The sequence below is a fragment of the Neorhizobium petrolearium genome (assembly GCF_017873175.1).
In the GTDB taxonomy this organism is placed as follows: domain Bacteria; phylum Pseudomonadota; class Alphaproteobacteria; order Rhizobiales; family Rhizobiaceae; genus Neorhizobium; species Neorhizobium petrolearium.
This window is the reverse complement of the sequence record NZ_JAGGJW010000001.1, coordinates 223,083-277,943: the sequence shown is the minus strand read 5'-3', so window position 1 is coordinate 277,943 and position 54,861 is coordinate 223,083. Positions and strand designations below refer to the sequence as shown.

The window sequence follows — 54,861 nt, the reverse complement described above, 5'->3', positions numbered from 1 at the left end:
CACTCCAGGACCTCGAAACGGTTGGCGGGCACGAGGATCGCCTTCGAAGGCTCGTCCATGCGGTGGTTCGACCGGCCGATGCGCTGGGCAAGCCGCGAGGCCCCTTTCGGCGCACCCACGTGAACCACCAGATCGACGTCGCCCCAGTCGATGCCCATGTCCAGTGTCGATGTGGCGACGACGGCGCGCAATTTGTTGGCGGCCATGGCGGCCTCCACCTTGCGGCGCTGACCGGCATCGAGTGAGCCGTGATGCAGCGCAATCGGCAGGTTGTCCTCGTTGATCGTCCAGAGCGTCTGGAACAGAAGCTCCGCCTGGAAGCGGGTGTTGACGAAGATCAGCGTCGTCCTGTGGCGCCTGATCTCATCGTAGACTTCCGGCATCGCATAAGTCGAAACGTGACCCGACCAGGGAATGCGGTCATCGGTCTTCATGATGGTGATGTTCGGCGCCGCACCGCCCGTGACATGCACGAGGCCGGCCGGCAGCGCCGGGTTCTCGCCTTGGGGTACCAGCCAGCGCTGCAGGTCCATGGGATCGGCGACAGTGGCGGACAGACCAATAGTCTGCGCCCGTGGAGCGTGCCTTCGGATGCGGGCGAGATCGAGCGACAGAAGGTGGCCGCGCTTCGAGGTCACCAGCGAATGCAATTCATCGAAGACGACGTATTTCAGGTCTTTGAAAAAGCGCTCCGCCTCCTTGTTGGCGAGCAGAAGGGCAACCTGTTCGGGTGTCGTCAGCAGGATATCCGGCGGATTGAGCTTCTGGCGCTGGCGCTTGGCCTGCGGCGTATCGCCGGTGCGGTTCTCGATGGTGACGGACAGCCCCATTTCCGTCACCGGCTTCATCAGGTTGCGCTCGATATCGACCGTCAGCGCCTTCAATGGCGAGACGTAAAGCGTATGGATGCCCGCAAAAGCCGAGCCCGGCGGGATCTTTCCGCGGCGCGTGAGATCGGTGAGCGACGGCAGGAAACCGGCAAGCGTCTTGCCGGCGCCGGTCGGCGCGATCAGGAGCATGTTCTCGCCGGCCGTGGCGCGGGAAAGCAGCTCCAGCTGATGGGCGCGCGGCTGCCAGCCCTTTTCGGCGAACCATTTCAGGAACGGCCGGGGCAGGAGCGCGGCATCTCGGCCGGAAGACTGGGTTTCGATGACATCCACGCCGCTCAAGATAAGCGGAAACAGCCGAAAAAGAAGAGCACTTGACGGCCGGATATAATCATGGATAAATATTATCCGTGATTAGGAGGTGAAGGATGAAACTCGGCGACGGCGTCGAACAGGCGATCCACTGTGTGACCATGCTTTCGCGCGTTTCGGAAGACGGCGTACTCTCGGCTGCGGCACTGGCGGAGTTTCACGGCGTCTCAACGAGCTATCTCCTGAAGCACCTGCAGGCGCTTTCGGGAGCCGGTCTGCTCGACACCGTGCCGGGGCCGAAGGGCGGCTATCGGCTGGCGAAGCAGCCGGAAGACATCTCGCTGCTCGATATCGTGCTCGCCGTCGAAGGGCCGGCTCCCGCCTTCCGCTGCGCGGAAATCCGCCAGCGCGGGCCGAACCCCTTACCCGGGCGCTATTTCGCGAAACCCTGCGGCATCAATGCCGCGATGCTGAAGGCCGAAAGGGCCTATCGCGCCGAACTCGCCAGGGTGTCGATCGCCGACATCCTGGCGGACCTGGAGGCCACCGACGACGGGGGGATTGCCGCCCGCGGCTGCGCCTTCCTCGACATCCACGAACGCAAGACGGCCCGCTGAAGGTTGAAAGCTCAACCTATAGGCCACACCCCAAGGAGAAGATCGATGCAGCCGCGCCTGAATTTCTACAAGGCCTCGCAGGAAGCCTACAATGCCGTCAAGAACCTCGAAAACTACGTCCAGGGGTGCGGCCTCGAACCTCGCCACATCCACCTCATCAAGCTGCGTGCCTCGATCATCAACCACTGCGCCTACTGCATCGACATGCATGTGAAGGAAAGCCGGCATGACGGTCTTTCCGAGCAGTGGATCAACCTCATGAGCGCGTGGGAAGAATCGCCGATCTACGACGAAAAGGAACGGGCGCTCTTAACCTGGGTGGATGCGGTGACCCGCGTTGCCGATACCCATGTTCCCCACAGCGCTTACGAGACGCTGAGGGCGCATTTCACCGAAGAGGACATGGTCAAGATCACAGTCGCGATCGGCGTGATCAACATCTGGAACCGGCTCTGCGTCGGCTTCCGCGCCATGCATCCGATCGATCAGCCGGCAAAGGCTGTGTGAAGAGGCCGACTGATCTTTTGTTTGGCGCAATTCCGGACGGAAAACCGCCAGGCACTTTTCCTGGAATTGCTCACCGGACGATGTAACGATCCGTGCGGTGGTTGATGGCGAGCGTCAGGTTGAGTGTCACCGCCGCAAGGATCGAGCACAAGATGACATAGGGGCTGGCGACGAAGAAGGAGAGCGCCAGCACCACGCCGTCGAGGCCGAGCTGGACGAAGCCGGCCCGCCAGCCGAACCGATCCTGCAGATAGAGAGCCAATATGCCGAAGCCGCCAAGGCTTGCCCTGTGACGGAAGAGAGCCAGCATGCCGGTGCCGATCAGCAGGCCGCCGAACAGGGCCGCCACGACCGGATGAATATGGTCGAAGGCAATCAGGCCGGGCAGGAATTCCGTCAGCGCCGAGGTGAACGCCACGGCTGCAAAGGTCTTGATCGTAAAGGCAAGGCCGAGCCGCTTGTAGGCGATCCAATAGAACGGCAGGTTGAGCGCGAAAAAGACGAGGCCGAAGCTCAGGCCGGTCGAATAGCGGATCAGGAAGCCGAGGCCTGCCGTGCCGCCGATCAGGAGATGCGCCGAGGAAAGCATGGTGACGCCGAGTGCCGCGAGCATGCTGCCGGCGGCGATCCCCTGCACATCCTCCAGCGGTGAATGGCGGTCGGAACTCGATGCCCAGAAGCCGACCGGGCTTTTCTTCGCAGCAGCATCCGTCATCAGCGCACCACGATATAGCGATCCGAGCGATGGTTGATCGCCAGGAACAGGTTGAGGACGACAGCACCAACCACCGACCACGCCACCGTCACGGGACTGACCACCGCGAAGGCGCAGAGCATGACGCAGAGATCGAAGGCAAGCTGGATCAATCCGGCCTGGATGCCGAAACGGTCCTGGATATAGATCGCCAGGATGCCGACACCGCCGAGGCTCGCCCGGTGACGGTAGAGCGCCAGCAATCCGTAACCGAGCAAGAGGCCGCCGAGCAGAGCTGCCCAGAAGGGATGAAGATAATCGATCAGGAAAAAACGGCTTTCGATTTCGGAGATCACCGAAACGAGGCCGATAGCGATAAAGGTCTTCAGCGAGAAGGCCAGGCCGAGGCGCCGGAACGAGAGATAGTAGAACGGCAGATTGACGATGAAGAACAGCAGGCCGAAGGAGATTCCGAAGGCGTAATGCAGCAGAAAGGCGACCCCCGCCGTGCCGCCGGTCAAAAGCCCGACCTCGTTCAGGAAATAGAAGCCGAGAGCCGCAACCATCGCGCCGGTGACCAACCCCTGCGCGTCTTCAAGCAACGTGTGCTTCGACGGATCGATGCTGTAGAAGCCAAGGCTTCTTTTCTGAACCTGCTTCTGCTGTCCAGCCAACGTTTGCCCCTTTGTTTTCGATAATATTGCACTGCAATAAAACCGTCATCAAGGGCGTTCAAGCGGCGATGAGACGGCAAGGAAAAAAGCAAGAAATGGTCGATCAGGCGGGCTTGCGCGACAGAAACAGAATGCCGTGGACGGGTTTTCCGGCATCCAGACGAATGACGGTCTTCCGCATGTCCAGAAGCGCCAGGCTGTAACGGGCAAGCAGCGAGCGGATATAGGCCTCGGAATGGGCGTAGCGGAGGGTTTCCCGTAAAAGGAAGGTTTCACCGTCACCCGCATCCTCGACCGAAAAGGCGAAAAAGCCGCCCGGCACCAGAAGCTCCAGCACAAGCGGAAAGACGGTCTCCAGTGAGCCGAGATACATCAACACGTCGGCAGCAGAAACGAGATCGGCGCGATGTTTGGGAAAAGCATCGGAGAAGAGACCGGCTTCTTTGGAGGGCCGGCTGAGATCGGATTGACCGAGATGGTCGTAGAGGCCCTTCGCCTCCGCCCGAGCCAGCATGTTCAGGGAAAGATCGAAGCCTTCGAGGTAGCCTGCCTGCCCGCGGATTTCCGCGCCGAAAAGGCCGGTTCCGCAGCCGAGATCGACCACGTTGCGAAACGGCGCATAGGGCGCGACCAAGGCGGCAAGCTTGCCGGGCACGGAATAATCGAGCTTTTCGACCAGCGCCGTATCAAACCGGTCGGCATAGTCGTCAAACAGGCCTTCGACATAGCGGCTCGGGGGCTGGTCCGGTATTTCCTCCACGCCGAGCAGCGCAAGCTTCAAACGCGCACCGAAGACGTCTTCCGGTTCGAGCGCCAGCGCCTGCCGGTAGGCTTCATCGGCGGTTTCGAGGCCTGCCTTTTCCCGGAATTCGCCAAGACGGAACCAGCCGGCCGCCCAAGCGGGCACCAGTTCAAGGGTCTGCTCCATCAGTTCGGCGGCTGCGCCGAAATCACCCGCCTCCGACAGCATGCGGGCATAGTCGGCGCGACGGTCAGCGATCACATCGCCGGAAGAAAACTGGCTGGGCAGCATTGGCGCATCTCAAGAGGGTGCGGGTTATTGGCCGAAGTCACAAAAAAACTCAAGTTCTATTTGAGGGAACCCAAAAGACTTGCGGCGGCTGCGGCTGCCGACTATCTCTCAGGGTGCAATTCGGAGAAGGAAAAGGATGGCGGACGGGGTCAACAGGTTCCTGGGCGATACGCCAGGCCGTACGATCGTGAAGCTGATCGTCGTGTGCCTGATCGTGGGTTTTGTTCTCGCATTCTTCGGCTTCACGCCGGACAATATCGTGGACAGCATCCGCTATCACGTTCTCGACTTATGGTATAACGGCTTCAGGGCGCTCGGACGGGTGGGAAGCTACCTTCTGCTCGGCGCGATCGTCGTCATCCCGGTCTTCATCATCCTGCGCATCTTCAGCTACCGCCGCTGACATGACCACCTTTCAGACTTCTTCGCGACGGGGTTTTCTTGTGCTTTCCGGAATGGGGCTGATGCTCGCCGGCTGTTCCACCACGTCGATCCTGACACCGACGGCAGGTGCGGAGGATGAGACGGAAGCAGCCCTTCCCATGGTCAACACGCTGCGCCAAGGCCGCGGCCTGTCCACCCTGGCTCTCAATTCGCCTGCCCGCAAGGCAGCCGTCCAACAGGCGGTGCGCATGGCGAAAGCAAACGAGATGAAGCACCTGATCGGTTTCGGCGACGATTTCGGCGCGAGGATGAAGAAAAATGACGTGGCACTGCCAGCCGCTGAAAACATCGCCAGCGGCCAGAACACGGTCGAGGCCGCAGTCCGGGCCTGGATCGATTCCCCCAAACATCTTGAGAACATACTCGGCTCCTACAGGGGTCTCGGCGTCGCCATGGCCCGCACATCAACCGGCGCCCCGCCCTATTGGGCCATGGTCCTGTCGGGCTGACCATGGATAGCCGGGGGCAGGAGGTTCGGCCTTTCGACGTGACGCACCGGCTAGTGCTCGGCATCGCGATCCCCATGACACTCGGGTTCCTGACGACGCCTCTCCTCGGCCTGACCGATACCGCCGTGGTCGGCCGGCTGGGGCAAGCGGAGGCACTGGCCGGGCTGGCGATCGGCGCCATCCTGTTCGACCTGATCTATGGCAGCCTCAGTTTCCTGCGGACCTCGACCACCGGCCTGGTCGCGCAGGCCTTCGGACGCGGCGACAGTCGGGAACAGCAGGCGGTCTTCTGGAGGGCGCTCCTCAGCGCTCTCTGTCTCGGGTTCGTCATGCTGGGGCTGTCGCCGCTTATCCTCGCCTTCGCGCCCGAACTCATGACCAGCGACCCGGCCGTCGCCGAAGTGACGCGGCAATATTTCGGAATCCGGGTGCTGACGAGCCCGGCGACTTTCGCCAATTTCGCCATTCTCGGCTTCGTGCTCGGACGCGGCCAGGGTGTGCTGGGCCTGACACTGCAGATCATCCTCAACGGGACCAACATCTGCCTGTCGATCTTTCTCGGCCTAGGTCTCGGCTGGGGGATCGTGGGGGTCGCCTGGGGAACGGCGCTTGCGGAAGTCACGGGCGCAGTGATCGGCTTTCTCGTCGTCAGCCGGCAGTTTTCGGCCGCATACCGGCCGAGCCGTGCGGATATTTTCGATACGGCCAAGCTGAAGCAGCTCTTCCATCTCAATGCGGATATCCTGATCCGCTCGCTCATCCTCAACGGCGCGTTTGCGCTGCTGACCCGTGTCGGATCAAGCTTCGGGGCCGTAACGCTCGCCGCAAATGCCGTGCTGATGAACGTTTTCATGCTGTCGGCCTTCTTCCTCGACGGGCTGGCGGGTGCCGCCGAACAGCTCGCCGGTAGGGCGGTCGGCGCGCAGTATCGGCCCTCCTTCGACCGAACGCTGAAGCTCACCGGCTTCTGGTCCTTTGCCATGGCCGCTTTGGTCGGGCTGTTCTTCATCACCTTCGGCCAGCCGATCATACACCTGCTGACGACCTCTGAAGAGGTACGGCAGGAGGCCTATATCTATCTCGCCTGGGCTGCGCTGACGGGGCTTACCGGCGCGCTCGCCTTCCAGATGGATGGCGTTTTCATCGGCGCCACCTGGTCACGCGAGATGCGCAACATGATGCTCGTGTCGTTCGCGTTCTATTGCGCAAACCTTGCCGTGTTCGTGCCGATAATCGGCAACCACGGGCTCTGGCTGTCGCTCAACCTGTTCCTGATGATGCGCGGCTTCTTCCTGGCGGCCATAGTGCCGCGCAAGGCGCGTCAAAGCTTCTCGTCACCCCACTGATCAAGCCGCGTGTCACGCAACTCCCGGATCGAGGAGACCTTTTCCCGGTCGAGAAGCGAGGACAGGCCTCGGACGATCGTCGAGGGCAGGCCCGGACCTTCATAGACCATGCAGGAATAGAGCTGCACGAGATCGGCACCGGCGCGGATCTTTTCCAGCGCGTCCCCGGCGCTCGAGACGCCGCCGACGCCGATGATCGGCAGGTCCGGGCCGACCCGCCTGCGCATCTTCGCAAGAACCGCGGTGGAGCGCCTGAAGAGCGGCGCGCCGGACAGGCCGCCGGCCTCCTTCGCCTGGACCTGATCCTTCAGCCCGTCGCGGGAAAGCGTGGTGTTGGACACGATCAATCCGTCGAGCGGATGGGAGGTCGCTTCCGCCGCGATATCGTCGAGTCCCTCCTCCGTCAGATCCGGTGCAATCTTCAGAAAGATCGGCACGGATTTCCCGTGGCGCATCGTCTCCTCCATGCGTGCAGCGAGCACCGCATCGAGCAGTGCCTTCAGGCTGCCGCGCGCCTGCAGGTCCCTGAGGCCCGGGGTGTTCGGCGAGGAAATGTTGACGGTGAAATAGGTGGCGAGACCATAGAACTTGCGGATTCCGAGGACATAATCGGCGACGCGGTCGACCGTGTCCTTGTTCGCACCGATATTGACGCCCACGATCCCCGTTGCGCTGCGGCGGGCCGAAAGCCTGGCGAAAGCCGCTTCGTGACCCTCGTTGTTGAAACCGAGCCGGTTGATGACGCCGTGATCCTCCACCAGCCGGAAGATGCGGGGCTTGTCGTTGCCTGCCTGAGGCTTCGGCGTCACCGTGCCGACCTCAGTGAAACCGAAGCCGAGCTTCAGGATGGCATCCGGCACCTCAGCGTTCTTGTCGTAACCGGCAGCCAGACCGATTGGATTCGGGAACGTGATGCCGGCGACCGTTTGCGCAAGCCGCTGGTCGGCCGGCACCCGGCAGGCAGGCACGACGCCGGTCTTCAGCGCGGCAATCGAAAGCCCGTGGGCGGTTTCCGGATCGAAAACGAAGAGGCTGCGGGAGGCAAGCCCGGCAAACGGGCCGATCATGGCATCTTCTCCGGAAAGGCGTGGAGACCGTCGACACCGATCAAGAGCGGCATTTCCCAAAGGACGGCGGAGAAGGGCAGCGTCCCATAGAGATGCGGGAAGAGATCGCCGCCACGCGAAGGCTCGTATTTCAGCGCTTCGCCGAAGGGCCGTGCATCGACTGCGACGAGCAGCAGGCCCGCGACGCCCGAAAAATGCAGCCGCGCCGTTTCGCGCGCCTGTGCACTGGTCGAGAAATGGATATAACCGTCCTTGAGGTCGATCTCGGCCCCTTCGAAGACGCCTTTTTCCTTGGCCCGACGCCAGAGCGTTTCCGGCACGATCTTGTACACTATATCCGTCATCATGGACTCTCGATGATCTGTTACTCTTCGAGCGTTTGCCGCAAAGCCCGCCACTTGTCCACCATGGGAGGACGATAAGATGAAGGTTCTTGCATTAGCGACTTCGGCGCTTTTGATCGCCGGCCCGGCCCTGACGCAGCAGGCGCAACCCAACCGCTTCCAGCTCGAGCGCACCGAAAGCGGCATCGTCCGGCTTGATACCCAGACCGGCGCAATGACGCTCTGCCACGACGAGAATGGCACGCTCGCCTGCCGCATGCAGCCGGATGAAAGGGCAGCCTACGAACAGGAGCTCGACCGCCTCGAGAAACGCGTGACAGCTCTGGAGGAAAGGCTGAGCCATACGCCGCCGAACGCGCTGCCCAGCGACGAGGAAGTGGACCGGTCGCTCTCCATCATGGAGAGATTCATGCGGCGCTTCATGGCAATTGTCGGCGAATTCATAGACGAGCGGGAAGACAATAAGCCGCAACCCAATCGTACGTAAAATCCAGCACTTGTTTCCGCCTCTCGAGAGGGTTACAACTTTCAAAGATTTGAAAGGCACGACTATGCTCTTGGGAGGGAGCGTGGAAATGCAGACACTGACAATCATCATCGCAGACGATCATCCGCTCTTTCGCGGAGCTCTCAGCCAGGCGGTCAAAGGCATTGCGGAAGAGCTCGTCATCATCGAGGCGGGTGATTTCGAAGCCGCACGGCTTGCCGCCGAGAAGACCCCCGATGTCGACCTGATGCTGCTCGATCTTGCCATGCCGGGTGTCAGCGGTTTTTCCGGACTGATGTCGCTCCGCGCGGAGTTCCCCAGCCTGCCGATCGTCATCGTCTCGGCAAGCGACGACGGCGCCACGATCCGCCGTGCACTGGAGCTCGGCGCTTCCGGCTTCATTTCGAAATCTTCCGGGCTCGACGATATCCGCGCCGGCATCCAGGCGGTGCTGGATGGCGACATCTGGGTGCCGAAGGGCGATTTCACCGCGCCAGAGGAAGATCCGGGACTTGCGGAACTCATCGACCGGCTGAAGACGCTCACTCCGCAGCAGAGCCGGGTGCTGAGCATGCTCGGAGAGGGCCTGCTCAACAAACAGATCGCCTATGAGCTCGGCGTCTCCGAGGCGACCATAAAGGCACATGTCTCGGCGATCCTTTTGAAGCTCAATGTCGACAGCCGCACCCAGGCCGTGATCAAGCTCAGCAAGATCAACATGGCCCTGGTGGCCTGAACGCAGACCCGGAACAGGATTTTATTCCTCTCCTCTCTTTACGTGCGGTCGCGATTCCGTTAAAATTAAGGGGTGTCTGCGCGGGCTTGATGATGCTTGAAAGCTGCGCGAAAGGGGTTTCGATCGAAGGGTGCCGCCGAGCGCCGGTGCTGTCCGGCTTCCGTCTCGCGCGCCGGTCACGGGTACGGGCAAGATGCTGTCACATGAAACGATCTGGAACGCGATCGACACGCTCGCCGAACGCCATCAACTGACGCCCTCCGGGCTTGCGCGTCGCGCCGGTCTCGATCCCACCTCCTTCAACAAGTCGAAGCGGCTCGGGCCGGACGGGCGGCTGCGCTGGCCTTCCACCGAGTCCATCGCCAAGGTGCTGGAGGCGACAGGTGCCACGGTCGACCAGTTCATGAGCTATCTTCCCGCCTCTTCCAGTCGCTCGACGCTTCCGGAAGGCAATTTCCCGCCGCAGGGCGGAACCATCCCGCTGCTTGGTTTCGCACAGGCCGGTGCCGGAGGTTTTTTCGATGATGGAGGCTTTCCGGCCGGACAGGGCTGGGATGTGGTGGAATTTCCGGTCGACCCGTCCCGCAAAGCCGGGGTCTATGCACTGGAGGTCCAGGGCGATTCGATGCTACCGCTCTATCGCGACGGCGACGTGCTGATCGTCGAGCCCGGCGCGCAGGTGCGGCGCGGCGACCGTGTCGTGCTCAAGACCAAGGAGGGCGAGGTGATGGCCAAGGTGCTTGCCCGCCAGAGTGCCCGGACGGTGGAACTGACGTCGCTCAATCCCGACCACCCCAACCGGGCCTTCGACATCGCAGACGTCGAATGGATCGCGCGGATCATCTGGGCGAGCCAGTAGGAAGGAATTCACAAAACGCGAAATTCAGTAAAGGCCGTTCGGGAAATAGCGCAGGTAGATATCCTGCAACCGGCCATTGCGTGACAAAGCGCTGAGCGCCTGGTCGAAAGCGGCGACGAGTATCGGATCGCCCTTGCGCAGCATGACGGACAGGCCCTCGCCCAGGAATTTTTCCGAAAGATAAGGGCCGTCGAAGAGCGCGCAGCATTTTGCGGCATCCTCGCCCGCCACCCAGAAGGGAAGCCGCAATCCATCGGAAAAGACGGCATCCACCTTGCCTGTCTTCAGCGCCTCCAGCATGGCGTCGTAGCTATCGAAGGGGGTGGCGGATACATTCGGAAAAAAGGCCTTCAGCATCAGCTCATGGGCTGTGCCCCTGACGACGCCCACCGGCCTGCCGGCAAGCACTGCGGCCGTATCGCCATCGATCTTTGCGGTGAGATTGCGGGCAAAACGGGCCGGAACACCAAGATACGGCCTTGAAAAGGCAAAACGCTGGCGCCGTTCCCGTGTCACCGCAATGCCGGCCATCACCGCCTCGCCGGCGCCGCTTTCCAACGCCTTTTCCAGTTCATCGAACGGAAGCGCCTGGATCTGGCATTTCGCCTCGATCTCCAGTTCGGCGCAGATCTCGCGGGCAAGGTCGACATTGAAGCCTGAAAGCCGGCCGGTCTGATCGGCAAAATTGAAGGGCGGAAAATCGACGGTCGTCAGAATCCGCACGCGTATGATCGCCGAGAGATCGGGCCGCGACAACCGCTCGCGGGCATCGAACGTCAAAGGGAGCGCATTGTCGCTACCGGCCGCCTGTCCCGGCACGGCGCCAGCAAGCAGCCCGCCTGTCACAAGGCAAAGCTGCAGAAGGTTGAAAAACCCCTTGATTCTCGGGGATGCAATCAGAAGACGCATCGCTATGATCCAAATCGGGACAGGTTGGGGACATCCGCTTGCGGGCGGTGTAGCAGAGTCATGCGTTTAGGGAAATATCCGCCGGCATCGCCGACGGTGCAAGATGATGCGTGGAAAACGCCAGCCCCACCCGGAACCGGGTTTCAAGAACATGTCCGCGATCCCGTCGATGATCCGGAGCTGGCCGCCCTTGCCGCGCTTGGTTTCTCCAAGCCGTTGCTGTCCATGCTCTCCGACAGGGCGCGGCGAAACGGCACCCGTGTCGAAAGCGAGCTGCTGCATAGCGGTCAGGTCAGCGAGACCGCCTACTACGGTGCAATCGCCCGCTTCCTGCGCCTGCCTTTCGTCGAGACGATCGATCCGGCCCTGATCACTGACGCGCCCTACTCGACATGCAGTTGCAACGTCCGAACCAGATCCGCATCAATCACCGGCATCGGGCTCCGCAGGTGGCCGTGGTGCCTGAAGCCGCCAGGCTTGCCGATCTCGGGGCGGCCCTCTCCGCCATGCCGCAGCTTGGCCGGGATCTTGCAATCACGACACCTTCGGCAATCCGCCGGGCGGTCTGGCAGGCCGGAGCCGGACGGCGCGTGCGCGACACGGTCAACGAACTCTTCGACCGCTTCCCTGCCTTCTCGGCGCGCATCGTCCTTTCGGGTCACCAGGGTTCCTATGCCGGGCTCGGGCTCGCAGCGCTCCTCTCCGCGCTGGTCATCGTGCCTTCGACAACGCTGATTTTCCTTCATGTCCTGCTGTCGCTCATCTATCTGGCGTCCCTGCTTCTCAGATTTGCGGCGTTCACCCGACAGCATTTCGGGCAGCCCATACGGCCGACCTTGCCGGTGCCAAAGGGATCGCTTCCCTGTTATACGGTCATGGTGGCGCTTTACCGCGAGGCGGCGGTGGCCGAGCAACTGATCGCCAGCCTGAAGCGGCTCGACTGGCCGGACGCCCTGCTCGACATCAAGCTCGTCTGCGAAGCTGACGACCAGGAGACCATCAAGGCGCTGAAGGCGCTCTCCCCCGGCGCCCATTTCGAAATCATCGAAGTGCCACCTTCGAGCCCGCGCACCAAGCCCAAGGCGCTCGCCTACGCGCTCGGCGCCGCACGCGGAGAATTCCTGGCGATCTACGACGCGGAGGACCGGCCGCATCCGCAACAGTTGCGCGAGGCCTATGCACGATTCAGGGCAATGCCCACCGAACTCGCCTGCCTGCAGGCACCGCTGATCATCACCAATGCGAAGGATTCCTGGATTAGTGCGCTGTTTTCACTGGAATATTCCGGCCTTTTCCGCGGATTGTTGCCGATGCTGGCGAGAATGCGAATGCCGCTGCCGCTCGGAGGCACTTCCAATCACTTCCGCACCCGATCGCTGCGAGAGGCGGGCGGCTGGGATCCCTTCAATGTCACCGAGGATGCCGACCTCGGGCTGCGCCTCTATCGCCTCGGTTACCGGTCCGATGTCATCGCAAGGCAGACGCTGGAGGACGCGCCGACCACCATCCACATCTGGATGGGGCAGCGCAGCCGGTGGTTCAAGGGCTGGCTGCAGACCTGGCTGGTGTTGATGCGCGATCCGCGCCGGCTCATCCGCGAGATGGGCCTGGTGGCTTTCTGTATCTTCCAGCTCATGATCGGCGGCATGCTGATTTCCTCACTCCTGCATCCGCTGATCATCATCTTCATGGGCATCGGCGTCTATTCCATGCTGGAGGCGCCTGCCGATGACGTCCCCGCCGGCGTGCTCTCGCTATTCGTCATCGACAGCATCAACATCCTTGGCAGCTATCTGATCTTCCTGGGTCTTGGGATGGGTTCGATGATCCATCACGAAAAGCGGCAGATCTGCTGGCGCTGGACCGGTGTCGCAATCTACTGGCTGATGACCTCGGCTGCCGCATGGCGGGCGGTGCTGGAGCTGCGCTCGAAGCCTTTCTTCTGGAACAAGACGCCGCATGTCCCCGCCCGCAGAAGGACATGATCCCCTCCGCTCATGCGATTTGCCGCCGTCCGATGTTAGCCCTACGTTAAACTTTCTGCAATTTTATAGTATTGTATGACAAAGGTCGATTAAGACCGGCCACATGATGCGGGCTGTCGCACCTCTCAAGCATTTCCCCCTCTCTTTCCACAAGGCGGCGGTAGACCCCGGCGCGGGCAGGACTCCATGTTGCAGAATATGAAAATCCGGACGAAGATCCTTTCGGTCGTCGTTCTTCTCGGGCTCGTTTCGGTGGCGGGCCTCATCTACATCGTGCAAGAATTCAAACACGCCGACGGGAGCTACAGCACGTTCATCGATCATGAAGCGTCGGCCGCCATGCAGGCTTCCCGCGCAAACGCATCTGTGCTGTCGTCGGTCCTTCAGGCGAGCTTCTCGCTGAACATGCCGGCCGGATCGAAGGAGGCGGAGACGGCCGCCAAGGCGGCATCGAAGTTCGGTCAGGCCCGGGAACGCCTGCAGCAGGCGGCCGAGCTCGTGCCGAGCCGGAAAGCGGCGGCGGATGAGCTCATTGCGGACGTCACCGCTCTCGAGCAGGTGACCAAGAAGGCGCTCGACCTGCACAGAGCCGGCGATGAAAAAGGTGCAGCGGACGCAATGACGCAGATCAGTGCGGGTATCGCCGCCATTACGCCGAAGATGATCGCCAACAACGACGCATTGATGAAGCTTCTGGACGACGGCGGCGATGCGCTCTCCGATACAGTCAACCAGCGCATCAATCTCTGCTTCGCCATCATCGGCATTGCTACCCTCGCGCTGATCGGATTCGGCATCTACGTCGCCCAGGTCGGCCTTGCAGTACCGATCAATAAGCTGAGCGAGCGAATGAAGCTGCTGGCGGAGGGTGATACGGTCAGCGACATCATCGGCCTCGATCGCCGGGACGAAATCGGTTTCATGGCGCAAGCAGTGCAGGTCTTTCGAAGCAACGAAATCGAACGCGTCAATCTTGAAGTGCGCGCCACCGCCGATCGAGACCTCAGCGACCGTGAACGCCAGGAGCGCGACGTACAGCGTGCGGCGGAAGCCGGCGAACTGGAACGTGCCATGAGCTCGCTCGGCGAAGGCCTGCGGCGCCTCGCCTCCGGCGACCTCATCTCGCGCCTGGAAGCGCCCTTCGCTCCGCATCTCGATTCGCTGCGCGTCGACTTCAACAATTCGGTCAGCACGCTCAACGAGACGATGATCGCGGTCGGCGCGAACGCCACGGCGATCAATAGCGGAGCCAGCGAGATCCGCTCCTCCGCCGATGCGCTTTCCAAACGCACCGAGCAACAGGCCGCTTCGGTCGAGGAGACTGCAGCCGCGCTCGAGGAAATCACAACAACCGTCAAGGACGCGGCAAAACGGGCCGCGGAAGTGAGCCAGCTTGTGACCCGCACCCGCACCGGCGCCGAAAAATCCAGCGACGTGGTGCGCAAGGCGGTCAATGCGATGCAGGAGATCGAAAAATCGTCCGGTGAGATCTCCAATATCATCGGCGTGATCGACGACATCGCCTTCCAGACCAATCTTCTGGCACTCAATGCCGGTGTGGAGGCGGCCCGCGCGGGTGACGCCGGCAAGGGTTTTGCGGTCGTGGCCCAGGAAGTGCGCGAACTCGCCCAACGTTCGGCCAATGCGGCGAAGGAGATCAAGGCGCTGATCACCACGTCCGGCTCACATGTCCAGACAGGTGTCGCGCTCGTCGATGAAACGGGCAAGGCCCTCGAAACCATCCTTCACGAAGTGCAGGAGATCAACGGCCACGTCCATGCCATCGCGGACGCCTCGCGGGAGCAGTCCATCGGCCTGCAGGAGATCAACACTTCGGTGAACGCGATGGACCAGGGCACGCAGCAGAACGCAGCCATGGTCGAGGAAACGACCGCAGCGAGCCATAGTCTGGCGACCGAAGCGACCGCACTCACCAACCTGCTCGGCCAGTTCAAGCTGACCGGCACGGGCGGATATGCAACTGCAGCGGCGTCCTTGGCCCTGCGGCCGGCTTCGCCGACCACCGCGGCGGCATCCAAGCCGGCAGTCCGGGTTGCTTCCGATAGCGAGGCACGTCCGGCTGCATCGCCCGCGCGGGCGCTTGCTCAAACGCTTGCCGGCGCCTTCGGCGGCGGTTCGACAGCAGCAAACCAGAAAGCCGGATGGACGGAACTCTGAACCGAAGTACGGCCAGGCATCAGTCAGCACGATCAAGGGCGACCCAAGGGCCGCCCTTCCTCCAGAAATACAGGAACATTTCACACTTCCGCAGGTCAGGTAGAGGTCTGACAATGGAGGGAAAAATGCACACCTATTATCGTTACCGCGGCGGCGAACAGACGGCTGGCGCCTTGATCATCAGGTTCTATCATTCCGGAGACCAGATCCGCGGTTATATCAGAAGAGTTGCCGATCCAGCCGAGAACGACACGATCTTCCCCGGCGAAGAGGTGGAGCCGGATGACGCCTTCCGGATGACGGAGAACAAGAACCAGGGACCGGACAAGCAACCGATCTTCGTGGAACTTTCAGAGGGGGTGGAATGGAACCCTGCCTGGGGCAAGCTGATGTGATTGTCGGAAAACTGGAGCGGGTGAAGGGAATCGAACCCTCGTATTCAGCTTGGGAAGCTCGGCCTATTTGAGCAATTGCCGGCACTTCGCTGTAAAACTCGGCAAATTCCATCCTGAAAAGCCAAATGAGTTCAAGCGGGGTGTAAAACCGAAGCGGGCTTGTCGAGAGCGGCTTTTCCGCTATCTCGGCAGAATGAGCAGCATCCCTCCGCCAACCGTTCCGCCCGGCAACGAGAACCGACACCTGTTCTGTCAGATGGCGGTCGAACTGCCATTGCAGGACATCATAGAAGGCGCGGTCAAGGCGGGCTGGGATGATAAGGAAGTGCTGGCGGCCATCATCGAGGTTGCGGACAATCTCATGCTGGCGGCCGGCGCCAATGCCGAGCTGGATGCGCTGCTGATGGCGCTGAAGCGGAAGCTCGAATAGCGGAACGACTCTTCGCGATCATGCGTTGCCTCGATCGAGAGGAGGCATTGCGTCATGGAGCGCGGACACTGGAACAGGCCGGTGACTTATGAGGAAGACGATCAAGGCGGCTATCGCACGATCACCAGCACGGAGGAAGCCGCCCGTGCTCTGTTGCTCGCGTGGCCGGTCGACAAGGGCAAAGAATATTTCGAGGCGCAGCGCATCTGCCTTGCCGTGCTGGAAGGGAGACAGGCGCCCGAGCTTGCTCGTGAGGCCTTCCTGAAGGCGGCGGCGGAGGCCGGCGTGTTCGTGCGGGATCAATAGCCCGAACGAATATCTCAAATTCCTGATTGACTCATGCGACGATGAGAACATAATTAGAACATCGGAGCCGCAAGGCGGCTGTGCTCCAACCTGAAATCTGACGACAACAGCGCGCTTCGGCGCGAAGGAGAACCCATGCGTATCGACGACAATGACGACGGCTTACGCCATTTTGGAGAGGCGATTTGCGCCGGCTGTGGTGGAAGCCTGATGAAGGAGTGCGATTTCCCGGGCGCCAGCGACACGATCTATTGCGCTGGCTGCGGCCGTAAGGCCACCTTCGCCGAAGTCGCGAAGGATTGCGAGGCCTGGTATCAAGAGTACACCGACTTCTATTCGCAGCAGGTCACCCTCGGACTGGACTCTGAAGCGCAACTCAAGCACTGGAAGCCGCAAGGCAGATATCGTTTCCATGTGAAAATCGTCGGGTTTGGCCAGACCGAGGAATTTGCAGAATGTCAGCCGATCCCGCTCAATTACTGACGGAAGACGATGAGCTGCGCTGGGCTGTCGAGGCCGAGCTCGCCTGGCACGACGGCGATACAAAGGCGGCGATCGCCGACCTTATCAGGGACCGCCAGTTTCTGCGGCAGCAACTCGAATTATCCGATTTCGCCGGCAGCAAGGGTTTTTCGCGCGGCTGGCGTCCGAGCTACGAGCGGTCATAATCTCAACTCCGAATGACGGCGCGCGCCGCGAAACCGTATGCCATGCCCCTAAGGAGACTGTCGGAATTCAAACTGCCAAAGATCACGATCATCTGCTCATGTGGCCGCAAGGGCGTCTATGATCGCGATCGATCCATTGAATGGCTGGGCGATATATACCTGAAAGACTTCGTCGCATTGAAGGCTTCCGCCTGCCCGCGATGGCATCATGATCGCGAACGAAGCAAATGCGGTGCCGGCTGTGACGAATTGATCTATATGTTCATGGCGGAGCCATTCACCCGGGGTCACGGCGTGTGGCAGGAAGAGAAATGGCGGGAGAAGTTCGGGGAAGATTCTATGTGCAATCTCTATAACGTCACGACGAGTCGTGAGGCCGTCCTGCAGTTCACCAAAGCCTTCCGGGATAAGGCCGGCTGGAACCAGCCGTCTCTGGACGTCTATCCCGGCTACCAGGCGCCTGTCGTGCGAGTGGGGGAAGACGGGCAGCGGGAGATCGCCAGCCTCACATGGGGAATGCCCTCGCCGCCGGCTTTCGTGAAGAACTACGACCCCGGCGTGACGAACATCCGCAACGTGAGCTCGCCGCACTGGCGGCGCTGGCTTGGCCCGACGAGCCGCTGTGTCGTGCCCTTCACGTCCTTCGCCGAACCCGATCCGGCGCGCAAGGTGGAAGGCGGACGCGTGCCGAATGCATGGTTTGCCGGAAGCGAGGAACGCCCGCTGATGTTCTTTGCGGGCTTCTGGACGCCGTGGAAGGGTGTCCGCAAGGTTCGCGACGGCGAGAGGGAATATGAGCTGTTCGGCTTCTTGACCACGTCGCCAAACGAGATCGTCTCTCCGATCCATCAGAAGGCGATGCCGGCGATCCTGACCACGCCGGAGGAAGTCGATCTTTGGCTTACCGCACCGTGGGAAGAAGCCAAGCACCTGCAGCGGCCGCTGCCGGGGAATATGCTGGTGATCGTCGAGCCGCCGGCAAAGCCCGAAGATGAGAAGGAACCGAACCTGTTATGAGCATCAGCCCCGACAGCCGCACGAGTAACCCAGGCATCGGCATCCACGACAATCATTGGTGCGAGCACCCCGGGTGCAAGCAGTGGGGCTGCTACGGATTCTCGCGATCGAAGGCAGACAAGCCGATATGGCATTGCAGCGAGCATTACCCGCACAAGCCGTTCAACCGGGACTGACCATGCATCGCCTGTCGATCTGGACAATATTTGCGACAGTCGCGGCGCTCATACTCATCGCTACCGTTGGCGTTGCATTGAGGCTGGCACTGCTTGCCGGCTTGCTGTAGGCCCGCCCGATGACCTCTACCCCATACATCAGACTGCTGCTGGCGCGTGCCGAAACCGAAATGCGCCGCGGCACAGAGTCAGCAGTGACGCGCGATCTTATGCGGGAGATGCTACATCGTCATATGCAAGCCGACGCCGCAACGACCTCTCCATCTCTTCCGCCTTATTCATCTTTGACCGGGCCTCGGCCTCGGCCATCTCGATAAGGTAGGCGAGAAAGCTGCAACCTTCGACCTGCGTCGAAAGGTTCTTTGCCAATGCAAGAGCATCCACAATCTGCAAAAGCATACCCATCATCCCCTCTGTCAACAGGCGGATCGATCATGCGCAGATGTCCAGAAATGAAACACTAGTAGAATACGGGGGCATGCCGAATTTATTAAGCCATGGTTAATTTGCAGTCAGGCCGGCGATACAGACCGACCGACATCGAGAGATGCGTCAAGCGTGTCAATTGTGGCTTACCATGTCAGAGGTCATTTCAAGCCTTTGTCCGAAGCAATAGGTTTATCTTTCCCGGCGACCGATCTCGCGTTGAATACGAAGCTCCTCTCGGATACGGCCGAGCTCCTGCCCCATGTGGTCGACGGATCGCGCAAGTTCCTCGCCGACCTGCACAAGCTTTCTGATTTCGGACGTATGAGCTTCCAAGGCTTGCGTTGCCCTGTTGAGGGCGGTTGGATCGACGATGACCGCGGCGACCTGCGCGGATGCCGGAGATGAAGCGTGAGAGGTCTTCTGCCCCTGCCAAAGTCCGAAATACCTCACAGCGAAGATGATCGCCAGGACCACGCCGAAAGTCATCAATGCGGGTGTCGGCAGGTTAGCGAGCTGCTGTTCCATTCCTGATTTCCCCTTCGTCGTGTGCCGCACGGTGGATGTTGACAAGCTCGCCGACCGCGAAGAGCGGGTATATTGCGAGCCATGTCGAGACGACATCAGAGGAAACGAATCCGTATGAGATGCCTGACCAGATGACGCAGCCGACGCCGGCCGATATCTGCCGTATCTGGGGAGTAACCTTCTTCTTCGCCCCGTTGATGATGAGGCCGACGATGCGAAGCACGCCGATAAAGAACATGATCCACCCGAGCAGGTCCTCAGAGTGGAAAAGTTGCCGGAAGGCAACCCATGCCGGTTGATTGAAGGTCACGGTCGGCAGAAGCAGGATGCACCCGAAGAGCATCATGTGTCCCGCCATGAACCACTCCATCATTCTCGGGCCGAAGCGGTGCTGGATGCGGATCCAGATACCCGGCCCCATATAACCATCTGCCATGCTGTTGTCCTATGATGCAGGGATTACCAGAACCACGATGCGATCGTGATCAGCACAAAGGCCGCGATGCAGAAGACCTTGAATGGCTCGGTTTGCAGGAAGCGCATGGTGACCTCACTTCCGGCACGCCGGCTGAGCGCCACAGGTCCGATTATGGCCCGCAACCTGCTCAGCAAACGGGCGATCATTGTTGATGATGAATGATCGTGTGGCTGAAGACGGGGTGAGCATTTCGAACCCGGCACCATTATTGGCAGGCGCCGTTGACGTACAAGCCGCCAAGAGCAGCGCAAAGGCCGGCATCATCAAGATTGCGGATTTCGGCATTGGTCTTGCCTCGTTCTTCAATGAGTTCCATGCTTTTCTGTAGAGCCGCCGCGCGCTCCTGCTGGCGGGCCTCGTCACGGGCGGCAGGAAGCCACACAAACGCATTGATGGTGAGGCAGGCAACGAAGCCGAGTGCTGCCCCGCCGGCGATCTTCATCCAGTCGAGGAGGCCGAACATTACCCAGCCTCCCGAACTCGCCGGACGAAATACCAGATGCCGACACCGACCACGGCGACACCGCAGATCGCAATCATCCAGGCGATCGGGCCATCTTCGGTGATCGAAGAAACGCCCGTCAGCAACGTGCCGATACCAGGAAGCAGCGCCTCCGGCTTCTTGATGATCTCGATAACGCCGGTATCGCGCACATCGGCCTTGGCATCCGCTTCAGGCGGTGCGTTGATCGGCAGGGCGCCAGGCGTTGGAACCGTGGCATGCGCTGCATTGGCGAGACGGATAGCATTTCCGACCACGCCAGGCTGATCCTTCCATTGCCCCTTCGGATCCTTGCCGGTGACACGGATCGTCCACCCGCGGCCATTCACCGGGAAGCCGGTCTTGGCATTGGTGAGGCTGCGGAGGTACCGCATGCGCTCGTCGCAATAGTCGCGGATCAGCTTCTCCAGTCCACCGGGATATGCTGCCACCGCTGCGGCCGTCTTCTCGCCCACATGGCCGTCCTCACGCACGCCGAGCACTTTCTGGAGTTTCTTCACGCCCATCGTGGGGCCGGAGTTCACGCCGAAATCGAACGAAGCATAGTCGAGACCGGCCGGCAGAATATCGCCGCCAGACTGTGACCAGTAGGAGCGACGGTAGATGGCCTCCGCCTCCTGCAGCGTCATCCGCTTGACCTGGTCGGCCGTGACGGACGAAACGCCGCGATGCGCCGCAAGCGTCGTGTGCGTGATCCCATATTTCGTTGGGCCGCCGCGATCTGATTTGACATTCACATAGCCGCCCTCGCGACCGAACATAAGGTCAAGAGCGACGGGAAGAGTTTCCCGAGCCATATGTTTTCTCCTATCTATGGGCGTGGAAAGGCGCCGGCGCGCATGCGTCGGGCCTAGCTTTTAGTGTTGACGATTGTGGTTGCGCCTATGCCTGCGGAGCGGATCGACGCGGGTCAAGGCGATCAGTGATTGGATTTATTTTTGTCGAACGGATAGTTCTGTTGTAGTGGATATTTGAAAACCTTTGCATAAGAGCCTCAAATGACCATAAACCGCCGCTATCCGAGACGTGGGACAAAATGGATATTCCGGCAGAATTGACCTTAAAAGGCGGACGCCTTGTCACTGGTAATCTCAAGGCCGTCTATTGCTTCCTTATCGAAAGCTGTGACCGATGACTAAACCCGTCATAACCACGAATGAACTCATCGAGCAGTTGCAAACGGCTAAAGCCCCAGACCGTCGCCTGGATGTACTCATCGCCCTTCATCTTGGCTATCGCAGGCACATCGAGGGGCCAGAATCAAAACCAACGAAAATATTGTGGTTGCTGCCGAATGCGGATCAACCAGGGACGATACCGGAATTCACATTCTCGATTGAAGCCGCCTACGACCTCTCTCAACAGCTTATCCCAGGTAACATTGGTGGCGTGACATGGGGCGGTCATCCGTGCAAGGCAAGGATTGGCGACGGCCCATATTATACGGCCAACACCCCGGCACTAGCACTTTGCGCAGCTGCACTCGGGGCGGTTTCTGATCTTAGCTCATAGTCAGCAAATAATTGTATTGCCAACTGCGAATTCTCCTTGTGAGATCTGGCCAAGGCAATGGGCTCAAGAACAGGAAGGCGTACTAGATTTGCCACCTCGGCAAGAGCAGAGAAATATTCCGTTCGGCCTGGGTTCAATTTACAAGCCCATGCGCAGTGCTCATAAGCTTCTTTTAGCCGGCCCAATCGTCGATAAACCGTGGCGAGATGCGAATGCGCTACAGATCGAATCGGGCGCAGCTTAACTGCGTTAACCGCATAGCGCTCAGCCTCCTCTATCATTCCGAGACGAAGACACGAGGCGCTCAAATTGAGCCATGTTTCCCAGAAAAGACGACTGGAATTGAGATTGGCTGTGAATTGATCGCGTGCTCTACGATGATCGCCGAGGCGATAGAAGGACATCGCTAAGATATGATCCAACAGCGGCGACGAGCGATCAATGATGGATTTCTCAAGATAGCGCCGCACTCCTTTCCAGTCTCTTGCCACATAATATTCATTCAGTTTCCAAAGCAACCGAACAACCTCATCGCTCGCGCCGCTTCCTTGGCCGTAATCGAAGCCTGGTATCCCGTTTCCGTTCACCAAGCCATAGAAGCATTCACTCAACTGAGTCGACCTTGACAGGAAGTCTGGTGTGTCGTGCTGCGCATGCTGTATTGATACAAGCGATGCGCGCCGTCTCTTCCAAAGAAGCCAAGCGCCCAACGTGTCGTTGATATCCATCCCGCCGTAAAAAACCGTAGTTCTTGGCAGCTTCGAAAAGCCAGTCAGGTCAGGATAGAGAAATTGGAGATGATTGCGCGTATGCTCCGTCTTTCCCCCTGGAACTCCCAATAGTGGCTCGACTCCAAATGCAAGAACTTCGTCGGCGCCGGCAAGCGCTCCGTATAGGAGCGCCCCATAACCGCCCATACTTGACCCCGTGGTGACCAGCCGCCGTGCACCAGTTTCGGATTGGAACTTCTTAATCTCGGCGGCGACACCTGGAGCGCCCCCGGCAATCCCAGGGACACCATCGCGGAACCAGTTAGGGATGTCGCAATTGAGGAAGATGACGTGAGCATGAACGCTTTGAAACGTCTTCCAAAATGTGAACTTCGGTGGCCTAATGTTGCGTCCATTGAACACCACGGCCAGCGTATCGGCACCGTCGTGATGGTTGAACTCGAAATAAGGTCCGGATTTGACCTTATGCTTGCTGCTGAGGGCGTTTGCGTTCATGCGACGTCAAGATGCAGATCTCAAAACATCAGTCAAGCGCTCGGAGATAGGTTAGCAAATAACAACACCCTTCGTCACCAGATAAGCCACGGGTTGCGCATACACCGAGGTCGTAGACGGTGGCAAAGCCGTGCCGCAAACGCTACCAAACTGCGTCCCCAGGGCGCCCCCTGCCGGAATGGAACCGCGCCTTAAGGATGCGCGCATGCACCCCAATCGGAAAATTTCCTTTATTTTTTCCGGCGAGTGGGTCAAGAACGTGAAAAATCTTGGACGGAAAATCAAATGGCGAATAACTTTCATCCGATGTCTAACCACATCGCTTTGCAGACTTGGCAGCGCTATCTGCGTAATTACAGCCGTCGCGAAATCGAGACAAAGATCGACCTGTTGAAGGCGCTTTGCGACGAGGAGTCATCGCCCGAAATCGACTGTTTTGTTGAACGCGTGTTCTGCCATCCGCCTCTCGCGCGTAGAGGCAACTTCCACATCGAATACCGGGCGATCGCCGAGAGCACCCGAAGCCCATGGGCGATTCAGGAAGTTAAAAAGAGACCCAAAGTCGACGTTGCCAAGATGCGCGAGGACTACGATTTGGTAAACGTCGACATAGGCGATCAGTTCATAAGACCAGAAACATTCCTCTACCACTGCGGACTTTACTTTATCCCGGAAGCAAAATCCGTGATCGATGGGCGCATAATGATAGATGGCGGGGCTTACCGGGGAGAATCGGCTGCAGTTCTCCGGAAAAATTTCCCTGCCTCGGAAGTGCATGCCTTCGAGCCAAACGCAGATAATTTTAGGGTTCTGCGGGAAGTATCTCGAAATACTCGGTTTGGGGAAGGTATCGTGCCAGTGAACAAGGGGCTATCTTCCAGCAGCCATGCAGTCAAAATGACAGGCGGCGGCCATGGAACAAAATTGTCCCCGACGGCTCCGTCAGAAGGGGCCTTGGAGGTGACGTCAATCGATGACTACATTTTGGGCCAAAACCTTAAGCTTGGCTTTTTTAAATTGGACATTGAGGGCCTCGAATTCGATGTAGTTAAAGGCGCGGTCAAAATATTGAAGCGCGATAGGCCGGCATTTGCAATTTCTATCTACCACACCCCGCAGGACTTTCTGGATATTGCTCCTTTCATTAAGTCTCTGGGCCTGAACTACAATTTGATGGTCAGGCATCTTCATCCCCAACTCACGAGTTTCTTCGGCGAGTTCATGCTTATTGGCTACCCGAGATGATGTATGGGTTCACCAGAGGCAACATAGGAGGTTAGGTCGCGCCGGTGAATAAGCCGGGACGTTCCCGAAAAAGAGTGGGCGCTGAGAGGAATCATGAGGGCATCTGAGATTGTTGCGAAATTGCTGGCCACCGATGGCCCCGACAGGCAAATTGACTTGGCCATTGCGCTCTACTTGGGTTTCGAACGAAAAGCTGAGCCTGACTCCGCCTCAGCCAACGGAAGACGGGTGACTTGGACTGATCCGGCAGGCCAGCTTGTTATGGGGGTTCCATTTTATACAAAGTCCCTCGACCAAGCCTATGAACTCGCCCAGATCCTCAACCCAGGGAATGTTGGCGGCTGCAGTTGGGAGCCTGATAAGGGAAGTGCCAGGATCGACAATGGCCATTACTGGCAGGCCGTTTCTCCGGCAATCGCATTGTGTATCGCTGCTCTGGAGAATCAAAACTGACGATTCCTCGGGATTGATAATAGGAAGGACACATTTGCGCCCACCTCATCAACTTTCTCAGCGATAAACTGAGATCAAAGCGGAAGAATCACCACGTCTCTCAAAGTGTCGACGTCAAAAACCACGAAGCGCTAGGTATCACCTTGACCAGAACAAACGTCCTTCTCCTCTCCAATCTCGATTCTGAGCTGAATGATCCATATTTCCGCCTTGGTGCCTATAAGACGTACCTGCATGCGATCGCGACATCCCTGCAGCGCCAACCTGACTTCGATGTTCGCTTTCTGCTGAACAAACATATTTTCAGCTCGTTGAAGCAATCATCTTCGTCTGTTCGGGCAGATAACGTGTTTATGTCGTCGCCGTCGGATCCTGAAAGACAGCGTTTGGGCGCCTTCATCACGGACTCGTATAAAGGCCTCAGCCAGGACCGTGAGGAGCAATCAATCGCTTATTTGACTGGCTTACTTGGCGAATGGCGGCCGGACGCGATTATTTGCTGGGAAGCGCCCACTAGCTTGCTAAGGACTGCCTATCCAGACGCAGCAGTCGTTGATCTCATGCCGAGCATGTTTGCTCGACCGCCTTACCCAAGAGCGATCGCGATCGACCCCGTAGGGCTGTATGAGAACTGCTGGTTTTCACCACAAAACTTAACCGAGCCACTCCAAGCTGGAAGCTCAAAGACAACAATCACAGAAGAGCTTCGCGGCGTTTACACCGAACACTTCAAATCTCTAGACTGCCGACGCCACTTCGAAGAGCTCCTGTCGGTGCGACAGAACCAGACAACTTCACTCGTTCCACTGCAGATCAGCGGTTATTTCGGCTTCCGTGACAACTGCCGATTCCAAAACCAGTTCGAGTTTCTTGAAGAGGCCGCTCGGAATTCGACAGATGACGTGATTTTGTGCACGCAATATGTCGGCGGGTTCATATCCGAGCGAGCGCTCACCGACGAAAATCTGCGGTATCTCCGGGAGAATGTTGCCGACGTTCGCTACGATCGCAAATTAGAGACAATTGACAGCGTCTCACAATTCATGGTGCCTTGGGTTGATCGGGTTTATTCCGTTTCTAGCACCCTTGGCTTGCAGGCAAAATTTCTCGGAAAGACGCTTATCTCGCCCTCAACATCACACCTCCGATATCTCGCCGATGAGATAGATACCAAGGGGACAAGGCCTTCTTATAAGCATGACGCCGACGCTTTTATGGAAGTGTATCTCTCGCGTGGTGTGCTAATTTTCGACCGGATAACGACGGAGGCAAGCTACTTCGCCGAGATACTGAGAGATATTATTAGAAGGAAAAACAATCACGCGCGTGGGGGTGAAGTTCTTCCCGGCGCTGACATTGTTGACAACACGGCCGAAAAATTCCTGGCTTATACCAAATTTGGCCCATCTGAGCGGAACTTCAAAAAGCTTTTTCCTTCTGCGGTCCCCGCAGCATTTCACCATTTCCCCAATAACTTCCAATCCTCAATAGACTCTGAGGCTGTATCCGTAATCTCCTTCGATATCTTCGACACTTTGGTTAGACGAACAGTTTACAAACCGGAAGACGTGTTCGCAATCATGCAGAAGAGGCTGGATACAGAATATAAGGATAGTTTCCCGCCACACGTCATTGTACGTTTTGCGGAGCTTCGGCAAGCGGCAGAGCGTTTAACTAGACAAGGGCGCGACGCACAGTTACTCCAGGACAAATCAAGTCTCCCTGAAGAAATAACGATTGAAGAAGTATATACCTCCTTTGCCGCGTGCGTCGGTCAGCCTTCACTAGATATTTCTGCTCTCATTAAACTGGAGCAGGATATTGAGCTATCTGTTCTGCGTCCTCGCGCTATCGGCAAACTGATGTATGAGTATGCCCAAGCTGCGGGAAGACGGATTGTAGTCACATCCGATTTCATCCACCCAGAAAGCTTCGTTCGCCAGGTGCTAACCCAATGTGGATATGTGGGATTTGAGCATCTATTCCTTTCCAGCTCATTGGGGACGAAAAAACACTCAGGCGAACTTTTCGAGGAAGTAATCCGTACGACAGGTGTGGCGCCCAGCGCTATACTTCATATTGGTGACAACCCTGTTGGGGATGTTCAGAAAGCAAGGGACAAGTCCTTGCGTGCGATCATGGTACCATCTGCTCGCGCCCTAGCCAAAGAGGGGCTGCTCGAGCGAGATGTCAAAGAGGGGGCTTTGGATAAGTCCTTCTACCTCCGCACGATAATGGGATTGTTTGCCAACACATACCTACACACGAATACCCCTCGTCAGAGCTTAACCGTCGGCGGAAATGGCACACCTGATTTTCAGCTAATCTCCACATCAGAAGAATTCGGATTTCTTGTCATCGGTCCTATTGCTCTGGCCTTTTCCGAGTGGATAGTAGACCAGGCGGTAAGCAAAGGTTGCACGCAGATCATCTTCTTTGCGCGTGATTGTTATCTGCCCTTCCAAATGGCCAAGAAAATCTGCAATGCGAGGGGCCTGGACGGAATTTCACTTGTGTATGCTCCCACTTCCAGAAAAAGCGTCACTGGATTGGATATGTATGTGCCTGAAGACGTTCTTAAAGTTCGCATTGATGACTTCACTGCGTCAGGGACATTGGGGCGCCTGCTCGAGGAGCGGTTCCTTATTAACAGCGAGGAAATTCCAGCCAACCTGCTTAAAAAGTGGAACGTCAAGAATCTGGCCGTCGAAAAACGTCACCAAACAACTGCTGCAATTTACGGACTTGCCCTAGATATCGCTCGGAGCGCTTGGGAAAAGCTGCTCCCTAGATACGAGGCGCGACGGCGGGACTTCAAACAATATCTTACTGAGCACGCGACAGTAGACTTCGGCGCTCCCACAGTTGCCGTCGATTTCGGATATCAAGGCAGTATTCACCGAAAGGTGGCGGCCTTGTTCGATCGCCCCTTCACGCCTCTCTTCTTCATGACTTACAGTGACGGGTTTGGCGGGAGCCCACTGGAAAACGCCGAAGCGTTTTATGTCGCAAACTCCAACCCAATGACGAAGAGCAATGTCGCCGTAACACACAATCTGCTTCTGGAAACCCTGATGAATGAGGGTATTGGAAGCGCGATCGAACTTGTCAAGCTACCTGACGGATCGATCGAAATAATTCGAGACAGCTCCGTGACGCCGGAGCATTCTTTGGCAATCTCTAGCATTCACCGCGGCGCGTTGAAGCTTTGCGACCAATGGCTAATTGAATGCGGCCCTCTGTATCCTCTGGCGCGAGCTGAGAGAGACTCCCTACTCTATTTCTTTTCGATGGTTGCCAAGGCTCCAACAAGGACGGAACTAGAACTCCTCGGCGATTTGATTTTCGATAACGGTTACGCAGGGGTTAAGGCCACTGCGCTGGTGGCAAACAAAGACAGCAAAAAGCCCAACACCAGGATCCTTTGGCCCGAGGCTGAGTTACTACTAAAGCGAAATGGGCCGGCTAAGACCTCGTCAAAGGATACAACGTTGCCAGCCACGCAGGCATCTCCCAGCCCAGTACAGAATGCAAAAATGGCGATCGTCCGCCCATTCGTTGCGAAGATTGGAAATAGGCAGGACGTCCGCGAATTTAATGCTGACCCGGCAGGGTTCTTCGCTAAGCTGAGAAATCCTTGGTATCGTGGCGTCGGCACAGTCCTATTCCCGAGTAAACGATGAAGGTGGCTCCAGAAATGACTATGCCTGACGTACCATTAATCGAAATGAGCTACACTGAACTTCTGACTCTCAAGGGTGAAATCGACAAGATTCTCCTGCAGAAAGCTGATGAACGCAGGAACGAACTCCTCGCCGAGCTCGCCGAAGTGAACAAGATCCGAACGTCAGCCAAAGCGACCAAATATCGGCATAAAGCCAAGTACCGGTCCCCTGAAGGGCATCGCTGGTCTGGACAGGGCGTAACGCCAAAGTGGCTTCGTGAACACGAGGCTAAGGGAGGATCTCGTGATGACTTCCTTATAAAGGGACAACGATCATGAGAATGCCAATCGTCAAGCCGCGACCACTCGCTTCAATGGAAGATGTCGCGCAACAGGATTTCGAATGGCAGGCTGGAATCCAACAACCGGAAGTGCCGCTCGAGGTCGATTACCCGAAAGCCCCCCCAACCACACTGGATGATTGGGAGCGGCTCGAAATCGAGGACTAGCTCAACTAAAATCAACGACAGACGAGATATGAACCGCACCCGGTGTGCATGGTTCTTAGTGTGCCGCTGGATGATACTTGCGCTAAATGGCATGCCCCTCGAAATAGGTGCGGGTGACGTCGCCTGAAACGGTCTTGTCGCCCGTACCGCCAAGGTTGACCCACGCCTCAAAGTAATCGTCTCCATCGGCCTCGAATATCGCGTCAATTGCCAGTGATTGAGCCGACGTGCCGCTAGGCCGCAGAACGTATTCGGCCGCCGTTGCCCCGTTCTTGGCGATCCGTATCTGAAATTGTGCGGCATCCACGACATTGACGGTCACGTAAACCTGGGCATGCAGGCGGTATCGACCGGCCGGCGGAGTCCAGCGGGCGTTGATAAGATCGAACGCATTCACTGTGTCGAACGCTTCTGCCGCCCATGTCAGCTTTGTACTGGCGCCCGTCGTGACGACTTGATCAGCTGCGTTTTTTGTCACCTTGAAAGCGAGAGGTAAGCCGAGAGCAGCGGGATCAATGGGAAGCCCGGACACTCTTCGTTCCCGGACTTCTTGCGCGGAAGCGAAACGTGGGAACTTCAATGCGCCGCCAACAAAGAACGAACTCGTGCTGATAACCCCGCTTTGTTCGCCCCAGTGATAGCCTGCCAATGTCTGATGCGTGCCGTCACTGGTTAGCGGCGCGCCGGCGGGGGCCTTCCACTTCCCACTGTCGCGCGCGCTCTCGAAGACATCGGCAATATCGAAGTACCCGGCAACGCCATCGACACCTGAACGAATGGCATTGTTATAGGAAATTCGGGCAGAGTTGGAAGCCGCGTCTATGGTCTGACCAGACACGGAAGTCCACCCGTCGCTCGATGTCGTAACCGGCTCAACAGTGCCCAACCAAACCTCTTGATTAGGCAAGAGGCCGATGATTGTGTCGAGATCGGCCAGCGCTCCTGCCGAGGTCTGCCCGGCAGTAAAATCATTGATGCCCATATGAATGACAACATGGCTGCAATACTGCGCCAAAGCGATCCGGCGCGCATGCGATGCCACGAACTCCGCGAGCCGCTCCCCGCCTCTGGACACATCGATATATGCGCACGTTGGAGCGATAGCTCGTGCAACATGACCGATCACCGAAAGGTAATTCGGCGTATCGAATCCGGCGGCGCTCTCGCGGCTGTCGCCAATGACAAATACGGACGGCTTGCTCATCGTGCCGATGATTGCGCACGGGCCGTAGACGGCATTGGTGCCACTATCTGCGATCGTGCCGCCCATGGTCTTATCCGTAATGCCGGATGGCCCGAACTCTGCACCTTCACCGTGCGCACTGTCCTCCGTCGCGGAGAAGAGGATCCCGGTTGCGCTTGTGGAATACGTTCTGATGAAGAATTCCGCGCCGTCCGGTATGTTGATGGCGAGCAGATCGGATGGTGCCGACGTCGTTCGATCGGCAATCGCCGTGCTCGCCGCGCCTCCCCACGTTACCTGATGAAACTCTCCTACCGGATACTCGACCGATGCGGACACAGTAATAGAGCCGTCGATTCCGGTCTCCGTGTTTCCGTTGTGAAACCAGTTTGGGTAGAGAAGCTGTAGCTCTGTGATCTGGTCGCGAGCAAAGTGCCGCGTACGCGACATGATCTGCTTATTGGTGGTATTTGAGAACCCGGGGATTACAGACCGGGTGGCGATCTGACCGACGTGGCTTTCACCTCTCGCATCGGTCGCCCTATACCACGAACGCGCGGTGGCTCCACTGGACGCGAACGATGCAGGGCGCCCGTTTGGCTGATCGATATAGAGGCCGCCCAATCCATCGCCTACAGCCACTCCACCGTTGAGCCTGACGGCATGAACAAGCGCGGAAATTTCAGCAGCAGATGCTGCGGCTTCCGTATCGTAAATCGAAATGAGTGCAGCAACGCTCGCGGCAGCAGCTTCCGCGGCCACCTGCGCGGCTTCAGCCGCAGCAACTATTGCGCTCGAAATTTGATCGTTTACGAGTCGGAACGTCGCTCCGGAGACGATGCCGAGTACGCTCAAGCCGGCAACAAGGCCACCCTCGGCAGGATCGGTACCGCTGTTCGTCTTGACCGTGTAGGCCGGCCCGGATCCGTTAAACTGAACCGTGGTTGGTCCTGGACCGTTTGCACGGAAGACCGTGAAAAACACCATCGTCCCGGCCGTGACTGCGTCCTCGGTCGTCACTTGAATGGCGTTGGCCGTCCCTTCGCCGGTATCCTCGCCGGGAACAACCGTCCTTGCATTGGCCGGGATCACCCCCCAACTGCCGGCAAACGTCGTCGCGGATGCATTGTCCATCAGAGCGACGATCCGGTCTCCAACCGCGAAGAAGCGTCCGCCCGTGGTGCCGGCGGTCGTCACCAGCCAGGTGTCGCCCTTTTCCGCCGTCCCGCCACCCGGAAAAGCGCCGGATGAGGCATTCCATTCGCCCCGGAAATTCCCTGCTGCTGTGATCGCCGCGACCTGCTGATCAATGGCGTCAACGAACGGAAAGATGTCGACCGTATCCGGTTCGTTCGGTCCAGACGAGGATACCCCGTCGAGTTTCCATTTCCGCCAGGCGTAGCGCCCGAGCTGGCTGATCAGTCCCATGATGGTCTCCGGAAAGGTTTAGGAAACGGTTGCACCGTCAGGACCGGACAGCGGCCCCGGCTTGTTCGATCGGTTGAACGGCCTTGCGTAGATGTCGAAATTCCCGGCCGTCGAGAGGATTTGCAGGGCGTATGAAATGCCAGGAGCAACGGCATAACGCCCCACCTGATGCGTGCCTTCGTCGAGCACGCCGCCGGTCGGGACACGGTAGATCGCCACCGTCGCCAGATGTTCATCGTTCGTCGTGCCGAAATTCGCGGTGAACTGCCCCGTTCCATCGGAGGCAGAGAAGGCGACGAGCGCCTGCGGCGGCGTGGGGTCGACGACCACAGTCACCGGCACGATCGATTCCTGCCAGTCGAAGGTCTTACCGCTGGCGATATTTCGTATCTGCCAGTCGTAAGCGCCGCCGTCCGCAACAGCGGCATAAAGTGCCGTGTTCTGGTCCTGGTTCACCGTCGCGTCGTGCCAGTCATCCGCATCCGCAGCGGAGACCTGCACTTGCTGGCTGTAGCTGTCCGGCAGGTCAGCCCCGCCGGCCGCCGTCCAGGCAAATTTCAGGACAGGTGCGGAATTCTCCTGCAACTCGACGGTCGCCGTTACGTTCAGCGCCACGTCATCGACATTCGACGCAAGCTCCGGCGGCACGATCACCTGGTCCTGTTCGTCAATTGTCGCATTCCAGTCGTTCGCCCCCTCGCGGAAGATAACGAAAGGCGAGGAAACGGCCATGGACTGCTGGTCGTATTCGATTGTGCCGGATGCGCAGGCCACCCGCTCGAAAGCGTCTTCCGGGTTGAGGTCGAGTGTAAAAACGTAGTCTTCCATCAGGTCGAGCGCCTGCGGCCCGGAGGTGAGCTGCCCCGCGAAATCCGGGTTTGCCTCATAGACGGCGAGCTTGCCGATTCGCTGCGCCTGGGTCGCCGAGGGGCAGAGAAGCGCGCTCACCGGCTCGGAATATTCCTTGCCATCCTCTTCCATCAGATCAGGATCCCGCCATGTGACCTCGTTTGCCTTGTAGTTCAGCGCCGGCTCCACATAGGTCACCTTCGCCGTGTTGAAGAGTTTTTGCAGTGCCCGCCCGCCCTCCATGTCGAGGCTCAGATGGTCGCCGTTTTTGGCCCTTAGCGCGATCGCCGGCACGGAGCGCATCTTCGGCCGTACCGCGATCCGGCCCTCGGTGTCGAAATAGACGTCTGCATTGCAGATGGTCGCAATCGAAGCGATACGCTTTTCGTTCTCGCTGTCGAGATAGATCACGCCGGCGCAGCGATAGCGCTTCTCCGTTCCGCCTGCCTTCAGTGCGACGTCCTCGTCGCAGTGATCGGCGAAGGCGGCAAAGCTGCCGAAATTGATGTCTTCGGTGCTCTCATGCGTCAGGCCGTAGACGTCCATGATTTCGGTCAGCAGGCAGTTCCCGGCATTGCCTCCATAACCGTAGGTCCCGGTGCGCGAATCGTAGACATCCCGCCATCCATCCAGGACGAATTGCAGCGTCGGCATGTTGTTCGGGTAGACGTCCTGGAGCTGCTGCGCTGGAACCTGCTCGACGATTTGCAGCGCCATGGCGCAGCCGCGATGCCGGAACGGCGTCATCGGTGTGTCGAGTTCCGGGAAAGCCGCGATCAGTTCGTTGAACGGACCGTCCGCCATCGTGCCGGTCTTGATGAGGATCCGCACACGCGACCGTCCGCCCACCTGGTATTGCGCTTCCTGCACATAGCCGTTGGCATCCAGCGTCACCGGCTTCTTGTCGAGCCGGAAGGACACGAAACCCTCGATCGGGCCTTCACAGACATAGTGCAGCAGATAGCTCTTTTCGCCGCGCCTGAAGCCGAAGATGATGACCGAGCCCGTCAGCGTCCGATAATAGATGCGTCGCCGCGGCGAAATCTCCTGCCGAATGTTGGATTGCACGTCGGAAGGCTGCGGCGTCGCAGGCTTCGATTGACCAGGCATCAGGGCCCGCGACAGGAAATAGGCGCCGGCCGCAATCGCCGCGTAGCCGACACCCAACGCGAGCGCGCCCAGTCCGGTAAACCCGATCGCACCGACGACGCCCGTGAGAAGCCCCGTCGCACTGAGGAGGTTGATGAACACCAGCCCGATCGCCTGGGGCTGGAACACCGCCTGCGAATAGATTGACGTGCTGCAGGTCAGTCCCCATCGGGCATCCCGCATCCGAGTGTGGAAGCTCATGTAAATCTTAAATCCCAGCAGAGATCTGGCGCGCGGCGGGTGAACTTCACGCCACGTGTTCCGGCTCTCAGAACCCACATCGATCCGGTGCAGATCATTCCCAGGTGCCAGCCGTCTGCAGCTAGGAGGCCGACATCGCCGCGGCGGCCATCGCTCCCCATCCGCGGCGGACCGAGAACGTCAATGGCGGCGGCAATGGCGCCGCCGAAGCGCTCAAGCATCCACCATGCGCCTTGAAGGTCGTCATATTCCCCACGCCATGGACGGCTTGCACGGGCACCCGTCGCCAATTCAGCCCAGCCGAGCAGGAAAAGCAGGCAATCGCCGTTCTCCTCGCCCCAGCGGAAGAACTTTTCCTTTTCCTCCGCCAGGTAGCGGTCGAGAAGATCAGTTTCGCGCATCGAAGAGGTTCAGGGTCTGGTCGACCATCTTCTGCACATAAATGAAGCCGGTGGAGCCGGGATCGCGCTGCTGCTGGTCGCTGTGGGTTACCATCGAATTGGCCGACCGCCTGCGCCGCACGAAATAGTCCTCCAGCATCAGCACGATCTGCCGCGAGGAAGGCCCGCTTTTGCTCATCTTCAGCCGGTCGCCGAGACCGGTATAGACGTGCCCGCGCGGATCGAGCGGCTGCAGGTCAGCATCATAGAACTGACGCCAGAAGCGGAATCGCCGCCCCTTAATCTCCCGCTGCTCGCGTTCGAAAAACCACTCCTTGATCTGGGCATTCTCGACATTGAGCGTGCAGGTCACCTGCCGGGCCGCGCCGATCTTCGACGCGCCAAGTCCGGAGACGGTGGCGAGCCCCTGCAGTCCTTTCCAGTCGATCGCCTCGATCTGGCCATTGAATCCGCGCGACCGGAGAATGCCTCCCTCATTGTGGACATACATCGTGCCGGAATCGAACTGCAGTTCGGCCAGGATCACGCAATGCACGCGATGCCCGCGCGTCGCCCGTCTGATCGTTTCCGAAAGCATCAGTCGACGCTCTCCACCAGCCGCGTCAGGTCCTCGATGAATTCAAGCGTGTGCTCGCCATACCAGCCTTGCACCAGCGCCTCGTAGCCAGGGCTGTCGGTCACACAAAACCCCACGAAAACAGGCGCGAGCGATATCGTTGCGCCGGCAGACGCCGGCTTGCGCAGAACGGGAGACAGGCGCAAGCGCTGCTGACCGTCCTCGATCCACGATCCACCGATCCCGTAGCAGAATTCATCGATCGAAATGGCGCATCCGGCAGGTATTTCGCCTGTCTCGGTCACATAGACCTCACGCGCGCCGAGATCCGCATCCGCCGAAAAATAGGTTTCGAGCGTCGGCACTGCATGGCCGACACCGGTAGCGTACATCGCATCCGTCGCAAACGGTATGCCGTCCGGATATTGATCACGGACCGATTGCGTCGCGAGCGAAAACGGCCCGTCGATCCCGTAGCGATCCGGCATCCTGATCCGCACCAGCGAGGAATCCGCCTCCATCTGGAAGAGAAAGGCTCGCATGGTGCGCACGCTCGCCTCGTCATGCACCAGAACGTCGAACTTCATCTTCCACTGTGCGCCGGACATCCCGGTTGAGCGGCGCATGCCGTTGGTCGCTTCGTGCCCCGGCCTCGTGTTGTAGGCCGGCGCGATGGCAGGGTTGCGGACCTTCAGAGCCGTGACAGGAAATTCGAGAAGAACCGCCACGATCAGCCGCCGTTCCGTTCGGTAATGTCGGAGATCCTGCCAGGCAGAGCGCGGTCATACTGGCTCAATCCCTGCTGGACCCCGGCGGAAACCATGTCTTGGATTTCCTGATTTCCGCGGGCACCTGAAACGTTGACGTTGATGTCCACCTTCTGCGGCCCTCGCGCACTTGCCCCCTGCTGACCAGGCTTCGTGACGGTCACCGTTTCGTTCGGGCTCGCCTTGAATGCCACCAGCTGACTGTCGATCCCGCCGGCACCGCCCACCTGAAACGAGCCGCCACTCGCAAAGCCGAACAGTCCTCCGAGGAGGCTGGTGATGATACCGCCAAAGCCACCGCCACCACTTCCGCCGCCCATGAGCTGGCCGAGGCTGGAGACTGCATTCGATCCGATCGAGCGCAGCGCATCCACCATCACGTCGCGCCAATCCTTGGTTCCTTTGATCGCGTCTGCGATGGAGGAGCCGACATTGCCGAAGGCATTGGAGATCCCGTCGCCGACGCCTGCGCCGACATCCTCGATCCCATCGAATGCACCCTTGATTCCGCCGACCACGTTCTGCGCAGCCGCGACCGCTTCCGGCCCCTTGGTATTGATCCCGTTTGTCAGGCCCTGAACGATGTTGAGGCCGATATCGTGCATGACCTGCGACGGCGAATGAATGCCGAGAGCATCGCGGACGCTCTGGCTGATGGAATCCCCAATATCGTAGATCCCCTGCTTGACGCTCTCCCACTTCGCCTTGATGCCGTTCCACAGACCCTCGATGATCTGCCCGCCGATCTCCTGCATTTTGGCCGGAAGCGCCGCGAAAGCCGCGATCAGGTCGGCGACGAACCCCTCGATGACCGGTCCCACCGCATTGATCTTCGCTGATATCCCGTCCCAGGCGGATATGAAGCTCGCCCACGCGCCGGACAGAAATTCGCTGATCGCCGTGCCGAGCTGCTGGATCTGCGGCCAGAACGCCACGACTGCGGTTGCAAAGAGCCCGATACCTGCCACCACGCCCGCGATCGGCAGCCCGACCGCGGCGATCCCGGCCGCCACCACGCCGAGCGGCACGGCCAACGCCGCCATCCCGGCCGTCAAGGTCGCCGCGATTGAAACGAAACCCTGCATTTCCGGAGAAAGCCCGCGAAAATACCCGACAGCCTGTACCAGCCAATCGGAGAATTGCGCCAGATAAGGCACGAGGTTCGTAGCGACGGCGGCAGAAATGTTGGCGAGCACACCCTGAAGCCTGGAGATGTTGTCGTTGAAGGCCTCCGCGTTCGATCCCATCTCCTGGGTAAACACCGTACCGAAGGAGTCGGCTTCCTTCATCAGATCCTGAAGCGCCTGCGATCCGCCATTCAGCAGCGGAATCATGTTCGCGCCGGACCTGCCCATCAGCTCCATGGCAAGCGCGGTTTTTTCGGCCCCTTCCGGCATGTCTGCAAAGCGATCGGCAACCTCGGAAAGCACCTGGCTCGTCGATTTCAAGGAACCGTCCGCATTCGTCGCGACGATGCCGAGCTGCGAGAACGTGTCGAGCGCCGATTTCGAGCCGTTCTTGGCCTCGTTCATCATCTTCGCCAGGCGGCCGACCGAGGTCTGAAGCCCTTCGAAGGAAACGCCGGAGAGATCGGCGGCATATTTCAGGCGCGACAGTTCCTCGATCGGCACACCGATCTTTGCAGCCGCCTTCGACATCTCGTCGGCTTCGTTGATCGCCGAGCGCACGCCGGCCGCAATCGCCGTACCGGCCGCAGCGGCGGCACCTGCGGCCACGGCAAGCCCGGTCTTGATCGACGAGCCGAGTTTCTTCATGCGCGCCTCGGCCTTCGTCGCACCGCTTTCGAGAGCGGCGGAGTCGAGGCCCAGCACGACGCGCAGCGCGCCGATGACAGCGTTCATGATTGTTTCGAGCGTCCCTTGACCCAGGCGGAAACCTTGGCGAACTGTTCCTGCCAATTCGCCTCGCGCGGCTTGTCAGCCACAGATTTCCACGTGACGAGTTTTTCGAGTTTCCAGAATGTCCGCGCCTTGTCCGGCGCGTAGCGCGACATGAAGGCGATGTGCCAGGCAAGCCAGGCGAGTGCCTTGAAGCGGTTGCGCTGGCGGGCCTGCGCGCCGCGGATGATGATGTCGATTTCGCGGAAGGTAAGCCGCCAGAAGGTTTCCGGGTCCTGCCCGATCTCCACCCAGGCGGCCAGGCGGTCGGCCCAGCTTAACGCGCCGCCGCCCTTTTCGGCTTTCCCGGGCCTGCCTTCACCTCCGGCATGGAAGCGACGATAACGGTCCCGATGAGTGCCGCGCTCTCCACGAGCCCGAGGCTACGCATCAGCGCGCCGGCTTCCTGAAGCGTGATGTTCTGCTTCGAATAGGAAACAGCGGCTCGGAAGATGGACCGCAACAGCCGCATGTCGAGCTGCTCGTTTTCGGCCATCGTTCCGAAATCCTTCAGGATCTCGTCGGTCTTCTTGCCGAATTCGTCCTCCAACTCGCACCATTCGTTCGCCGAAAGGCAGAAGTCCAGCCTTTCGCCGTCGATCTCATGGGACACGATCCCGCGTACAGTGTTCGTCATGGATCACCTTTACGCGGCGACGTTGGCGGTCGCGGCGGTTTCGAGATCGGTATCGAAATCGGCGTTGATGGCCGTGACGACGCAAGTTACCGGAGAGCCGATATCTGCAGTTTTCGGCACATAGGAAAGCCCGGTGGCGCCGACGACATCGACATTGTTCACCTGCCACTGGTATTCAAACTCCTCCGCTCCGGCCCAGATGCCGCGATCAAGGGTAAGTGGAGACCCGACCTTCGGTGTCCCGCTGATGGTCGGAACGGCAATGTTCCGAGGTGCGGCCGGATCAGACAGGATCGGTTCTCCCGAGACCTTGAACGTCACGGTGGCCGTCATCTTGTCGTCGGTCGGCGCGGCTTTCTCGTAGGCCTGCCGGATACCCACGAAACTGAGCTGGCAGCCGTTCGGAAAGGTGATGTAGCAGATCTTTCGCTTGCCTTTTGCCGCTTCAAGCGCGCGATCGGAAGCGGAACCGGGCACATAATTCATTTCGAAGCTCGCTTCGCCGGGATCGGTGAGACCTTCGATGAACTCCCGCGTCCGGTTCGGGCTCTGCATGTGGGTGGCGTCGACCGAATCGGTCGTGTCGGACGGCGGCGTGACATCGAACACCTCCGCCAGATAGACCCTTGTGTCCGGCGTTGCGATATCCGCCATTTCAAACGTGATGCCATAGCCGATACTGGCTTTGGTGTCTGACATGATCGTGATCCTTTATGTGAATACCCAGAGGAAGATGTCGGTGGAGCGCCGGTAGAGTTGCTTGCCGGCGGCGCCATCCGGCTGAAAATCGCGGGTATCGGCAATGAACCCGCCTTGAAACGTCACTCCGGAAAGCGTGCCCCGGAATTTTTCAAGAACGTCGGTGATGGCATCGGCACAGTCACGGGCGGTAAGGAAGCGATCGGCGTAACCATCGACCTGCAGGCGCGCTCGCTTTAGGCCGCTACGCCCAGAATTCGTGTAATCGTTCGGACTGCTGATCACCTGCAGGATCACGTATGGCCCGGCCTGCGCATTCTGCGGCAGGCGCCCCCAATGAATACGATCGCCCATGAGGTATCGCACCCGCGCATCGGCGGTGAGCAGAGCCGTGACGGCCTCTTCCATGGATTACCTGCCCCTTGCCAGCCTGGCTGCTGCGCGCGCCGCCTTGCGCTCCGCGCGGCTTACCGCTTTCGCGATTTCCGCCGTCAGCTCGTCCTTCACGATCTCAAGCGCTTTGTCCTTGTTCGCGTCCCAGGCCGGACGAAGATGCGGCTCGGCCGCCTGATGCTCATTGCCAAACTCGGTTTGCACGGCCGCCGGATCGTTCGGGCCTGCGAATACTTCCACCGGGCTTTCCTTGCGGTGTTGCTGGCGCTGGCGTCGCGTAAGCTTCGTTCCGACACCATAGGACGCTTTCAGATGGCCTTCCTTTTCGGGCGCATTGTCCCGGCCGGCGTCGGCGATGACCTGCCCCGCCTTCATCAATGCCCGGCGCGACACGTTCTTTCCGGTCGCCCTCGGCAACGCGCCGAGCGCCTTGTCAAGCTCCTTCAGCCCTTCGACCCTGACCTTCAGCCGCATCACTCTGCCCTCGCCTGGCAATCGAATTCGCTCACCACGCCGCGCCCGATCTCGCGCACGGCGGTGATGTCCCACTCCTTGCCCTTGAAGCGGATGCGATCCTTGACAGTCAGATCGGCACGATAGCGGATATGAAACGTCATCACTTCGGTCCCGGCGAGCTGCTGCGCCTGGAACCGCTCTTCGCCGCGCACCGGCCGCGCCTGCGCCCATAAGGTTGCGACATCAGACCATCCGTAGATCGGCTGGTTCGCCCCGTCGCGGCCGGTCTCCACAAACCGCACGATCGTCAACCGCTTGTCGAGCTTCCCGGCACGCATGTCAGATGATGTTCCGGCGATAAGGAAAAATCAGTGTTTCGACCGCCGCTGAAACGGGCAGAGAGGCGACGGGAACCCCGATCACGGTCTCCTCACGGTTTTCATACCAGGCTCCGACGAGCAGAAGGATAGCCTGCCTGATGTCCGTTGGAATGGGCGAATATCCAGCCTTGTATGTCACGGCGATCGAGGCGATCTCGTAAAGATCGGACGGAAAGCTGTAACTGTTCCGGAAGCGGCAGGCGCTGACGCCGGCCGCATCCGTTTTGAGGGTGTATTCGGAAGCGGAAATCGTCGAGATTTGCCCGGCGCTGTTGCGCCAAGTGACGCTTTCGATCGAAGCGACAGGCGACAGAGGAAGCTTCAAGCACTGCGAAAACGCATCGAACTCCTGTTTCCAGACCTGCTCGCCGATCACGACCACGCCGCCCAACGTGCCGTTCCACCCTTCGAGATGGGTTACCGCTGCACCGATATAGCCCTCCAGCAGCGCCGTCACTTCGGGGAGGGCTACATCGTCACCTTCGTCTATCGTGATGCGGCATTGCCGCATGAGCGATGAGGCCAGTTCCTCGCCAGACTTTGCCTTGCCGAGCGCTTCTTCGGCGATCGCCTTGACGGCATCGACGGCCTGCTTGTGCTCGGTCTTGATCTGCGTCGCGAGAACATTGATGTCGACGCCCTGATCGTTCGGCTTGTCGAAGACAATGCGGGGCGCGAAGCGGGAATAGCTCATGCCCGCCACGAGCATGGCGATGCCACTCGCCGCAATGAAGCGATGGTTTTTCATTGGAATACCTTTCCGGAGTGTTTGAGGGGTTTCAGTCTGCCTTCAACATCTGCAGGAAGCGCAGGGCCTGATCGTTCGTCTTCTCGCCCTCGGAATCACTCCGAATGGCCTTTGCATAGCCGTGCGAGGCGATCGCAACGGCCATGCTTTTCGGAACCCCTGCCTCACGCAGGATGTCCTCGAAATCCTTGATGGGCATGGGGTCGCCATCACGCAGCCGGCGGGCGAATTCGTCCATGCGCTCCGATTTGACGGTCTCCACATTCGCCCGACGATTGGCGGGGAATGAAACGATCGACACCTCCAGCAGGTCGACTTCAACCAACTTGCGCGGGCCGCCGTTTTCGGCTGGCTTGGTGTCGACCTCTCGATATCCGATGGAGAGCCCGCGGATCGCCTTGTTCTTCAACATGATGCGAACCTCGTCGGACTTCTGGACGCCGGACAGGAGGCGCCCTTTGACCCACAATCCCTTTCCGTCTTCGGCAAGCTCTTCCCAGACGCCGATGGGCGTCCATGGATCATGCTGCCACAGCATCAGTGGCATTGTCCCTTCACGACGATGTTTTGCAAGGCTGGCCACGAATGCCCCAGGCTCAACGCTTTCGTTGTAGCTGTCACGGACACTGAACACAGACCCGTAACCTTCGAAGATGCCCTCTTCCGACAGGTCTTTGACTTGCAGCTCGAAACCTTTGGTCTTCATCTCAGCTGTCCCCGTTCTCGGCGATTATTTCCCGCAATGCGTCACGGTCGATCTCGACGATCGGCACATTCTGCATCTGCATGCGCGGCACGTCGCCACCGTCGACCCTTGGCAAGTTTTCGAGCGCGCGTACCTCGTTGATGGTCATCGCGCCGATTCCGGTCATGGCCTGGTAAAACCGCGCCCGACCTTGGCTATCTGCCCGCAACAGGCCTTCCAGGTTGAATTCGATCGTGATGCCGTTTGCGCGATCGGAGGGCGTGAGAAGCTGCTTTTCAAGCGCCTGCTCGATACGTTTGAGGCGACGCCGCAACGTGAACTTCTGAAATCCAAGCGTTTGTTGCTCAATACCGGTACCCCAGCTCGTCGATTTCTCGGTATGGCCAATCATGAACGGAGGGACACCGAAGAACCTGCAAATCTCTTCGACGGAAAAGCCGCGCGACTGCAGCATCTGTGCGTCTTCAGGATTTAGCGAAAGCTGTTCCAGCTTCGCGCCACCTTCTGCGATATAAGGACGGCCGGAATTGACCGCACCGAGATACTTTTCGGCAAGTTCGGTCTCGGCCAGTGCGCGCTGTTCCTTCGTTAGCCACTTTTCGAAAACGATCTGGAACGACGGCCTAAGACCGTTTCTGAACGTAGCACCCGCGGATCGATCGATGGCGCGCGCCAGACCAAAAGCGTTTCGACCAAATTGCAGGGTCGACATCCCACCAAGCGGATCGCCGCCAAAGCCTCGGATATGAAGAACGACGCTATCCGTCTCGACATAGGATTTTCCGTCCTGCGTCCAACGATATTCAAGCGGCCCGGTTGGCAATCGCCGTACTGACATGAGACTCGGGGTCAGCGGCCGGAGCGCAATGACCCGATCGCCATTGCGCTCGATCTTCGCATATGCATTACCCCACAACTCCAGTGAGGCGCTGAGGAACTCCCAGAAGTCTACGGCCGTCTGGTCATAGTTCGGGCTATCGTGAAGGATGCGGTATAGCGCGTGCGCTTTGGCAACTTCCCGTTCTCCGGACGCATTGGTGCGGTAAACCATCAATGGTAGACTACCGATCGTCCCGGCCAGCAGATTGACGCACGCCCAGACCGCTGACAGGCCAAGCACCGTCTCTCCGCTGACAACCTCACCGGAATCCCCCTTCAAACCGTCTGGATACCAGACATCCGTCTGCCGAAGCGTCAGAGGACGAATGATGAGGTTCGCCATTTTGCGAAGAATGTTCACGCTGCCCCCGCCAGACTTTTGAAGTAGCCGTCCATGCCGTCTTCCTCGCCACCCATCGCCAGCCCGACGCCCATGACTGACGCTACGGCGCCGTCGATCTTGTCGAGCGAGTTCTTCTTGTCCGGCACATAGTTCAGGTTCGCGTCGAAGCGCACCGTGCAGTGTCCGAACATCCACGCCAGAACCGGATGTCCGCCGTGCTCGACCTTGCCGGCGAAGACGAGGCGCTCAAGTTCCTTGGTCGGGCCTGAAAGCGTCTGATGCCCCTGCCGCATCTCCACCTGCAATTCCGCATCCATGCCGTCATGCTGCAGATCGCCGGCCAATTTACGCGCGTTCCAGGGGTCGAAGCCGAACGCCTGAACGTCGAAATGCGCGCAGGCATCCTTGATGGCCTCCTGCACAAACGACTGGTCCACCGAATCGCCGGGCGTGGTGCGCAGCGCACCGCTGGACACCCACTTTTTCCAGTCCACCCGCCGATCCTGCTCCGCCCGCTCATCAAGCGTTGCTTCCGGCACCCAGAAGAGCGGGATGATCACCCAGCGTTCACAGCTATTGTCCGGAGGAATGACGACGACCAGCGCGGTAAGGTCCCTGGTCGAGGATACGTCGCAAGCGAGAAATGCCTTTCGCCCCTTGTGCTGGTTCCAAAGCGCCGGCCAGGACTTCGCATCGATCGTGCAGGCCGCCCATTTGGTGCGCGGTATCCAGCCGGAGAGCTGGTCCACCCAGCGATTGAGATGGTAGCACTGGAAGATTGCTTCCTGTGCCGGCCGCCCCTTGGCTTTCTTGAACTCGGTACGAAGGTAATCGAGTGTCGGTGTCAGGCCGAGGCTTGGATTTGCTTTTCTCCAGACCGTTTCGTCGGTCCAGTCGTCATCCTCGTCGATACCGAAGAAGACGACCAGCGTGGCGGGATCGTCGATCTCGCCACGCATGATCGCTATGGACTCTTCGAACCATTCGAAGCCGGTACGGTTCTGCTTCCGACCGGATGTCGAGGCGTAGAGCTCGATCGGCTGCAGCCTGGCGCCAGTTCCTTGCCGCAGAGTGTCAGCGAGATCGCGGGTCTTCCATTCGTGGATCTCGTCGCCGACGATGACGGTCGGCGAACGTCCGTGTTTTCCGTCCGGTGCTCCGGTGAGGAGCTGGCAGAGCGACGTCGTTTCCCTGAGGAAAATCGACTTGTCGTGAAGGGAAATCCTCTCGTTTCCCTTCGCATCCTCCATCAGGCCATCCGCCTCTCGGATGATGTCCTGCATCTTGCCGAACGGAACGCGGCCCTGATCCTCATTGCGGCCGAAGACGTAAGCCTCGGCGCCATGGATCTTCTCCAGCACGAAGAACAGGACGGCGAGCGCCGCAAGGAATTCCGATTTCCCGTTCTTGCGCGGGATCCAGAGATCGAGCCGACGGAAAACCCTGACATGCTCGATCGCCGGTTTGTGCGTGGCCGGATCGATGACCTCGATCGGCTTTTTCCAGCCGACCAGCAGGCGAACCGTGATTTCCTGCCACTTGACCAGCCGGAAGGGGATGCCCTTGAACCGGTCATTCGTCAGCCGGAAGATGCGCGGCCACGCGGCAACTACCTTGTCGGCCTTGGCATGGTCGAACCATGCCCCCGGCACCGCAGCGGCCCGGTTCCAACCTGATAGTGCCCACTCATAGGCCGGATCGTCCGCCACATCGGCGAGCCATGCCGGCAGCGGTGCCGCCGTGTTCACCTCCTCAGTTTGGTCGGACACCTGGCGGTGGGCTATCTGCCCCATTCATGAGATCCATCGGGTCTTCGGTCGGCTCGCCGGGCGATGGCGATCTGTGAGATTGGTCGGGATGGGTGCCGCCGAGAGGCAATTTGCCTTGCGCTCGGTTGAAGGATTCGACGCGGACGATGTCCTGGTCGCGGAGCGGTGTGAAACCGAACTCGGCATCGAGGAGGCGCAGCGCCGTTTCGCACCGTGCCATGAAATCGATATTCGGATGTTGCCGGATGACTGTTTCGCCGTCGCCCTTCTTCACCTTGATCGAGGCCCCGCCTCTGGGAAGATCGCGCCGGAGTTGGTCGGCTGCCGAAACATAGAATTGCGTCCAGATGCAGTAGCGGGCAAGGGCGTGGCGATAGCCTGGGCGGCGCCGGCCTGCTGCTCTGAGCACTTCCGACTGTTCCTTCCAGACTTTGATCGCCAGCGCCCAATAGGTCGGCGCCTTGGTGAACAGTTCCGGAAGCGGAAACGGATCGTCCGGCGTCGCCTGCATGGCGGCGGCAGCCTCCGCAGCGTGCTCGATTTCCTTCTCGACCGCCTTTTTCCGGCGCCCGGGGAACCCTTTTGCCGCCTGCAGCAGCGGGTCATCCTTTCGCCGTCCCATGGTCAGTTCTCACCGGTCCCAGAAAAAAAGTTATCCGTCAAAAATAACGCGCCCCCTTTTTTTACGTGAGGCCGCCGGTCAGGAAGGGGGGTGTCTGGACTTTTGACCCACCCCCCGGCATCAGGCACCGAGACCGGGCAACATGCCCATGGTGAGGCGCTTTGCGGTCTCGCTGTTCAACCAAAGCTCGGTTACGGGTATGCGACCGGATCGCCACATGGCCTCAAGCTGCTGTTTCACGCTGTTGTGGTGCCAATCGCACGACGACTGCCACATGCTGGTGTCCCAGAACTTGACCTGATCACCTTCATGAGGTTCGACGTGATCGACGAGCGTGGCTGGCACGACGAGGCCGACAGCCTCGCATCCTATGCAGATCGGCGAGCGAGAGAGGTGCGTCTTGCTAGCCTTAGACCATCGCCACGTGTAACCGCGGTCACTGGCACTGCCTCTCCACCTGTCCGCCTGACGCTTCTGCTCTTGCCGTGTCGGAGCACCTGCCGGCCTGAACTGCTTCGCGCGCTTCATACCCATGGATACGACAAAGGCGACCTCTCGGCCGCCTTGTCATTCATCTGGTCATAGCAGTAGCACTGGCCCTGAATCGTCGCCTCTCCTGCGAGGCTGTCGGGGCTGGGGTAGGAGGCCCTGTTCCGTGACGCCGATCCGGCGTCGTCTGGTCCGATCAAGTCGGGCGATAATGACGGTGAGACATTCCTACGTGTCCAATGCCTATACGACTCTCACAGCTTCTTCAGAAAGGCAAGAGGGATGCTTGCGAGGTCGAAGGCACGCCCCTGCACGTCGATCCGCACGCTGGCTTTCGCCTGCCTGCACCACTTCACCGAGGTGACGACACACATGAACCCGGCAAACGGCCCCATGACGATATCCGCGCGGTCGCCGTCCTTCATCGTCTTGTCGACTGCGATGCGGGGTGTTTCCTCCTGCTGATAAAATCGCCTGAAAACATCAACATCCGCATCCCGTATCACGTGATACGATCCGGTGTTCCCACCGACGATATCGACGACATTTTCATGGCTTTTCAGCCCGAGAAACGCTGCGGCGGAAGGCACGATCCGCACCAGCATATAGCCCGGAAAGCATGGTATGACACGCTCAACCTTGCGTCCGCGACGAACCTCGACCACCAATTCACGCGGCATGAATGCTTCAATTCGTGAGGCGCGAAGTGCGTTTTCCACAGACGATTCGCAGTCTTTTTTGATCTGCAGGCAGTACCAGCGAGCCTCCCACAGCATCGCATAGACACGGTCGACGCAAGCGGCGCTCCGATTCGCTTCCTCCTCTTCCATCTCACGCCTGTTGCGGGCAATCTTCTCCAGGCCTCGCGTCACGTCCAGTTTGACCCCTTTGTGCATCATCGTGATCCTATGCCGCATCATCATTGCCCTTGCCCTCGTTCAGTCGCATCCGGAATTCCGCCATCGCATCCTCGGGCTCACCCGGCGGCAGGTAGAGCCAGTCGAATTTCGTCGAAGGCCATGGCCAGCCATGCCGTTCGAACATCGCCTGCCAGCGTGCGGCGGTCCCGCTGTCCCGATGCACAGCCGAAAATCCTTCCGAATGCGGCAGCAGGTGCGCCGGCACCAGCGACGGTTTCATGTCCGCCGCCATCGCGGCAGCCTTCGGCCAGCCGTATTTCGCTCGCCGCTCTCGCTCGATTTCCCGTGCCTTGTCGGCATCGCGCATCTGCATCTGCTGGAACGAGGTGAGCGCCGGCCATGCGGTCGCCATGGGCTTGGAGACTTCCGAGAGCAGAAGGGCCATCCACGGCCGGCTCATGGCGTTGTGCATCTGCGGCGCTGCGGCTTCCGGCTTCGGCTCCGCCACGTCGTCGAAGAGCTTTTCCCGGAAATAGGTGGACGGCGCCGGCACATGGCTCTTGCGCTGCGCCTTCAGCATCGCGAACCAGGCGTCGCGCCGCCGTTCGGCCCGCTCCCGCTCATCCGCCGTCAGGTTGAACCATTCGCGCTTCGCCTGTTCCTTCGGCATGCCGGCGAAACCCGGCCAATCCTTGATCGTCCGCCAGAAGGCCCGTTCGATCGCCTTGCGATCTTCCCCGTCAGGCTCGCGCGCGCCCTCTCTCGAATTTACGGGTTCTATTACTGGTTCCCTTACAGGTTCTATAGAGGACTCAGGAGTCCGGTTCAAAGCGCCACCAGAGTCCGGTTCAAGGGTGCAATCCTGTCCGGTTGACGCATCGGTTGAACCGGACAAATTGTCCGGTTGATTTTCGGGTATTCCCTCAGGCTCGGCGCGTCGGAACCCGGGCTCGAAAGCGAGGCTGTAGCGGTTCGCCTTGCGGTTCTTGCCCTCACGCGCCTCGGTCCAGTTGATCAGCCCCTTGTCGCGCAGAGAAGCGAGCGAGCGCCGCACGGAGCGCTCGTCGATCTCGCAGGCGTCTGCAAGGTAATCCTGCTTCGGATAGCACCCGTAGATCGGGTTGTGGCAGTCGGCGAGGTGCCAGAGCACGCGGGCTTCCGTGCAGGAAATCCCCCGGATCTTGACCGCCCACATGGTCGCTTCGTGACTCATGCCGCCTCACGCTGCACGGCGAGGTGCCCGCAATTGGCCGCGACGAGCGCGGCATAGGGATAGGGAGAGACGGAATTTCCGCAACAACTCACCTGAACGGATTTCGGGAACGGCACCCAGATCGGCCCTCCATTGTGGCCGATGGATGGCTCCGCCCAGACGCCGTCGATGACGTAATCCGGCGGGAAGCCTTGCGCATTGAACAATTCGCGCGGCGTGAGCATGCGCATGCCGATATCGACGATGACATAGGTCTCGCCGCAGATATTGAGCGTCACGATCTCCCGCTCGTCCCAGAAGCCGTGAGAGCGCAGGAAATCGGCCACCTGGCGCGCGCGGGCAATCTGGTCGGGCGTGAATGGAGGAACGGAAATGCCGGCTTCGACATGTCCGAAACGGTCGTTGACCGTCACGGTATGACATGGCTCGTCATGCCGCGAACCGTCTCCGGTGCCGTAGTATTTCTGCATGTAAGGTGCGACGAGCGCCGATTTGTTGACGCCAGCCGTCACCGTTGCGGAAGGCTCATCGGCGGCATGCCCCACGGATGCGCCGAACTGGCGGGACACGAAGGCGCTGATGACGCCCTGCTGTGCGCCCGTCGCCGTCACGGTCGATACCGGCTCTTCTGCCGCACGGCCCGGATTGACGCCTCCATCACGCCTGCTGTCGTTGTTATGCTGCGCGATGAAAGCCACGGCAGAGCACACATCCGCCTTGGCGGTCATGGTCGCAAGAGGCTCGTCACCGCCACGCGGACGGCTCTGTCCGGCCCGTCCGCCGCAGCCGACAAGCGTCGGTATGATGACCGAGTTCTGGTCTTTCTTGCTGGCCGTGATCGTGTGATGCGGCTGCTCGACACTGCGCACTGCGCCGCCCTGCTGTGCATGGGTCAGCACCGGAGCCACGACCGACAAGCCCGCGCCGCCTGCGGTGATCGTATGCGTCGGCTCGTCTGCCCCGTTGAAGGGCTTGCCAGAATTGCGCATCGTCATCAGGTGCGGTGCGATCAACCCGAGGGGGGCAGCGCCGCCAGGTTTCTTGATGTAACTGTTCGCCGTGATCGTCGAGAGCGGCTCGCGCAGATCTTGGCCGGTCGCGCCCGTATTGAACCGAGTGATGGCGGGAGCGATTACCGCCTTCTCGCCACGATGCGCCGCGGTAATGGTGTTGAACGGCTCATCCGCGCTTTCCAACCGGCCTCCGTGCGTCAGGTTGACGATGAAGGGCCTTTCCGCATCCAGCACATATCGCTTCATGCCGCGCGCCACGCGGGCCATGGTGTTATCGGCGAGCGGGCGAACGGCGCGCAACCCGTGTTTCGCGGAGATCTCCTCACTCGAATCGAAGATCGATGGGCATGGCAGTGACCAGTCGATGATCTCGGCCGCTGTCCGCCACGGTTGTTTCCGCCCGGCGATCACGTCGGGATCGTCCGGCGCGCCGTGCGTCGGTTCGGGCCAGACGATCTTTTTCCCGTCGAAGCGGATCACCATGAACAACCGCTTGCGGATCGTCGGCGCGCCGTAATCGCACGCACGCAGTTCGCGATGCTCGATCCTGCCGCCGAGCCGCCGAAGCTGCTTGCACCACTTCTGGAAGGTCTCGCCCTTGCGCTCCGGATCGGGCATCAGGCCGCGATCCGTCTCGATCAGCGGCCCGTAATCCTTGAACTCCTCGACATTCTCCATAGTGATGACGTCGATCTTGCCGCCGCTTTTCTGAATGCGCTCGACCCAGCCGGGGATGATCCAGCAAAGATCGCGGATATTCCGTTCCACCGGCTTTCCGCCCTTGGCCTTCGAGAAGTGTTTGCAATCAGGGGAGAAGTGCATCAGTCCAATATGCCGCCCGGCGAGATAGTCGAGCGGATCGACCTTCCAGACGTTTTCGGAAAGGTGCAGCGTCTGCGGGTGGTTGGCGGCATGCAGCGCCAGCGCCGCCGGGTTATGGTTCACGGCAATGTCAGGAGATCGGCCAAGCGCCATCTCGATCCCCGTCGATGCCCCGCCGCCGCCCGCGAAACTGTCGACGATCATCGGCGGCAAGCTGCCATAGTCCCGCAACAGATCGTCGGTGCTGGCATCGCCGAACAGCGTTCCCGCATGCATGTTCATGGTGATCCCCTCTCAGCGTGGCGGCAGGCCGTCCGCCACGCGCCATAGGCGCCCGTTGGCGGTTGCGAATGCCATGAAGTTCATGAGATTGCCGTCCTCGCGCCGGTCCTCGCGAAGCACGGAAAGCATGGTGTCGAGGTAGCAAAGCCCCTCGCGGAACCCGGTGAGCCGCAGATAGCGGCGGATGAAGGCTTCCTCGGCCGCAAGCGTCCCCAGCGGGCAGGCCAGCAGCCAGGCGGCCGCCTCCTGGTCCGTCTCGCAATCGGAAATGTCGGGCCGCAGCAGACGGTCGGTCACCGGCCCAGCTCCCGTTCGATGCGGCGACCGAGCAGCCGGACAGCGCCAATGTCTTCGCGCAACTGCGAAAAGGCTTTGCTGTATTCCTCGAATGCCTTGGCGATTCCCGCATATGCGGTCGTCACGGCATCGAACTGCTGGTCAAGCCGATCCCGTGCCGTCAGGTATTCGTCGAACAGCGGATTGGACCCCTCCGGGCCGAAGAACTGGTCGCGCACCTGTGCCACCCAGTCGCGCGGCACGCCCAAATCTTTCGCCACCGTCGCGTCGCACCAGGGCGACTTGTAGCAATCCTTGCCATAGACCTCGTCGAGCTTGTCGTTGATGATGCGGCGGTCGTCGCGGGTCATCTCGCGTGGCTTTTCCGCACGCGGATTGTCCGCCTGCGGTTTTGCCGCAGCGGTCATATCGGCCATAACCTTCTCCTTTTTGGGCTTCCTGCGGCGGGCGCATTCGGGGCAGAGGTCCTTGCGGGCACCGCTGCCGACACTCCATTTCATTCCGCGGAAATGTTCGGTGATCGCATGCGGCGGACGGCGTATGCCAAGCCGTTTTTGCGGATAGAACCCCACGGCCTCGCAAGACGAGCATTCGATGCGATAGGCGACAGCGGTAACGCCGCCAGCCTCGATTCTCTGTTCGGGAAAGATCCGCTCACTCATGTGAAAGCTCCACTTCCCGAAGGCTCCGGCAGCCGCCGACCCTGAGATTTTCCGTGACCCGGAAGCCTGGAAGCCCGCAGCAGGCGAGGCGCACGGCATTGGCCTTGCCGAAGGCGGCGAGAACCACGGGCGCTCCGGAATTCGCGGGCTGGCGCGCACCGTCAATCGTGTGGAAATGCAACCTGTCCGCCAGAAATAGGATCGCGTCCGCGCGCTCCCAGATCGGCCGGAACCAGTCGGCCTCGGTGCGGGCATGCACGAGGCATATGCCGTCGCCGTGCTCGGCAAGCTTTTCGATCCACCGGCCGACCTGATAGCGGTCGAACGGCGGATTCAGCCAGACCCGGCCATTCCATGGCTGCGAAAGCCCGTCATCCTCGATGGTGAAATGCCGCGCCGCTGTTGCCCACGGCTGGCCCAGTGCCGCGCATGGATCGAGGTCGAATGGCCCGAGACGGTGGATGATGAAAGGCGGCGTCAGATGCGTCTGGCTTTTGCCAACCGTGCGCTGGTGGGAACCGATCGTCACCGTCCGCCCTCCCTCTGCCAGCGATAGAAATCGGCCCGCAGCGTGAGAAAGCGCTTGCGCGCCGCCTCGTCGGAATTGAGTTCCGCTTTGGAGGAGATGCCGAGCATGCCTTTCATGCGCGTTTCGGCGGAAAGCGGCGAATTGATCAGCCCGTCGATCCCGCGGCTTTCGAGAAAGCCCCAGAACCTGCGGTTCTCGCAGAGATGCTTTGCCTGGAAACCGAAGTTCTCTGCCCGCTTCTTGCCGATGAGCCCGTCGAGTTGCGCCTGCAGTTCCCTGACCCGCTGGACCGCGCGGCCCACGAAGCCGAGGAAGAAAAACAGGTGATCGAGCGCACCGGCGACGAGTTCCTGTTCGTCGGGCAACGCCTCGTGGTGCATGGTGAGGATCTTCACTTCTTCGCCGGTCGAACGCAGCGCGAAGATATGAATGCCGTCCTCGTCGGCCTCCATGTTCCACTGGTCGCCCGTCAGCCGGTCGGCAATGCCGCGCAACTTTTCGAGCTTCAGCCTTTCCCTTTCCCGGTCGGTGAGCGGAGGCAGCGCGTTCATGCCGCCTCGCTTTCCGCCGCGTCCGCCGGCAGGTAATCCTTCCAGTCGACGCGGCTGATCACCGTCTGGCCGCCATAGGTGCCGTCCGGCTGCAGTTCCCACACGAACCAGGCGGTATTCATGCGGCTGGATGCTTCGTTGCCGTCCCAGCCTTCCCGGTGCATCATCGGCAACCGCCGCTTGAACACGTGGATACGCGCCGGCGGGTTTTCGTCCATCGCGAAGTTGCGGTCGGGATCGTCGAACCCGGCGAGGAAATTGAGGTTCAGCAGCAGCGCCATCTTTTGCGGCCGGTGCACCTTGAGCGCATGCGCCACGAAGGCGTTCAGCACCTCGCCATAGGGCGGATTGGTGATGATGTCCGGTTCGGCTTCGTTGCGCTCGGTAAGCAGGAAATCGCAGACATCCTGGACCACGCCTTCCTGATCGGCCGTGCCGTAGTCGACGAGGTCGGAAAGGATGACGCCAAACCCTTCCGCCTCCAGATGGCGCGAGATCGCGCCCTTGCCGCAGGCGGGCTCCAGAACCCAGAGCTTGAACTGCTCCAGCGCCAAGAGCGTGTGCATCGCCTCCGGCGGCGTCTGGTAGAGGTTGTTGCCCCGCTCCTCCTTGGTCGCCGAAGCTGTCCCGACCGCCGCCCGCAGGTTCGCCTTGCTCGGCTCCAACCCTGCCGCGAGGCGTGCGGCGATTGCACGTTCGACGATACCCGGCGCACCGCGTTCGGCATCCGCCAGCCGTCGCGCCTCAAGGATTTCCTTGCGGGAAAGCCCGGTGTCTTCATGGGTTAACCCGTTCCCATCGGAAACGGCTTTCGGCCTGCCACCCCTGGAGACGAGCCCCGCCGCCTGTGCCGCATCCCATTCGGAGGCGATCGCCATCTTGGCGCGGGTTTCGATCAGCAGCGCGTCGCCCTGCAGGCGGCGGGCCTTGGCGCAGAGAGCTTCCGTCGCACCGAACTTTTCCGCGAACGCCGCTTCCGTCTTCGCCTGCGCATAGGCGCCCGCCGCCACGATCCGCGCCCGGATCACGTCGCCCTCGTCGAGCAGCGCGCGTGCCCGCTCCACCGTGGCGACGAGGCCGGAGGCATCGAAGCGCTCGTCGAGGGCATGATCCGCGGAAACAGCCGGAACCGAAGGCGCAACCGCCGGGCCGTCCTGCAACTGGCTTTCCAGCCAGGCGAGCATCTGCCGGGCCTTTTCGGTTGGAAACCAGAGGGACGCCTGCTTCCGGTCCCGGTCGAGATAGCCGTAGGCGTTGCATTTTGTGGCGGCGGTCCTGTCGGGCTGCTTCTTACCGTCGTCGAACGAGCCGGCCTCGACCGCCGAGCGAACGATCGCCAGGGCACGTGGGCCGGGAACGGTGAAGGGTTTTGGCACGTGATAACCCATCAGTGCGCCCTCGCGAGCTTTTCGAGATAGGCCCGGCCCTCGCCCGTGATGTGGAACAGCGCCCCGTCCATCTGGTCGCGTTGCAGGTAACCGCGCTTGGCGCAGGTCGCGCCGTGCCGAACCTCCTTGGAGTCTTCCGCATAGAGGCTGCCCTGTCCCTCGATCGAGACGCGGCGCAGGAAGGCGATTGCAGCGCCGCCGATCGGCTCCATGGTCCGCGTGGTCATGGCGCGTCGCCTCCGACGATCTTGAGGCCGGATTTTTCGCCGTGGCGGGCGCGAATGGAGGCGATCTTGGCGCGCAGGGTGTCGGTGGCACGGTCGAGCGCCGCCGCCTCGCGATCGATCTCCGCGGCCTCGGCAGGTGTCACCTGCCCGTCGGCGATCGCTTCGGCCACGGCAAGCCCAAGCGAGGCTTCGCTCACCCTGACATGCGCATGGGCGACGAGGATGTCGGCGCTGCAGTCCGGACGGGCTTCCGGATCGGTGAGTCGGCGCCCGGTGACCGAGGCCATGACCTCGGTGACAAAAGGCTGGCCGCAATCGGCCTCCAGCTTGGCGATGGCGGTGAGCGGCATCAGGCTTGGGTCGTAGCGATCGTTCCAGCGGCCCACCGTGCTCTTGCCGTATCCGGCCTTGTCTCCGGCGCGGTCGATACCGCCGCAGGCTTCGATCAGATCGAACTGCGCGGCCTTCAGGCGGATCAGAAATGCGTCCATCGTGGTTGCCTCCCAAGAGGTCAGAATCTCAAGACAAATCCATGCCCGACGCCGGGAAATCCGGCCTGGTTTTCCCGTGGCGGGAAGAGGTTCCAAGGTGCGAATGTCGGGGCGTTACACAGTCATCCCCGGGCCTGACCAGGGGATCATGGAGGCCCACATGCGAGACCGAGAAGAAAGAAGCCGCCGGGACCGGGAGGTCCGCCGTCCCGGCGGCAGTTGGCGCGGCCCATACCAAAACCGCGCGGGAGGAGCGTTTTGCGAAGGTCTGTCATTCGGCAGCCTCCGCGATCTTCGTCGACGGCTCGGGGCGAACCGCGCCTGCCGGCCAATCGAAACCTTCGGGCCAGTTGTCGGAAAGCCACTGTACCGCGACATCCAGTCGACGCACGCCGATGTCCGACCCTTCACGAATCTGACCGATCCGCTTGCCGTCACGGAACATCCGAGACGACAGCGTCGCCTCCGCGATCCCGGCGGCGCGGCAATAGGTTTCGGCAAGTAGCAAAAATGAGGAAATCAGCGTCATGCCAGCCATAATGCGGGATATATACCGCACATGTCAACGGGATATGTCCCGCTCGCCGGAAGCCTCGTTTGCGGCAATAATGCCGCACATGGCAAATCTTTTGAAAAGTCAAATCCTTGAGCGCGTCGAAGAACGACTGAAAAAGGTCGGGATAAGCGAACGCCGTGCCGGCATGCTTGCAGCCAACAAGCCCGATCTCGTGCGCGGCTGGCGGGCGAAGGATGCGTTGCCGCGCATAGACAGCCTGATCCAGATTGCTCCCGTCCTGGAGACGACGCCGGAATATCTGGCCTTCGGCATTGAGACGGAAGCGAACCAGAGCGTCCCGAAAATCTCCTGGGTGAACGCCGGCGCCTTCGGCACGGCCGATCCGGTCGTCGACATCTCGGACGCCCCGCGCGTCGAGGTGGCAGGCCTCGGCGACGGCGAGTTCTATGCGCT

The 54,861-nt window shown here is 60.0% G+C and carries 64 protein-coding genes (2 of these 64 running past the window's edge); 23 read left to right on the top strand and 41 right to left on the bottom strand.

From position 1 onward, the window contains the following. Positions 1-1,160, bottom strand: partial view of a ligase-associated DNA damage response DEXH box helicase gene (locus J2046_RS01485; RefSeq protein ID WP_210048397.1) — the beginning only. 1,363 nt of this gene lie to the left of the window's left edge; only the first 1,160 of its 2,523 coding nucleotides appear in the window; it begins with the start codon at positions 1,158-1,160; its stop codon lies beyond the left edge, outside the window. 95 nt (positions 1,161-1,255) lie between these two features. Between J2046_RS01485 and J2046_RS01480 the strand changes: the two genes are divergently transcribed. Beyond that, positions 1,256-1,756: an RrF2 family transcriptional regulator gene (locus J2046_RS01480; protein WP_210048395.1), complete on the top strand. Its 501-nt coding sequence runs from the start codon at positions 1,256-1,258 to the stop codon at positions 1,754-1,756. A gap of 45 nt (positions 1,757-1,801) precedes the next feature. After that, complete coding sequence (locus tag J2046_RS01475; protein WP_210048381.1) at positions 1,802-2,263, top strand: carboxymuconolactone decarboxylase family protein; 462 nt, start codon at positions 1,802-1,804, stop codon at positions 2,261-2,263. A 70-nt stretch (positions 2,264-2,333) separates the two neighbouring features. Here the strand turns inward: J2046_RS01475 and J2046_RS01470 are convergent, their stop codons facing one another. The 3 genes from J2046_RS01470 to J2046_RS01460 form a co-directional block, all read right to left on the bottom strand. Next, the gene (locus J2046_RS01470; RefSeq protein ID WP_210048371.1) at positions 2,334-2,978 is read right to left on the bottom strand and encodes a YitT family protein; all 645 of its coding nucleotides are present in this window, start codon (positions 2,976-2,978) and stop codon (positions 2,334-2,336) included. Continuing rightward, entirely contained in the window at positions 2,978-3,631 is a 654-nt protein-coding gene (locus J2046_RS01465; RefSeq protein ID WP_210048369.1) for a YitT family protein, read from the bottom strand. The genes J2046_RS01470 and J2046_RS01465 overlap by 1 nt, the downstream gene beginning before the upstream one ends. A 103-nt stretch (positions 3,632-3,734) precedes the next feature. Then, positions 3,735-4,664 (bottom strand): class I SAM-dependent DNA methyltransferase, encoded by a 930-nt coding sequence (locus J2046_RS01460; protein WP_210048368.1) that lies wholly within the window; start codon positions 4,662-4,664, stop codon positions 3,735-3,737. Between the two features lie 136 nt (positions 4,665-4,800). On the opposite strand from J2046_RS01460, the gene J2046_RS01455 reads away from it, so the two are divergent. From J2046_RS01455 to J2046_RS01445, 3 genes are read left to right on the top strand one after another with little or no spacing between them, the layout of a single operon-like run. Then, on the top strand, positions 4,801-5,067 hold the full coding sequence (locus tag J2046_RS01455) for a DUF6460 domain-containing protein (protein ID WP_037158979.1): 267 nt from the start codon (positions 4,801-4,803) through the stop codon (positions 5,065-5,067). A gap of 1 nt (position 5,068) precedes the next feature. After that, entirely contained in the window at positions 5,069-5,557 is a 489-nt protein-coding gene (locus tag J2046_RS01450; RefSeq protein WP_210048359.1) for a CAP domain-containing protein, read from the top strand. A 2-nt stretch (positions 5,558-5,559) separates the two neighbouring features. After that, complete coding sequence (locus J2046_RS01445) at positions 5,560-6,903, top strand: MATE family efflux transporter (RefSeq protein ID WP_210048357.1); 1,344 nt, start codon at positions 5,560-5,562, stop codon at positions 6,901-6,903. Here the strand turns inward: J2046_RS01445 and J2046_RS01440 are convergent. Together J2046_RS01440 and J2046_RS01435 are read right to left on the bottom strand one after the other, a co-directional pair. Beyond that, positions 6,879-7,970, bottom strand: a complete 1,092-nt coding sequence (locus J2046_RS01440; RefSeq protein ID WP_210048355.1) for a quinone-dependent dihydroorotate dehydrogenase — start codon at positions 7,968-7,970, stop codon at positions 6,879-6,881. The two genes, J2046_RS01445 and J2046_RS01440, sit on opposite strands and share 25 nt — an antisense overlap. Continuing rightward, the gene (locus tag J2046_RS01435; protein ID WP_411828445.1) at positions 7,967-8,317 is read right to left on the bottom strand and encodes a DUF952 domain-containing protein; all 351 of its coding nucleotides are present in this window, start codon (positions 8,315-8,317) and stop codon (positions 7,967-7,969) included. Before J2046_RS01435 ends, J2046_RS01440 begins: the two co-directional genes overlap by 4 nt. A 76-nt stretch (positions 8,318-8,393) precedes the next feature. Between J2046_RS01435 and J2046_RS01430 the strand changes: the two genes are divergently transcribed. The 3 genes from J2046_RS01430 (at position 8,394) to J2046_RS01420 (ending at position 10,396) form a co-directional block, all read left to right on the top strand. Then, positions 8,394-8,801 (top strand): hypothetical protein, encoded by a 408-nt coding sequence (locus tag J2046_RS01430; protein WP_210048344.1) that lies wholly within the window; start codon positions 8,394-8,396, stop codon positions 8,799-8,801. 88 nt (positions 8,802-8,889) lie between these two features. After that, a complete protein-coding gene (locus tag J2046_RS01425) occupies positions 8,890-9,537 on the top strand; it encodes a response regulator (protein WP_037158999.1) in 648 nt (215 codons plus the stop codon). 193 nt (positions 9,538-9,730) lie between these two features. Beyond that, a complete protein-coding gene (locus J2046_RS01420) occupies positions 9,731-10,396 on the top strand; it encodes a S24 family peptidase (protein WP_037159993.1) in 666 nt (221 codons plus the stop codon). 24 nt (positions 10,397-10,420) lie between these two features. Here J2046_RS01420 and J2046_RS01415 read toward each other — a convergent pair whose 3' ends face one another. After that, on the bottom strand, positions 10,421-11,305 hold the full coding sequence (locus J2046_RS01415; protein WP_210048334.1) for a transporter substrate-binding domain-containing protein: 885 nt from the start codon (positions 11,303-11,305) through the stop codon (positions 10,421-10,423). A 392-nt stretch (positions 11,306-11,697) separates the two neighbouring features. On the opposite strand from J2046_RS01415, the gene J2046_RS01410 reads away from it, so the two are divergent. The 8 genes from J2046_RS01410 (at position 11,698) to J2046_RS01375 (ending at position 18,284) form a co-directional block, all read left to right on the top strand. Then, positions 11,698-13,290: a glycosyltransferase family 2 protein gene (locus tag J2046_RS01410; protein WP_233469464.1), complete on the top strand. Its 1,593-nt coding sequence runs from the start codon at positions 11,698-11,700 to the stop codon at positions 13,288-13,290. A 186-nt stretch (positions 13,291-13,476) separates the two neighbouring features. Further along, positions 13,477-15,468 carry a methyl-accepting chemotaxis protein gene (locus J2046_RS01405; RefSeq protein WP_210048332.1) on the top strand — a complete coding sequence of 664 codons (1,992 nt, stop codon included), beginning with the start codon at positions 13,477-13,479 and terminating at the stop codon, positions 15,466-15,468. 125 nt (positions 15,469-15,593) lie between these two features. Continuing rightward, positions 15,594-15,863 carry a hypothetical protein gene (locus J2046_RS01400; protein ID WP_210048330.1) on the top strand — a complete coding sequence of 90 codons (270 nt, stop codon included), beginning with the start codon at positions 15,594-15,596 and terminating at the stop codon, positions 15,861-15,863. A gap of 193 nt (positions 15,864-16,056) precedes the next feature. After that, positions 16,057-16,293 carry a hypothetical protein gene (locus J2046_RS01395; protein ID WP_210048328.1) on the top strand — a complete coding sequence of 79 codons (237 nt, stop codon included), beginning with the start codon at positions 16,057-16,059 and terminating at the stop codon, positions 16,291-16,293. A gap of 54 nt (positions 16,294-16,347) precedes the next feature. After that, entirely contained in the window at positions 16,348-16,599 is a 252-nt protein-coding gene (locus tag J2046_RS01390) for a DUF982 domain-containing protein (RefSeq protein ID WP_210048320.1), read from the top strand. Between the two features lie 135 nt (positions 16,600-16,734). After that, a complete protein-coding gene (locus tag J2046_RS01385) occupies positions 16,735-17,082 on the top strand; it encodes a hypothetical protein (protein ID WP_210048318.1) in 348 nt (115 codons plus the stop codon). Next, entirely contained in the window at positions 17,055-17,267 is a 213-nt protein-coding gene (locus tag J2046_RS01380) for a hypothetical protein (RefSeq protein ID WP_210048316.1), read from the top strand. Before J2046_RS01385 ends, J2046_RS01380 begins: the two co-directional genes overlap by 28 nt. Positions 17,268-17,606: 339 nt before the next feature. After that, a complete protein-coding gene (locus J2046_RS01375) occupies positions 17,607-18,284 on the top strand; it encodes an SOS response-associated peptidase (RefSeq protein WP_210049717.1) in 678 nt (225 codons plus the stop codon). Between the two features lie 794 nt (positions 18,285-19,078). Here the strand turns inward: J2046_RS01375 and J2046_RS01370 are convergent. Then, positions 19,079-19,414 (bottom strand): hypothetical protein, encoded by a 336-nt coding sequence (locus J2046_RS01370; protein ID WP_210048314.1) that lies wholly within the window; start codon positions 19,412-19,414, stop codon positions 19,079-19,081. Continuing rightward, positions 19,395-19,850 (bottom strand): hypothetical protein, encoded by a 456-nt coding sequence (locus tag J2046_RS01365; protein ID WP_210048306.1) that lies wholly within the window; start codon positions 19,848-19,850, stop codon positions 19,395-19,397. The genes J2046_RS01370 and J2046_RS01365 overlap by 20 nt, the downstream gene beginning before the upstream one ends. 45 nt (positions 19,851-19,895) lie before the next feature. Here J2046_RS01365 and J2046_RS01360 point away from each other — a divergent pair, with 45 nt between their 5' ends. Beyond that, the gene (locus tag J2046_RS01360; RefSeq protein ID WP_210048304.1) at positions 19,896-20,054 is read left to right on the top strand and encodes a hypothetical protein; all 159 of its coding nucleotides are present in this window, start codon (positions 19,896-19,898) and stop codon (positions 20,052-20,054) included. Positions 20,055-20,097: 43 nt separating this feature from the next. On the opposite strand, the gene J2046_RS01355 is transcribed toward J2046_RS01360, so the two are convergent. The 3 genes from J2046_RS01355 to J2046_RS01345 all read right to left on the bottom strand — a co-directional run bounded on the left by J2046_RS01355 (position 20,098) and on the right by J2046_RS01345 (position 23,132). After that, positions 20,098-20,355 (bottom strand): hypothetical protein, encoded by a 258-nt coding sequence (locus J2046_RS01355; RefSeq protein ID WP_210048302.1) that lies wholly within the window; start codon positions 20,353-20,355, stop codon positions 20,098-20,100. Then, complete coding sequence (locus J2046_RS01350; protein WP_210048300.1) at positions 20,355-21,191, bottom strand: glycoside hydrolase family 108 protein; 837 nt, start codon at positions 21,189-21,191, stop codon at positions 20,355-20,357. The genes J2046_RS01355 and J2046_RS01350 overlap by 1 nt, the downstream gene beginning before the upstream one ends. A gap of 642 nt (positions 21,192-21,833) precedes the next feature. Beyond that, the gene (locus J2046_RS01345) at positions 21,834-23,132 is read right to left on the bottom strand and encodes a tetratricopeptide repeat protein (RefSeq protein WP_210048298.1); all 1,299 of its coding nucleotides are present in this window, start codon (positions 23,130-23,132) and stop codon (positions 21,834-21,836) included. 285 nt (positions 23,133-23,417) lie between these two features. On the opposite strand from J2046_RS01345, the gene J2046_RS01340 reads away from it, so the two are divergent. The 5 genes from J2046_RS01340 to J2046_RS01320 all read left to right on the top strand — a co-directional run bounded on the left by J2046_RS01340 (position 23,418) and on the right by J2046_RS01320 (position 29,003). Next, complete coding sequence (locus J2046_RS01340) at positions 23,418-24,377, top strand: FkbM family methyltransferase (RefSeq protein WP_210048296.1); 960 nt, start codon at positions 23,418-23,420, stop codon at positions 24,375-24,377. 93 nt (positions 24,378-24,470) lie between these two features. Next, positions 24,471-24,830, top strand: a complete 360-nt coding sequence (locus J2046_RS01335; RefSeq protein ID WP_210048294.1) for a hypothetical protein — start codon at positions 24,471-24,473, stop codon at positions 24,828-24,830. Positions 24,831-24,973: 143 nt separating this feature from the next. Then, positions 24,974-28,513, top strand: coding sequence for an HAD family hydrolase (locus tag J2046_RS01330; protein ID WP_210048292.1), 3,540 nt, complete (start codon positions 24,974-24,976; stop codon positions 28,511-28,513). Continuing rightward, the gene (locus tag J2046_RS01325) at positions 28,510-28,833 is read left to right on the top strand and encodes an H-NS histone family protein (RefSeq protein ID WP_210048290.1); all 324 of its coding nucleotides are present in this window, start codon (positions 28,510-28,512) and stop codon (positions 28,831-28,833) included. Before J2046_RS01330 ends, J2046_RS01325 begins: the two co-directional genes overlap by 4 nt. Then, positions 28,830-29,003: a hypothetical protein gene (locus J2046_RS01320; RefSeq protein ID WP_210048289.1), complete on the top strand. Its 174-nt coding sequence runs from the start codon at positions 28,830-28,832 to the stop codon at positions 29,001-29,003. Before J2046_RS01325 ends, J2046_RS01320 begins: the two co-directional genes overlap by 4 nt. A gap of 82 nt (positions 29,004-29,085) precedes the next feature. On the opposite strand, the gene J2046_RS01315 is transcribed toward J2046_RS01320, so the two are convergent. The 29 genes from J2046_RS01315 to J2046_RS01175 form a co-directional block, all read right to left on the bottom strand. After that, complete coding sequence (locus J2046_RS01315) at positions 29,086-31,614, bottom strand: SGNH/GDSL hydrolase family protein (protein WP_210048287.1); 2,529 nt, start codon at positions 31,612-31,614, stop codon at positions 29,086-29,088. A gap of 18 nt (positions 31,615-31,632) precedes the next feature. Continuing rightward, entirely contained in the window at positions 31,633-33,813 is a 2,181-nt protein-coding gene (locus tag J2046_RS01310) for a phage tail protein (protein ID WP_210048285.1), read from the bottom strand. Beyond that, entirely contained in the window at positions 33,810-34,214 is a 405-nt protein-coding gene (locus tag J2046_RS01305; RefSeq protein WP_210048283.1) for a DUF6950 family protein, read from the bottom strand. Before J2046_RS01305 ends, J2046_RS01310 begins: the two co-directional genes overlap by 4 nt. Continuing rightward, the gene (locus J2046_RS01300) at positions 34,201-34,791 is read right to left on the bottom strand and encodes a hypothetical protein (RefSeq protein ID WP_210048275.1); all 591 of its coding nucleotides are present in this window, start codon (positions 34,789-34,791) and stop codon (positions 34,201-34,203) included. Before J2046_RS01300 ends, J2046_RS01305 begins: the two co-directional genes overlap by 14 nt. Then, positions 34,791-35,498 (bottom strand): hypothetical protein, encoded by a 708-nt coding sequence (locus J2046_RS01295; RefSeq protein ID WP_210048273.1) that lies wholly within the window; start codon positions 35,496-35,498, stop codon positions 34,791-34,793. Before J2046_RS01295 ends, J2046_RS01300 begins: the two co-directional genes overlap by 1 nt. Positions 35,499-35,500: 2 nt before the next feature. Beyond that, the gene (locus J2046_RS01290; protein ID WP_210048265.1) at positions 35,501-37,399 is read right to left on the bottom strand and encodes a phage tail tape measure protein; all 1,899 of its coding nucleotides are present in this window, start codon (positions 37,397-37,399) and stop codon (positions 35,501-35,503) included. Then, the gene (locus tag J2046_RS01285; RefSeq protein ID WP_210048263.1) at positions 37,396-37,686 is read right to left on the bottom strand and encodes a hypothetical protein; all 291 of its coding nucleotides are present in this window, start codon (positions 37,684-37,686) and stop codon (positions 37,396-37,398) included. The genes J2046_RS01290 and J2046_RS01285 overlap by 4 nt, the downstream gene beginning before the upstream one ends. Positions 37,687-37,712: 26 nt before the next feature. Beyond that, the gene (locus J2046_RS01280) at positions 37,713-38,072 is read right to left on the bottom strand and encodes a hypothetical protein (protein WP_210048262.1); all 360 of its coding nucleotides are present in this window, start codon (positions 38,070-38,072) and stop codon (positions 37,713-37,715) included. Between the two features lie 9 nt (positions 38,073-38,081). Beyond that, positions 38,082-38,771, bottom strand: a complete 690-nt coding sequence (locus J2046_RS01275) for a phage tail tube protein (RefSeq protein WP_210048260.1) — start codon at positions 38,769-38,771, stop codon at positions 38,082-38,084. 12 nt (positions 38,772-38,783) lie between these two features. Then, positions 38,784-39,179 carry a DUF3168 domain-containing protein gene (locus tag J2046_RS01270; RefSeq protein WP_210048258.1) on the bottom strand — a complete coding sequence of 132 codons (396 nt, stop codon included), beginning with the start codon at positions 39,177-39,179 and terminating at the stop codon, positions 38,784-38,786. 3 nt (positions 39,180-39,182) lie between these two features. Then, entirely contained in the window at positions 39,183-39,638 is a 456-nt protein-coding gene (locus J2046_RS01265) for an HK97-gp10 family putative phage morphogenesis protein (RefSeq protein ID WP_233469463.1), read from the bottom strand. After that, positions 39,638-39,958 (bottom strand): phage head closure protein, encoded by a 321-nt coding sequence (locus J2046_RS01260; protein ID WP_210048254.1) that lies wholly within the window; start codon positions 39,956-39,958, stop codon positions 39,638-39,640. Before J2046_RS01260 ends, J2046_RS01265 begins: the two co-directional genes overlap by 1 nt. 1 nt (position 39,959) lies before the next feature. Then, positions 39,960-40,748, bottom strand: a complete 789-nt coding sequence (locus J2046_RS01255) for a head-tail connector protein (RefSeq protein WP_210048252.1) — start codon at positions 40,746-40,748, stop codon at positions 39,960-39,962. 31 nt (positions 40,749-40,779) lie between these two features. Next, positions 40,780-41,454 (bottom strand): HK97 family phage prohead protease, encoded by a 675-nt coding sequence (locus J2046_RS01250; protein ID WP_210048250.1) that lies wholly within the window; start codon positions 41,452-41,454, stop codon positions 40,780-40,782. 1 nt (position 41,455) lies between these two features. Further along, entirely contained in the window at positions 41,456-42,694 is a 1,239-nt protein-coding gene (locus tag J2046_RS01245; protein ID WP_210048248.1) for a phage portal protein, read from the bottom strand. After that, complete coding sequence (locus J2046_RS01240) at positions 42,691-44,469, bottom strand: terminase large subunit (RefSeq protein ID WP_210048245.1); 1,779 nt, start codon at positions 44,467-44,469, stop codon at positions 42,691-42,693. The genes J2046_RS01245 and J2046_RS01240 overlap by 4 nt, the downstream gene beginning before the upstream one ends. After that, entirely contained in the window at positions 44,429-45,067 is a 639-nt protein-coding gene (locus tag J2046_RS01235; protein WP_210048237.1) for a P27 family phage terminase small subunit, read from the bottom strand. Before J2046_RS01235 ends, J2046_RS01240 begins: the two co-directional genes overlap by 41 nt. Before the next feature lie 120 nt (positions 45,068-45,187). Continuing rightward, positions 45,188-45,412: a hypothetical protein gene (locus J2046_RS33695; RefSeq protein WP_233469462.1), complete on the bottom strand. Its 225-nt coding sequence runs from the start codon at positions 45,410-45,412 to the stop codon at positions 45,188-45,190. Between the two features lie 398 nt (positions 45,413-45,810). Beyond that, a complete protein-coding gene (gene nusG, locus J2046_RS01225; RefSeq protein WP_233469461.1) occupies positions 45,811-46,386 on the bottom strand; it encodes a transcription termination/antitermination protein NusG in 576 nt (191 codons plus the stop codon). Between the two features lie 76 nt (positions 46,387-46,462). Then, positions 46,463-47,629 carry a helix-turn-helix domain-containing protein gene (locus J2046_RS01220; RefSeq protein ID WP_210048233.1) on the bottom strand — a complete coding sequence of 389 codons (1,167 nt, stop codon included), beginning with the start codon at positions 47,627-47,629 and terminating at the stop codon, positions 46,463-46,465. Continuing rightward, positions 47,626-49,740 carry a DNA cytosine methyltransferase gene (locus J2046_RS01215; RefSeq protein WP_210049713.1) on the bottom strand — a complete coding sequence of 705 codons (2,115 nt, stop codon included), beginning with the start codon at positions 49,738-49,740 and terminating at the stop codon, positions 47,626-47,628. Before J2046_RS01215 ends, J2046_RS01220 begins: the two co-directional genes overlap by 4 nt. An 18-nt stretch (positions 49,741-49,758) precedes the next feature. Next, positions 49,759-50,043, bottom strand: coding sequence for a hypothetical protein (locus J2046_RS01210; protein WP_210048231.1), 285 nt, complete (start codon positions 50,041-50,043; stop codon positions 49,759-49,761). Further along, entirely contained in the window at positions 50,040-50,705 is a 666-nt protein-coding gene (locus tag J2046_RS01205) for a hypothetical protein (protein ID WP_210048222.1), read from the bottom strand. The genes J2046_RS01210 and J2046_RS01205 overlap by 4 nt, the downstream gene beginning before the upstream one ends. Continuing rightward, complete coding sequence (locus tag J2046_RS01200) at positions 50,698-51,234, bottom strand: DNA N-6-adenine-methyltransferase (RefSeq protein WP_210048220.1); 537 nt, start codon at positions 51,232-51,234, stop codon at positions 50,698-50,700. The genes J2046_RS01205 and J2046_RS01200 overlap by 8 nt, the downstream gene beginning before the upstream one ends. Further along, on the bottom strand, positions 51,231-51,785 hold the full coding sequence (locus J2046_RS01195) for a hypothetical protein (protein WP_210048217.1): 555 nt from the start codon (positions 51,783-51,785) through the stop codon (positions 51,231-51,233). Before J2046_RS01195 ends, J2046_RS01200 begins: the two co-directional genes overlap by 4 nt. Then, positions 51,782-53,173: an SAM-dependent methyltransferase gene (locus J2046_RS01190; protein WP_210048215.1), complete on the bottom strand. Its 1,392-nt coding sequence runs from the start codon at positions 53,171-53,173 to the stop codon at positions 51,782-51,784. The genes J2046_RS01195 and J2046_RS01190 overlap by 4 nt, the downstream gene beginning before the upstream one ends. Further along, a complete protein-coding gene (locus tag J2046_RS01185; protein ID WP_210048213.1) occupies positions 53,173-53,400 on the bottom strand; it encodes a hypothetical protein in 228 nt (75 codons plus the stop codon). The genes J2046_RS01190 and J2046_RS01185 overlap by 1 nt, the downstream gene beginning before the upstream one ends. Next, positions 53,397-53,891: a hypothetical protein gene (locus J2046_RS01180; protein ID WP_210048211.1), complete on the bottom strand. Its 495-nt coding sequence runs from the start codon at positions 53,889-53,891 to the stop codon at positions 53,397-53,399. Before J2046_RS01180 ends, J2046_RS01185 begins: the two co-directional genes overlap by 4 nt. Before the next feature lie 271 nt (positions 53,892-54,162). Beyond that, the gene (locus tag J2046_RS01175; RefSeq protein ID WP_210048209.1) at positions 54,163-54,420 is read right to left on the bottom strand and encodes a hypothetical protein; all 258 of its coding nucleotides are present in this window, start codon (positions 54,418-54,420) and stop codon (positions 54,163-54,165) included. A gap of 100 nt (positions 54,421-54,520) precedes the next feature. On the opposite strand from J2046_RS01175, the gene J2046_RS01170 reads away from it, so the two are divergent. Beyond that, a protein-coding gene (locus tag J2046_RS01170; protein ID WP_233469460.1) for a S24 family peptidase crosses the window boundary here: on the top strand, positions 54,521-54,861 show its 5' portion. 262 nt of this gene lie beyond the right edge of the window; only the first 341 of its 603 coding nucleotides appear in the window; it begins with the start codon at positions 54,521-54,523; the stop codon falls past the right edge of the window.

Excerpts from the sequence above, each read along its gene's own strand:
- J2046_RS01275 (WP_210048260.1), bottom strand. The coding sequence starts at position 38,771 with ATGTCAGACACCAAAGCCAGTATCGGCTATGGCATCACGTTTGAAATG.
- J2046_RS01175 (WP_210048209.1), bottom strand. The coding sequence starts at position 54,420 with ATGACGCTGATTTCCTCATTTTTGCTACTTGCCGAAACCTATTGCCGC.
- J2046_RS01445 (WP_210048357.1), top strand. The coding sequence starts at position 5,560 with ATGGATAGCCGGGGGCAGGAGGTTCGGCCTTTCGACGTGACGCACCGG.
- J2046_RS01185 (WP_210048213.1), bottom strand. The coding sequence starts at position 53,400 with ATGACCACGCGGACCATGGAGCCGATCGGCGGCGCTGCAATCGCCTTC.
- J2046_RS01315 (WP_210048287.1), bottom strand. The coding sequence starts at position 31,614 with ATGGGACTGATCAGCCAGCTCGGGCGCTACGCCTGGCGGAAATGGAAA.
- J2046_RS01215 (WP_210049713.1), bottom strand. The coding sequence starts at position 49,740 with ATGCATGCGGGAACGCTGTTCGGCGATGCCAGCACCGACGATCTGTTG.
- J2046_RS01470 (WP_210048371.1), bottom strand. The coding sequence starts at position 2,978 with ATGACGGATGCTGCTGCGAAGAAAAGCCCGGTCGGCTTCTGGGCATCG.
- J2046_RS01260 (WP_210048254.1), bottom strand. The coding sequence starts at position 39,958 with ATGCGTGCCGGGAAGCTCGACAAGCGGTTGACGATCGTGCGGTTTGTG.
- J2046_RS01355 (WP_210048302.1), bottom strand. The coding sequence starts at position 20,355 with ATGTTCGGCCTCCTCGACTGGATGAAGATCGCCGGCGGGGCAGCACTC.
- J2046_RS01385 (WP_210048318.1), top strand. The coding sequence starts at position 16,735 with ATGCGTATCGACGACAATGACGACGGCTTACGCCATTTTGGAGAGGCG.
- J2046_RS01395 (WP_210048328.1), top strand. The coding sequence starts at position 16,057 with ATGAGCAGCATCCCTCCGCCAACCGTTCCGCCCGGCAACGAGAACCGA.
- J2046_RS01405 (WP_210048332.1), top strand. The coding sequence starts at position 13,477 with ATGTTGCAGAATATGAAAATCCGGACGAAGATCCTTTCGGTCGTCGTT.
- J2046_RS01205 (WP_210048222.1), bottom strand. The coding sequence starts at position 50,705 with ATGAGTGAGCGGATCTTTCCCGAACAGAGAATCGAGGCTGGCGGCGTT.
- J2046_RS01240 (WP_210048245.1), bottom strand. The coding sequence starts at position 44,469 with ATGGGGCAGATAGCCCACCGCCAGGTGTCCGACCAAACTGAGGAGGTG.
- J2046_RS01475 (WP_210048381.1), top strand. The coding sequence starts at position 1,802 with ATGCAGCCGCGCCTGAATTTCTACAAGGCCTCGCAGGAAGCCTACAAT.
- J2046_RS01220 (WP_210048233.1), bottom strand. The coding sequence starts at position 47,629 with ATGAGTCACGAAGCGACCATGTGGGCGGTCAAGATCCGGGGGATTTCC.
- J2046_RS01375 (WP_210049717.1), top strand. The coding sequence starts at position 17,607 with ATGTGCAATCTCTATAACGTCACGACGAGTCGTGAGGCCGTCCTGCAG.
- J2046_RS01320 (WP_210048289.1), top strand. The coding sequence starts at position 28,830 with ATGAGAATGCCAATCGTCAAGCCGCGACCACTCGCTTCAATGGAAGAT.
- J2046_RS01390 (WP_210048320.1), top strand. The coding sequence starts at position 16,348 with ATGGAGCGCGGACACTGGAACAGGCCGGTGACTTATGAGGAAGACGAT.
- J2046_RS01265 (WP_233469463.1), bottom strand. The coding sequence starts at position 39,638 with ATGCGGCTGAAGGTCAGGGTCGAAGGGCTGAAGGAGCTTGACAAGGCG.
- J2046_RS01335 (WP_210048294.1), top strand. The coding sequence starts at position 24,471 with ATGAGGGCATCTGAGATTGTTGCGAAATTGCTGGCCACCGATGGCCCC.
- J2046_RS01380 (WP_210048316.1), top strand. The coding sequence starts at position 17,055 with ATGTCAGCCGATCCCGCTCAATTACTGACGGAAGACGATGAGCTGCGC.
- J2046_RS01325 (WP_210048290.1), top strand. The coding sequence starts at position 28,510 with ATGAAGGTGGCTCCAGAAATGACTATGCCTGACGTACCATTAATCGAA.
- J2046_RS01420 (WP_037159993.1), top strand. The coding sequence starts at position 9,731 with ATGCTGTCACATGAAACGATCTGGAACGCGATCGACACGCTCGCCGAA.
- J2046_RS01305 (WP_210048283.1), bottom strand. The coding sequence starts at position 34,214 with ATGCGCGAAACTGATCTTCTCGACCGCTACCTGGCGGAGGAAAAGGAA.
- J2046_RS01400 (WP_210048330.1), top strand. The coding sequence starts at position 15,594 with ATGCACACCTATTATCGTTACCGCGGCGGCGAACAGACGGCTGGCGCC.
- J2046_RS01180 (WP_210048211.1), bottom strand. The coding sequence starts at position 53,891 with ATGGACGCATTTCTGATCCGCCTGAAGGCCGCGCAGTTCGATCTGATC.
- J2046_RS01435 (WP_411828445.1), bottom strand. The coding sequence starts at position 8,317 with ATGATGACGGATATAGTGTACAAGATCGTGCCGGAAACGCTCTGGCGT.
- J2046_RS01290 (WP_210048265.1), bottom strand. The coding sequence starts at position 37,399 with ATGAACGCTGTCATCGGCGCGCTGCGCGTCGTGCTGGGCCTCGACTCC.
- J2046_RS01365 (WP_210048306.1), bottom strand. The coding sequence starts at position 19,850 with ATGGCAGATGGTTATATGGGGCCGGGTATCTGGATCCGCATCCAGCAC.
- J2046_RS01460 (WP_210048368.1), bottom strand. The coding sequence starts at position 4,664 with ATGCTGCCCAGCCAGTTTTCTTCCGGCGATGTGATCGCTGACCGTCGC.
- J2046_RS01235 (WP_210048237.1), bottom strand. The coding sequence starts at position 45,067 with ATGGGACGGCGAAAGGATGACCCGCTGCTGCAGGCGGCAAAAGGGTTC.
- J2046_RS01195 (WP_210048217.1), bottom strand. The coding sequence starts at position 51,785 with ATGAACGCGCTGCCTCCGCTCACCGACCGGGAAAGGGAAAGGCTGAAG.
- J2046_RS01280 (WP_210048262.1), bottom strand. The coding sequence starts at position 38,072 with ATGACGAACACTGTACGCGGGATCGTGTCCCATGAGATCGACGGCGAA.
- J2046_RS01250 (WP_210048250.1), bottom strand. The coding sequence starts at position 41,454 with ATGAAGACCAAAGGTTTCGAGCTGCAAGTCAAAGACCTGTCGGAAGAG.
- J2046_RS01350 (WP_210048300.1), bottom strand. The coding sequence starts at position 21,191 with ATGGCTCGGGAAACTCTTCCCGTCGCTCTTGACCTTATGTTCGGTCGC.
- J2046_RS01415 (WP_210048334.1), bottom strand. The coding sequence starts at position 11,305 with ATGCGTCTTCTGATTGCATCCCCGAGAATCAAGGGGTTTTTCAACCTT.
- J2046_RS01410 (WP_233469464.1), top strand. The coding sequence starts at position 11,698 with ATGCAGTTGCAACGTCCGAACCAGATCCGCATCAATCACCGGCATCGG.
- J2046_RS01430 (WP_210048344.1), top strand. The coding sequence starts at position 8,394 with ATGAAGGTTCTTGCATTAGCGACTTCGGCGCTTTTGATCGCCGGCCCG.
- J2046_RS01440 (WP_210048355.1), bottom strand. The coding sequence starts at position 7,970 with ATGATCGGCCCGTTTGCCGGGCTTGCCTCCCGCAGCCTCTTCGTTTTC.
- J2046_RS01255 (WP_210048252.1), bottom strand. The coding sequence starts at position 40,748 with ATGAAAAACCATCGCTTCATTGCGGCGAGTGGCATCGCCATGCTCGTG.
- J2046_RS01480 (WP_210048395.1), top strand. The coding sequence starts at position 1,256 with ATGAAACTCGGCGACGGCGTCGAACAGGCGATCCACTGTGTGACCATG.
- J2046_RS01425 (WP_037158999.1), top strand. The coding sequence starts at position 8,890 with ATGCAGACACTGACAATCATCATCGCAGACGATCATCCGCTCTTTCGC.
- J2046_RS01455 (WP_037158979.1), top strand. The coding sequence starts at position 4,801 with ATGGCGGACGGGGTCAACAGGTTCCTGGGCGATACGCCAGGCCGTACG.
- J2046_RS01340 (WP_210048296.1), top strand. The coding sequence starts at position 23,418 with ATGGCGAATAACTTTCATCCGATGTCTAACCACATCGCTTTGCAGACT.
- J2046_RS01345 (WP_210048298.1), bottom strand. The coding sequence starts at position 23,132 with ATGAACGCAAACGCCCTCAGCAGCAAGCATAAGGTCAAATCCGGACCT.
- J2046_RS01450 (WP_210048359.1), top strand. The coding sequence starts at position 5,069 with ATGACCACCTTTCAGACTTCTTCGCGACGGGGTTTTCTTGTGCTTTCC.
- J2046_RS01370 (WP_210048314.1), bottom strand. The coding sequence starts at position 19,414 with ATGGAACAGCAGCTCGCTAACCTGCCGACACCCGCATTGATGACTTTC.
- J2046_RS01190 (WP_210048215.1), bottom strand. The coding sequence starts at position 53,173 with ATGGGTTATCACGTGCCAAAACCCTTCACCGTTCCCGGCCCACGTGCC.
- J2046_RS01270 (WP_210048258.1), bottom strand. The coding sequence starts at position 39,179 with ATGGAAGAGGCCGTCACGGCTCTGCTCACCGCCGATGCGCGGGTGCGA.
- J2046_RS01300 (WP_210048275.1), bottom strand. The coding sequence starts at position 34,791 with ATGCTTTCGGAAACGATCAGACGGGCGACGCGCGGGCATCGCGTGCAT.
- nusG (WP_233469461.1), bottom strand. The coding sequence starts at position 46,386 with ATGGAAGAGGAGGAAGCGAATCGGAGCGCCGCTTGCGTCGACCGTGTC.
- J2046_RS01310 (WP_210048285.1), bottom strand. The coding sequence starts at position 33,813 with ATGAGCTTCCACACTCGGATGCGGGATGCCCGATGGGGACTGACCTGC.